Origin of the sequence: Kitasatospora sp. NBC_01266, assembly GCF_036242395.1 — a bacterium.
GTDB lineage: Bacteria > Actinomycetota > Actinomycetes > Streptomycetales > Streptomycetaceae > Kitasatospora.
Window position 1 is genome coordinate 1999108 of the sequence record NZ_CP108458.1, and the last position, 57671, is coordinate 2056778.

Here is a 57671-nt window from a genome sequence, read left to right on the forward strand (position 1 = left end):
GGCCAGGTACGGCTCGGGGTGCGGCTTGGTCCGGCTCACCTCGTCGCCGGCCACCGAGAAGGCGAAGGGGTGGTCGCCGAGGTTCTTCAGGACCAGGTCGATGATCCGCCGGTGCGAGGCGGAGACCAGGGCGGCCGGGATCCGGTGCTCGGCCAGCAGGGCGAGCAGTTCGGCCGCGCCGGGCATCAGCGGGGCGCCGCCGTCCAGCAGTTCGACGAAGCGCGCGTTGATCTCGACGGCCAGCTCGGCGGGGTCGCGCCGCAGCCCGGTGACGCCGAGCAGGTAGTCGATCACCCGGGTCATCGGGCCGCCGACCATGTGCACCCGGTGCGAGTCGTCCAGCGGGTGGCCGAGGTCGGCGAAGAGCGAGGCCTCGGCCTGCCACCAGTAGTGCTCGCTGTCGATCAGCGTGCCGTCCATGTCCACCAGCACCGCCTGCGGGTCCAGGCCGCCGATCGCGTCCGGGTGCACGGCGGCGGTGTCGACAGTGGTCATGCGGCACGCTCCTTCGCTGTTCGACCCCGCCACGGTGCGGCGGGGTCGTCCAGGATACGCGCAGCAAAGCGAACGGCATGCGATCGCGGAGTTACCGCGCGTTGAAGTACTTCGCCTCGGGGTGGTGGATCACGATGGCGTCGGTGGACTGCTCCGGGTGGAGCTGGAACTCCTCGGAGAGCACCACGCCGATTCGCTCCGGCTTCAGCAGCTCGGCGATCTTGGCCCGGTCCTCCAGCTCGGGGCAGGCGCCGTAGCCGAGCGAGAAGCGCGCGCCGCGGTACTTGAGCGCGAACATGTCGCGCACGTCCTGCGGGTCCTCGTCGCCGAAGCCCAGTTCGTAGCGGACCCGGGCGTGCCAGAACTCGGCGAGCGCCTCGGCCAGTTGGACGGACAGGCCGTGCAGCTCCAGGTAGTCGCGGTAGGCGTTGGCCTGGAACAGCTCGTTCGCGGCCTCGGAGACCCGGTTGCCCATGGTGACCACCTGCAGGCCGAGCACATCGCGCTCGCCGCTCTCCTCCGGCCGGAAGAAGTCCGCCAGGCAGAGCCGCCGGCCGCGCCGCTGGCGCGGGAAGGTGAACCGGGTCCGCTCGGTGCCGTCCTGGTGGTAGACGATCAGGTCGTCGCCCTTGGAGTTGGCCGGGTAGTAGCCGTAGATCACGGCCGGCTCCAGCCAGCCCTCGGTCTGCAGCCGGTCCAGCCACATCCGCAGCCGCGGCCGGCCCTCGGTCTCCACCAGCTCCTCGTAGGACGGGCCCTGCCCGGCGCGGGCGGCCTTCAGGCCCCACTGGCCCTTGAACAGCGCGTCCTCGTCCAGCCAGGAGGCGTAGTCGGCGAACGGGATGCCCTTGACGATCCGGTCGCCCCAGAACGGCGGGGCGGGCAGCCGGTTGTCCACCGCCACGTCCGAGCGGATCTGGCCGAGGTTCGGCTCCTGCTCCTCCTCGACCACCTCGGTGCGGGCGTGCCGGCGCTGGCGCAGCTCGGGCAGCGCCGCCCCCGGCACCCCGCGCTTGACCCCGATCAGCGCGTCCATCAGCTTGAGGCCCTCGAAGGCGTCCCGGGCGTAGCGGACCTCGCCCTCGTAGATGGCGTGCAGGTCCTGCTCGACGTAGGCGCGGGTGAGGGCGGCACCGCCCAGGATCACCGGGTAGTCGGCGGCCAGCTTGCGCTGGTTCAGCTCCTCCAGGTTCTCCTTCATGATCACGGTGGACTTGACCAGCAGGCCGGACATCCCGATCACGTCCGCCCGGTGCTCCTGAGCGGCCTCCAGGATCGCCGAGACGGGCTGCTTGATGCCCAGGTTGACCACGGTGTAGCCGTTGTTGGACAGGATGATGTCCACCAGGTTCTTGCCGATGTCGTGGACGTCGCCCTTGACGGTGGCCAGCACGATGGTGCCCTTGCCCTCGTCCTCGGACTTCTCCATGTGCGGCTCCAGGTGGGCCACCGCGCCCTTCATCACCTCGGCCGACTGCAGCACGAAGGGCAGCTGCATCTGGCCGGAGCCGAACAGCTCGCCGACCGTCTTCATGCCCTCCAGCAGCGTGTCGTTGACGATCGCCAGCGCCGGGCGCTGCGCCAGCGCCTCGTCCAGGTCGGCCTCCAGGCCCTTGCGCTCACCGTCGATGATCCGGCGCTTGAGCCGCTCCTCCAGCGGCAGGGCCGCCAGCTCCTCGGCCTTGGAGGCGGCGCTGGAGGCGGCCGAGACGCCCTGGAAGAGCTCCAGCAGCTTCTGCAGCGGGTCGTAGGCCGGCTCGTCCCCGTGCTCGGGGCGCCGCCGGTCGTAGACCAGGTCGAGCGCGACCTGGCGCTGCTCCTCGGGAATCCGCGCCATCGGCAGGATCTTGGCGGCGTGCACGATCGCCGAGTCCAGCCCGGCCTGGACGCACTCGTGCAGGAAGACCGAGTTGATCACCTGGCGGGCGGCCGGCGAGAGGCCGAAGGAGATGTTGGACAGGCCCAGCGTGGTCTGCACGTCCGGGTGGCGGCGCTTCAGCTCGCGGATCGCCTCGATGGTCTCGATGCCGTCGCGGCGCGACTCCTCCTGCCCGGTGCCCAGGGTGAAGGCCAGGCAGTCCACCAGGATGTCGCTCTCGGCGATGCCGTACTCGCGGCCCAGCTGCTCGATCAGCCGCTCGGCGATGGCGACCTTGGTCTCGGCGGTGCGGGCCTGGCCGTTCTCGTCGATGGTCAGCGCGATCAGCGCCGCGCCGTGCTCCCGGGCCAGCGCCGCGACCCTGCCGAAGCGGGTGTCGGGGCCGTCGCCGTCCTCGTAGTTGACCGAGTTGAGCACCGCGCGCCCGCCGAGCAGCTCCAGGCCCGCGCGCAGCACCTGCGGCTCGGTGGAGTCCAGCACGATCGGCAGGGTGGAGGCGGTGGCCAGCCGACCGGCGATCTCGCGCATGTCGTCCACGCCGTCCCGCCCGACGTAGTCCACGCACAGGTCCAGCAGGTGCGCGCCCTCGCGGATCTGCTCGCGGGCGATCTCCACGCAGGCCTGCCAGTCGCCGGCCAGCATCGACTCGCGGAACTTCTTCGAGCCGTTCGCGTTGGTCCGCTCGCCGATCGCCAGGTAAGAGGTGTCCTGGCGGAACGGCACCGACTGGTAGAGCGAGGCGGCGGCCGGCTCGGGACGCGGCTCGCGGGCGGCGACGGCCCGGCCGCGCACCCGCTCGACCACCTGGCGCAGGTGCTCGGGCGTGGTGCCGCAGCAGCCGCCGACCAGCGACAGGCCGTACTCCCGGGTGAAGGTGTCATGCGCGTCGGCCAGCTCGGCGGGGCTCAGCGGGTAGTGCGCGCCGTCCTTGCCGAGCACCGGCAGACCGGCGTTCGGCATGCAGGAGAGCCCGATCCGGGCGTTCTTGGCCAGGTAGCGCAGGTGCTCGCTCATCTCGGCCGGGCCGGTGGCGCAGTTCAGGCCGATGTAGTCGATGGCGAGCGGCTCCAGCGCGGTCAGCGCGGCCCCGATCTCCGAGCCCAGCAGCATGGTGCCGGTCGTCTCCACGGTGACCTGGGCCAGCACCACCAGGTCCAGACCGGCCTCGGCCAGGGCGTCCTTGCAGCCCAGCACCGCCGCCTTGGTCTGCAGCAGGTCCTGGCTGGTCTCCACCAGCAGCGCGTCCGCGCCGCCCGCGATCAGGCCGGCCGCGTTCTGCCGGAAGCCCTCGCGGACCAGCTCGAAGGTGGTGTGACCCAGCGTCGGCAGCTTGGTGCCCGGGCCGATCGAGCCGAGCACCCAGCGCGGGCGGTCCTCGGTGGCGAACTCGTCGGCCACCTCGCGGGCGATCCGGGCGCCGGCCTCGGACAGCTCGAAGATCCGCTCGGGGATGTCGTACTCCCCCAGCGCCGCGAAGTTCGAGCCGAAGGTGTTGGTCTCCACGCAGTCCACGCCGACCGCGAAGTACGCCTCGTGCACCCCGCGCACGATGTCGGGCCGGGTCACGTTGAGGATCTCGTTGCAGCCCTCCAGGTCCTGGAAGTCCTCGAGCGTCGGATTCTGCGCCTGCAGCATCGTCCCCATCGCGCCGTCGGCGACGACGACCCGGCTGGCGAGGGCTTCGCGCAGCGCGGTGGCGCGGGCCTGCTGGACGGCGGTGTGGGTGGCTGCGGGGACACTGGTGGCCATGGGGCTACTCCCTGGGTGCGACGGCTGTCGGCTATGCGCTCCCTCCGAACGGGGGCGCACCTCGTCAGGGTATCCGGCCGGGCGCTCCGCCATGGCGGGCATTCCGTATGGTGAGCCATCAGGGCGACGGGAGGGGCGGTGCCGGTGGCTGACGCGTGGCGTCCGAGCAGGTGGCGGCGGGGGCCGGCGGGCGGTGGGCGGCGGCTGCGGACGCGCTGGCGCGGCTGGTCGCGGCGGCGGCGGATCCTCGCGCTCACGGCCCTGGCACTGGCGGCCGTGCTGGTACTGCCACCGGCCGGGATCGGCGTCGCGCTGCGGCTGGAGGCCACCGGGACCCCCGCCGCCTCGGCCCGCACCCGGGGGAACGACGCGGCCTGGCTCGGGCACGCCTGGGTGGACGGCCGCAAGGGCCCGGCCGACCTGGCCGGGCTGCCGCAGCTGCTGCGCGGCGGCATGCGCGACCTGTTCGTGCACGCCGGCCCGCTGAACGACGACGGCTCGCTGCCCGCCGACCGCTACCCGCAGGCCCGCGCGCTGATCGAGGCGGTGCACCGCGAGCTGCCCGGGGTGCGGGTGCAGGCCTGGCTGGGCGACCTGGTGGCGCCGGAGGAGGTCGGGCTGCACCTGGACGACCCGGCGGTGCGCCAGCGGATCACCGACTCGGCGCGGCAGGTGCTGGACGCCGGGTTCGACGGCGTGCACTTCGACCTGGAGCCGGTGCACTCGGGCGACGCCGGCTACCTGGCCCTGCTCGACCAGGTGCACGCGCTGACCGCCGCGCGCGGGGTGCCGCTCTCGGTGGCCACGCCGCAGATCGATCCGCTGCCCGGGCTGCACGCGGTGGCCGGGACACTCACCGGGCATCCCAAGTGGTGGTCGCAGGCCTACTTCGGGCAGGTGGCCCGGCGGGTCGACCAGGTGGCGGTGATGTCCTACGACACCGGGATGCCGCTGCCCTCGCTCTACACCGGCTACGTCGCCCAGCAGACCGCGCTGGCGCTGGAGGTCACCCCCGCCTCGGTCGACCTGCTGATGGGGCTGCCGGCCTACGACGCCGACCAGGTGGGGCACCGCGGCTCGGCCGAGACGGTGCCGGCCGCCGTGCGCGGCGTGCGGCTGGCGCTGGGGCGGCACGCGGCGGGGCGGCAGACCTTCGGGGTGGCCGTCTACGCGGACTTCACGGCGACGGCGGCGGACTGGGCGGCGTACCGGCGGGACTGGTGCGGGATCGACTGACACAGGCCGACCGGCAAATGGTGGGCGGCCTTACGCTGCGAGGCATGTCTGATGAACTTTCACACGTGACTCCACGTCAGCTCCCCGGTGGCGGGCTGGTCCACGAGGGGCTCAACTACGCGGTGCCGCCCGGGTTCCGTCCGCTGCTGCTGGACCTGCACCTGCCGCCGCGCCCCGCCGACGGCGCGCCGGTGCCGGTGGTGGTCTGGGTGCACGGCGGCGGGTTCCACTCCGGCGACCGGCGGGAGCTGCCGCAGACGCTGCCACCGGGGTCGCTGTGGGCGGCGCTGACCGGGGCGGGGATCGCGGTGGCGACCGTCGACTACCGGCTCTCCGGCGAGGCCCGCTTCCCGGCCCAGTCGGCTGACCTGGCGGCCGCGCTGGACTTCCTGCGCCGGCACGCGGCGGCGTTCGGGCTGGACACCACCCGGCTCGCGTTCTGGGGCGAGTCGGCCGGGGGCACGCTGGCGGCGCTGGCGGCGTTCGCGCACCCGTCGGCGGTGGCGGCGCTGGTGCTCTGGTACCCGAACACCGACCTGCTGGACCGTCACCCCGACCGGGCGGACTCACCGGAGGGGCTGCTGCTCGGCGGCCCGCCGCGCGAGCTGGCGGCGCTGGCCGCGCAGGGCAGCCCGGTGGCGCAGGTGCCGGCTGATCCGCCGCCCACGCTGCTGGTGCACGGCACGGCGGACGTCACCGTGTCGTGCGCGCACAGCGAGCGGCTGTGCGAACTGCTGCTCGCGGCGGGCGGCCGGGCCGAGCTGCGCCTGGTGCCCGGGGCGGCGCACCTCTTCGAGGGGCACCCGGACGTGCCGGCCCTGGTCGGCGAGGCCCTCGCCTTCCTGGTCCGCGAGCTGGGGCGTTGAACCCCCGGCGAGCCGGGGGTTCAACGCGGCGGCGGCGCTCGGCGCGGCTCAGGAGTCAGTTGAAGTCGAGCTCGCCGGTGCGGCTGCGCTTCAGCTCGAAGAACTTCGGGTAGCCGGCCAGCAGCCGGGCACCGTCGAAGATCTTGACCGCGTCCTCGCCGCGCGGGATCGCGGTCAGCACCGGGCCGAAGAAGGCCACGCCGTCGATGTGGATGGTCGGGGTGCCGACGTCCTGACCCACCGGGTCCATGCCCTCGTGGTGGCTGCGCCGCAGCGCCTCGTCCCACTCGGTGCTGTTCGCGGCCTCGGCCAGCTCGGCGGGCAGGCCGACGTCGGCCAGCGCCAGCGGGATGACCTCGGCGTAGTCCTTGTTGTCCTGGTTGTGGATCCGGGTGCCCATCGCGGTGTAGAGGTCACGCAGCACCTTGGGACCGTGCTGCTCGGCGGCCGCGATGCAGACCCGGACCGGGCCCCAGCCGCGGTCGAGCATCTCCTTGTAGCGCTCGGGCAGGTCCTCGCGCCCGGCGTTGAGCACGGACAGGCTCATCACCTTGAAGCTCAGGTCCAGGTCACGGTGCTGCTCGACCTCCAGGATCCACCGGGAGGTGATCCAGGCGAAGGGGCAGAGCGGGTCGAAGTAGAAGTCGACCTTGGTCTTCGTGTTCTGCTCGGAAGTCGTCATGCGCCCCACCATAGGCCGCCCGCCCGACAATCGGCAGACCGCTCGAGGACGGGCCGCCCGGCGGCCGGTAGACCGTTGCGGACTTCGTCGGGTGCCCAGCTCGGCGACCGGCTCGGCGACCGGCCGGTGCGCTCGCGCCGGCCGGTCAACTGGGCGGCCGGCTCCGGGCAGCTGACGTTCCGTCAAGCCGTGAGCGTAACGGGCCGTCCGGGCTTGCCGGTGCGCGCTCGGGCCGCCGACAGTGGGGGTCATGACCGCCTTCGCCGTCGCCCACCTCAGCGACCCGCACATCACCACCGGCCCGCTCGCCGGCGAGCCGGCCGTCGGCCTCCACCGCGCGCTGGGCCGGATCCTGGCACTCGACCCGCGCCCCGGCTGCGTGGTGATCACCGGCGACCTGACCGAGGCCGGGCGCCGGGCGGAGTACGCGGCGCTGCGCGAGGTGATCGCCGGCTTCCCGCTGCCGCTGCACCTGATGGCCGGCAACCACGACGATCCCGAGGCGCTGGTCGAGGCCTTCGGCGGCACCCCGCTGCTGGGCGGCGGCACCAGCACCCACTACGCGGTGGAGCACCCCGGGCTGAGCGTGGTGGTGCTCGACTCCAAGCTGCCCGGCAGCCCGGCCGGACAGCTCGGGAGCGGGCAACTGGCCTGGCTGGAGCAGGTGCTGGTGCAGCGCCCGGAGGTCCCGGCCGTGGTCTGCGTGCACCATCCGCCGATCGCGCTGGGCATCCCGTTCATGGACGGCATGCGGCTGACCGACGGCCCGGAGCTGGCCGCCGTGCTGGCTCGCCATCCGCGCGTGGTGCGGGTGCTGGCCGGGCACCTGCACCGGGCGATCCTGGCACCGTTCGCCGGCAGCCTGCTGGCCGTGGCGCCCAGCACCTACCGGCAGAGCACGCTGACCCTGCGGGCGGACCGGCAGATGGGCTACCTGCACGAGCCGACCGGCCTGCTGCTCCACCTGCCGGTCGACGGCGCCTGGGTCACCCACACCGTCCCGGTCAGCCACGCGGCGGAGCTGACCGGGGCGTTCTGAACCGCGCGGTGTCGCGGGTCAGTGGTGGAACAGCCGCAGGCCGGTGCGGGCCAGCGTGATGCCGTGCTCGCGGCAGGCCTGCTCGACCCCGGCCGAGCGGATCGAGCCGCCCGGTTCGGCGATCCGGGTGACACCGTGCCGGGCGGCGAAGTCGACGTTGTCGCGGAACGGCAGCGCGCCGTCGGAGACGAAGCTGACGCCGGTCAGTTCGGCCAGCCAGGCAGCACGCTGACGATCCGTCAACTCCGCTGCGGGCGTGGCCAGGAGTGCGGCGGCGTCGGCTGCGGGAAGGTCGCCCTCCAGGTAGCGCAGCTGCCCGTTGATCCGGTCCTGGCGGCGTACCTCGGGGCGGAACTCCAGTGCCCGCACGGCCGGGTGGCGGCGCAGCCACCACAGGTCGGTCTTCGCGCCGGCCAGCCGGGTGCAGTCGACCCGGGACTGCTGGCCGGCGCCGATGCCGACCGTGACGCCGTCGCGCACGTAGCAGACCGAGTTGGACTGGGTGTAGCGCAACACCGCGAGCCCGAGCAGCAGATCGGTCACGGCGGCCGGCGGCAGCTCCTCGCCCACCGACAACTGGAGCAGTTCGGGCGAGAGTTCGACCTGATCGCGGTCCTGCTCCAGCCGCAGGCCGTACAGTTCGCGGACCTCGCGGCCGGGCGGGCGGTAGCCGGGGTCGGCGGCCAGCACCAGGAACCGGCCGCGCTTCTTGCGGCTGAGCCGCTCGACGGCGCCGGGGTGGTAGTCGGGGGCGATGATGCCGTCGCAGACCACGGTGGCCAGCAGGTCGGCGAGTTCGACGTCCACCGGGTGCGAGACGGCGGCGAAGTCGCCGTAGGAGGACTTCGGGTCGGCGTCCCGGGCCCGCAGGTAGGAACTGGCGACCGGACCGAGGCCGGTGGGGGCGACCCCGTACAGCTCGGCCGCCGCCTGGTCCAGCGGGCCCGCCAGCGCGACGCCGGCCGGGGAGACGTGCTTGAAGGAGGCCGCCACCACCTGTCCGCCCAGCGCCCGGCCGGCCTCGCTCACCAACTGCCAGGCGTTCAGCGCGTCCAGCAGGTTGATGTAGGAGGGGGTGCCGTTGAGCAGCCGGATCGGCTCGTCACCCGGGCGGACCGGTAGCACGGGAGCGGCCGACTGATGCGGGTTCATGCCGTAACGCAGCTCCACGATGACTCCTCGTCAGCGATTCGATGGGAAGACGTTCGCTGATGGAGGCGCCCAGGCGGTCGACGCTCGCATCGGATCATCGGCCGCTCCCCGGTGGTGTCCCACCTTCGCCAGTCGCAGCCGGGTCGGAGTATAGGCGGAAAACCGATGCGCGATGATCGGTGCGGGGGGCCGTCCGGTGCGGCCGCACTGGACGCAGGGAGCTTGGTCATGGAGAAGTGCGCGCCGCTACTGGTGCTCTGGGACATCGACCACACGCTGATCGACGCCGGCACGGTCGGCCGCCGGGCCTACGCCGCCGCGTTCCAGCGGGCCACCGGGCAGCCGCTGACCCGCGCCTGGCAGTTCGACGGCCGCACCGAGGTGGCCGCCGCCACCGAGGTGCTGCGCGCGCACGACCTCGACCCCGGGGACGGGCTGCTGGCCGGCTTCCTCGAACTGCTGGTGGCCGAACTGCACGACCGGGCCGCCGACCTGGCCGACGAGGGCCGGGTGCTGCCCGGCGCGGTGGCCGCGCTCACGGCGCTCGGCGCGCTGCCCGGGGTGCGGCAGTCGGTGCTGACCGGCAACCTGCGCACCCTGGCCGTCCTGAAGCTGACCGCCTTCGGCCTCACCGACCACCTCGACCTGCGGCTCGGCGCCTACGGCGAGGACGCCTACGAGCGCGCCGACCTGCCCGGCCACGCCTTCGACCGCGCCGAGCGGGTGCTGGGCCGGCGCTTCCTCGGCAGCGAGACGGTGATCATCGGCGACACGCTGCGCGACGTGGCCACCGCCCGCGCGGCCGGGGCGCGCTGCGTGGCGGTGGCCACCGGGCTGGTGCCGGCGGCCGAGCTGGCGGCGGCCGGCGCGGACGTGGTGCTGCCCGACCTGGCGGACACGGCGGCGGTGCTGCGCGCGGTGACGGTCGGCTGACCGGCCCCGGAAACCCGGTTGCCCGCCACCGCCGGCCCTGCTGAGCTGAGCGGATGGATGCGACGAAGGTACTGGCCGCCTATGACCGCGAGGCGCGCCAGGAACGCGGGCCGGACGGGCCCGACGCGGTGGTCGAGCGGATCGGATCGGTGGTCCGGCAGGACGGCGGGCCGCACGGCTGGTCCGGCGTGCTCTGGTCCGACCTGGACGAGCGGACCGCGGACGCGGCGATCGCCGAGCAGGTGCGCCATTTCGGCGCGCGCGGCCAGGAGTTCGAGTGGAAGCACTACAGCCACGACCGGCCCGCCGACCTCGCCGACCGGCTGCGCGCGGCGGGCCTGGTGGCCGAGCCGCCGGAGACGCTGATGGTGGCCGAGGCCGCCGCGCTCACCGGCGAGGTAGAGCTGCCCGCCGGCGTCAGGCTGCGCACCGAGACCGACCGGACGGCGATCGAGCTGCTCGGCCGGGTGCACGAGCAGGCCTTCGAGAACGACGGCTCGCGGCTCACCCGTGAGCTGCTGAACGTGCTCGACCAGGCACCCGGGACGCTCGCCGTGGTGGTCGCGATGGCCGGCGACGAACCGGTCTGCGGCGCGCGCCTGGAGCTGCTGCCCGACACCTCGTTCGCCGGCCTGTGGGGCGGCGGCACCGCGCCCGAGTGGCGAGGAAAGGGCCTGTACCGGGCGCTGATCGCGCACCGGGCACGGCTGGCCGTCGAGCGCGGCTACCGCTACCTGCAGGTGGACGCCTCCGACCAGAGCCGCCCGATCCTGGCCCGGCTGGGCTTCACCGCGCTGAGCGTCACGACACCGTTCAACTACCAACCGTAGCCGAACGGGCACAAGGCGTCGCCGTTCGCGCTAGCATGCGTCGCCATGATCACTCTGCGCCACCGGACGCTCACCGCCATCGCCGCCCTGCCCCTGCTGCTCGCCGCCGCACCCGCACCCGCCGCCGCGGCGGCGAGCGGGGCGGCGGTCCGACCCGGCTACGTGGCGCTCGGCGACTCCTACGCCGCCGGGGTGGCGGCCGGCTCCTACGACCCGGCGAGCGGCGACTGCCACCGCAGCGGCCGCGCCTACCCGGCACTGTGGGCCGCCGGACACCCGGGCGGCGGCTTCCTCGACCTGGCGTGCAGCGGGGCGGACACCGCGCAGGTGCTCGCCCAGCAGGTGCCGCAGCTGCCGGCCGGCACCGGCGCGGTGACGCTGACGGTGGGCGGCAACGACCTGGACTTCACCGACGCGGTGGTGGGCTGCCTGCAGCCGCTGACCACCGAGGGCAAGTGCGGCCAGGCGCTGGACCACTCCGCCGAACTGCTGCGCGACCAGCTGCCGGGCCGACTCGACCAGCTGCTCGGCGCGATCGGCAAGGCCGCCCCGGGCGCGCGGCTGGTGGTCACCGGCTACCCGCACCTGCTGCAGGAGCGGGCGGCCGGGACCTGCTGGGCCGGGACCGAGGCACGCCGGACCCGCTTCGACCAGCTGACCGACCAGCTGGACGAGCTGATCCAGCGTCAGGCCGCCGCGCACGGCGCCCGGTTCGCCGACCCGCGCACCGCCTTCAGCGGGCACGGGGTCTGTGCCGAGCACGGCGACGAGTGGATCACCGGCCTGGTGCTGCTGAACCTCTGGGAGTCCTTCCACCCGACCGCCGACGGGCAGGCCCGCGGCTACCTGCCGGCGGTCACCCGGGAGCTGGCCGGATAACCGGTGGCCGCCGGGCCCTTCCCCGGTCGAGACTGTCCCGGTCACGACTGTCCACGGGTGCGTCCCGACGGTCCCGAACGGCCCCCCGCAGGCGGGCGGCCCATCGGCGTCGGCGCGCATCAAAGCCCGTAGGCTGGGCAGGTAGGGTCCGTGGAACGGAGCGTTCCACGTGGTCAGGAGAGCAGTCGGCAGTCGGCCGGCCGCGACCGTCCTCGGGCGGGGAGCGCGGCCGGATCGGCCGGAGGGAGACGCTGGGTGATCGAGCTGGAAGATGTTCCCGAGTTGATCGACCCGGTCATGGTCTGTGCCTTCGAAGGCTGGAACGACGCGGGCGACGCCGCCTCCACGGCGGTCGGGCACCTCGACGAGACCTGGGGCGGCAAGGTCATCGCCGCCCTGGACGCGGAGGACTACTACGACTTCCAGGTCAACCGGCCCACGGTCTGGCTGGACGGCGGGGTGCGCCGGATCACCTGGCCGACCACCCGGCTCTCGGTGGTCCGGGTGACCGAGCCGACCACCCGGGACCTGGTCCTGGTGCGCGGCATCGAGCCCAGCATGCGCTGGCGCTCGTTCTGCAACGAGCTGCTGGGCTTCGCCCACGAACTCGGCGTGGAGCTGGTGGTGATCCTCGGCGCGCTGCTCGGCGACACCCCGCACAGCCGCCCGGTGCCGGTCAGCGGCGTCACCTCGGACGCCGCGCTGGCCCGCCGGCTGGACCTGGAGGAGAGCCGCTACGAGGGCCCGACCGGCATCGTCGGCGTGCTGCAGGAGGCCTGCGCGCACGCCGGGGTGCCCGCCGTGACCCTCTGGGCCGCCGTGCCGCACTACGTGGCGCAGCCGCCGAACCCGAAGGCCACGCTGGCCCTGCTGAACAAGCTGGAGGACCTGCTCGACCTGCGGATCCCGCCGGGCGAGCTGCCCGAGGACGCCCGCGCCTGGCAGCTGGGCGTGGACCAACTGGCCGCCGAGGACAGCGAGGTGGCCGAGTACGTCCAGCAGCTGGAGGAGGCCCAGGACACCGCCGAGCTGCCGGAGGCCAGCGGCGAGGCGATCGCCCGCGAGTTCGAGCGCTACCTGCGCCGCCGGGACAACCAGGGGCCGACCGGTGAGAAGCCGGTGACCGGGCGGCCGATCGTGGAGCGCTCGGCGGACGGCGCGGCCGGCGGAGCGGGCCCGGCCGGCGCCGAAGAGGCGGACGGTGAGGACGACCTCGACGCGACCGGCTCCGAGGAGACGGACGAGGCCCGGGACGAGGACGACGGCAGCGCCGACGACCGCGGGGCCGACGACCGAGAGGCCGATGGGCGCGGGGCCGACGGCAAGGGCGCCGACGGCAAGGGCACGGCCCGCTGACCGGCCGTCGGTTGGCCCCGGTCGGTTGGTCGCGTCGGTCGATCGCGGTCAACTGACGAACCGGTCAGCCAGTTGACGACCTGATCAGCCGATGACCGGCGTCGGGCAGCCGCCGGTCATCGGCCGCAACCAGTGCACCCGCCAGGACTGACACCTGTCAAGGGTCTAGACCATTCTCCGCGCTGCTCTCCGCCAAACCCACCCATCCGCAACCCGCTCCCGACCCCGCCCACCCGCCCCCGGGCGCGGAGTACCGTGGAGGTTCGGAGCCGTGCGGGCCGAGGTGATCAGCCATGATCGTGGATGTGGTGTTGGGTGCGCTGGGCGGACTTGTCGCGATAGGCGCGGTCTGGGCCGGACTGAGCGTCCGGGTGGTGCAGCAGTTCCAGCGCGGTGTGGTGTTCCGGTTCGGCCGGGTCCGTGACGAGGTCCGCTCCCCCGGGCTGGTGCGGCTGCTCCCGGTGGCCGACCGGATCCGCCGGGTGAACGTGCAGATCGTGACCATGCCGGTCCCCGCCCAGGAGGGCATCACCCGCGACAACGTCACGGTGCGGGTGGACGCGGTGGTCTACTTCCGGGTGGTCGATCCGGTGCGCGCCACCGTCAACGTGCAGGACTACCAGTTCGCGATCTCCCAGGTGGCCCAGACCTCGCTGCGCTCGATCATCGGCAAGAGCGAACTCGACGACCTGCTGGCCAACCGCGAGCCGATCAACCAGGGCCTGGAGCTGATGCTGGACAGCCCGGCGCTCGGCTGGGGCATCGAGATCGACCGGGTCGAGATCAAGGACGTCGCGCTGCCCGAGTCGATGAAGCGCTCGATGGCCCGGCAGGCCGAGGCGGACCGCGAGCGGCGGGCCCGGATCATCACCGCCGACGGCGAGTTCCAGGCTTCCAAGAAGCTCTCCGAGGCCGCCGCGATCATGAGCAAGACCCCGGCCGCGCTCCAACTGCGGCTGCTCCAGACGGTGGTGGAGGTGGCCGCCGAGAAGAACTCGACCCTGGTGCTGCCGTTCCCGGTCGAGCTGCTGCGGTTCCTGGACAGCGCGACCAAGAGCCATGACGCCCGGCGCGAGCGGCAATCGCAGCAGCTGTCGGACTTGTTGGAGCCGCAGGAGCAGCCGGAGCCGACCGCCGTTCCCGAGACCCAGCTCCCCGAGACCCAGATCCCAGGTCAGGAGGCGCTGGCGCTGGAGGTCCCGACGGTGTCGGTCAACGGCAGCGCCCCGGCCGACCCCGGCGCCGTGCGGTAGCGGGAACCCGCGCGCCGGACCCGAACGGCGAGGGCCGCCGACCTGGTGTCAGGTCGGCGGCCCTCGGCGGCAGTGACGGGCGGGGTGGCGGTGCCTACAGCGCGAGGCCCAGCAGCGCGTCCACCGTGCGCGAGACCAGACCGGGCGCACCGGTGTCCTCGCCGCCCGTGGCGGCCTGCTGCGCGGCCCAGCGGTCCACGGCGGCCAGCGCGGCCGGCGCGTCCAGGTCGGCGGCCAGCGCCGCGCGCACCTCGGCGAGCAGCTGCTCGGCCGGCGGACCGTCCGGACGGGAGACGGCGGCGCGCCAGCGGGCCAGCCGCTCGACGGCCTCGTCCAGGGTGTCCTTGGTCCACTCCCAGTCGCTGCGGTAGTGGTGCGAGAGCAGCGCCAGGCGGATCGCCGCCGGGTCGACGCCGTCGCGGCGCAGCGCGGAGACGAAGACCAGGTTGCCGCGCGACTTGGACATCTTGTGGCCGTCCAGCCCGACCATGCCCGCGTGCACGTACGCCTGCGCGAACGGGTGCAGGCCGGTGGCGACCTGGGCGTGCGCGGCGCCCATCTCGTGGTGCGGGAAGGCGAGGTCGCTGCCGCCGCCCTGGATGTCGAAGGACATCTCCAGGTGCTCCAGCGCGATCGCCACGCACTCGATGTGCCAGCCGGGCCGGCCGTGGCCCAGCTCGGTGTCCCAGGCCGGCTCGCCGGGACGGGCGGCCAGCCAGAGCAGCGCGTCCAGCGGGTGCCGCTTGCCGGGCCGCTCGGGGTCGCCGCCGCGCTCGGCGAAGATCGGCAGCATCTCCTCGCGGCCGAGTCGGGAGACCTCGCCGAACCGCGGGTCGGAGTCGACGGAGAAGTAGATGTCCCCGTCCAGCTCGTACGCGGCGCCGTTCGCCAGCAGCTTCTTGACCAGCGGGACGATCCACGGGATCGACTCGACGGCGCCGATGTAGTGGGCCGGCGGCAGGATCCGCAGCGCCGTCATGTCCTCGCGGAACAGCGCGGTCTCACGCTCGGCGAGCGCGGTCCAGTCCTGTCCGGTGGCGACCGCGCGTTCCAGCAGCGGGTCGTCCACGTCGGTCACGTTCTGGACGTACCGGACGTCGTGGCCGGCGTCCTTCCAGACCCGCTGGATCAGGTCGAAGGCGTTGTAGGTGGCGGCGTGGCCCAGGTGGGTGGCGTCGTACGGGGTGATGCCGCAGACGTACAGGCGGGCGGTCGGGCCGGTGGGCACGACCTCCCGAATCGCACCTGCGGCGGTGTCGTGGATGCGCAGGGGGAGTCCCTGACCAGGCAGGGCGGGAACCTCGGAGGCGGGCCAGGCATGCATGAAAATGACTCTAACCTTGCGATCATTTGAAAGGCTAACCAGTATGCGGAATCGGCTGAAATGAGCGCGCGCTCACACCGGGCCTGACGTCGGCCCTTGACAGCCGGGCCGTTGACAGCTGACCCCTTGCCCCTTGGCAGGAACCCCCGATCGCCGGACGGCCCCCGCGCGCCGTCACACCGGCGGCCAGGGGATCGCGGGCCACTCCTGGGACGGCACCGGGTGGCACCCGCCGCGCAGCAGCCCGGCGACCCGCTCCCGAGTGGCCGTCAGCTCGGCCTCCGTCAGATGCGGTCGCAGCCGCTCGCCCAGCGGACCCGCCAGTTCCTCGCGCAGCCGGCCCAGCATCTCGACCGCCTCCTCGGTCAGCGGCTGCTCGGCCCAGCCCCAGAGCAGGGTGCGCAGCTTTCCGGGCACCGCGAAGGTGACCCCGTGGTCGATCCCGTAGATCCGTCCGTCGGCGGCCGACAGCAGGTGGCCGCCCTTGCGGTCGGCGTTGTTGAGCACCGCGTCGAGCACCGCGATCCGGCGCAGCCGCTGGTCGTCCAGGTGCACCAGCAACGCGGTGCGGCCCTCCCCCACCTCGGCCTCGACGATCGGCAGCCAGCCGGCCTCGGGCCCGCGCGGGTCCTGCAGGGCCAGCAGCGGGGCGGCCTTCGGGTCCGGCTCGACCCAGATCTGCACCATGCCGGCGCCGAACGGCCCCTCGCGCAGCACGGTGGGCGGGATCAGCGCCCAGCCGGTGGCGGCGGCCAGCTCGTAGGCGGCCACCTCACGCCCGGCCAGCGTGCCGTCGGGGAAGTCCCAGAGCGGGCGCTCGCCGCGCACCGGCTTGTAGACGCACAGCGCCGAGACGCCGTCCAGGGCCACCGAGCAGTAGAGCGCGGCGTTGGAGGCGTCGGCGAGCCGCCCGTGCACGGTGAGTACGCCGGAGCGCAGCAGCTCCAGCGCGGCGGGGACGTCGGCGGCCAGCGCCGCGCCGGTGGCGGGGTCGGCCTCCGGTATGTCCTGCTCGTCCTGCTCCTGCTCGTCCTGCTCGTCCGGGGCCTGCCGGTGCTGTTCCGGCTCGGGCGGCTCGGGCGACTCGGGCGCGGGCCGGGTCTGCGGGTCCTGGTCGGCGTTCAGCGCTTGTAGCCGTTCTGACGCGGGCACAGATGACCCTCCGGGTCCAGTGGGAGGTTGCAGAACGGGCACGGCTTGCGACCGGCCGCGACCAGGTCGAGCGCGCGCTTGGCGAAGACCCGGGCCATCGCGCCGCTCAGCCGCACCCGCAGCATGTCCGGGCCGTTCTCGTCGTCCTCGAAGGCCAGCTCGGCGGCGGTCTCCTCGTCCTCCTCGGCCTCCTCGATCACCGCCTGCGCCTCGACCACCAGGTAGCCCTCGCTGGAGTCCCAGGCCAGCGCCATGGTGCCGACCCGGAACTCCTGCTCCAGCGGCAGGTCGAGCGGGGCGGTGTCGACCAGTTCGGTCGGCGCCATGGCCGGGATCGGCGCCTGGCCGCCGCTGCGCCGCAGCGCCTCGTCCAGCACCTCCTCGACCCGCTCGGCGAGCGCGGCCACCTGCGTCTTCTCGAGCAGCACGCTGGTGATCCGGCCGCGCGCGCTGGCCTGCAGGAAGAACGCCCGCGAGCCGGGCTGGCCGACGGTACCGGCCACGAACCGCTCGGGCTGGTCGTAGAAGAAGACCTGTCGGGGCACTCTCTCGCTCCGGGGTGTGAAACGGATCGGTTTTCGGTGGCGCGCCTTTTCACCCTACGGCTTCTTCGCGCCACGGCTTGGGCAGGCGGTCAGTCCATGCCGGTGGAGCCGCCGACCACCGCGTCGCCGCTGTCGGCGGTGCTCGTGCCCGCGGCACCCGGCCGGTGCTCGGCGCTCTTCGGGCGCAGGCCGCCCAGCTCACCGGTGTCGCCCAGCCGCAGCAGGAAGGGCCGCAGCGGGGTGTAGCGGATCGCGGTGACCGTGCAGGGGTCCACGCTGATCCGCTGGAAGTGGTCCAGGTGCAGGCCCAGCGCGTCGGCCACGATCGCCTTGATCACGTCGCCGTGGGTGCAGGCGATCCACACTGCGTCAGGTCCGTGCTCGGCAGCGATCTTCTCGTCCCACTCGCGGGCCGCCGCCACCGTGCGGTGGCTCAGCCCGCGCAGGGTCTCGCCGCCGGGGAAGGCGGCGGCCGAGGCGTGGTCCTGGACGGTGCGCCAGAGCGGCTCCTTGGCCAGCTCGGCCAGCGGCCGACCGGTCCACTCGCCGTAGTGGCACTCGCCGAGCCGCTCGTCCACCGTCGGCTCGCCGAGTTCGGGACGGGCGGCCAGCAACGGGGCCAGGGTCTGCCGGCAGCGCTCCAGCGGGCTGCTCAGCGCGAGGGCCAGCGGCACCTGCGCCAGTCGCCCGACCAGCGCCTCGGCCTGGGCCCGGCCGGTCTCGTCCAGGTCCACGCCCGGTGTCCAACCCGCGAGCACCCCTGCGGAGTTCGCAGTCGACCGGCCATGGCGTACCAGCAGCAGTGTGGGCATGCCCCAAGCCTACGGGGTCCGGTCGCGCCACCGGCTCAAGGCCTCCGGCCGCCCGCCCAGGGCTGACAGCGGGCGGCGGGCGGCGGGACCGGTGGGCGGCGGGACCGGTGGCGGGCACCGGCTCGCTCAGGCCAGGCCGGCCAGCTCCAGCGCCTCGACCCCGGTACGCAGCGCCGTCACCCGCTCCGCCAGGGTCCACCCGGCCGGCGAGAGGGTCAGCGTGGTGACCCCGGCCGCCGCGTAGGCCTGCATCCGGTCGGCGATCCGCTCCTTGGTGCCGAGCAGCGAGGTCGAGTCGATGAAGCCCTGCGGCACGGCCGCCGCCGCGCCCTGCTTGTCCCCGGCCAGATAGCGCTGCTGGATCTCCTCGGCCTCCTGCTGGTAGCCCAGCCGCTCGGCCTGCTGCTTGTAGAAGTTCTGCTCCTTGCTGCCCATGCCGCCGATGTACAGCGCCGCGTAGGCCCGCTGGGTGTCGGCGGCAGCCGCCAGGTCCGTGCCGACCGAGATCGGCACGGTGGGGCAGAGGTCGAACCCGTCCAGGCCCAGCCCGGCCTTGGCCCGCCCGGCCCGCAGCCGGTCGACCGAGGCCGCCGCCTGCTCCGGCGCGAAGAAGAGTCCGAGCCAGCCGTCGGCGATCTCCCCGGCCAGCTCCACGTTCTTCGGCCCGATCGCCGCGAGGTAGAGCGGGATCCGCTCGCGCACCGGATGCACCGTCAGCTTCAGCGCCTTGCCCGGCCCGCCGGGCAGCGGCAGGGTCCAGTTGGCGCCCTCGTGCACCAGCCGCTCGCGGGACATCGCCTTGCGGATGATCTCCACGTACTCCCGGGTACGGGCCAGCGGCTTGTCGAACTTGACGCCGTACCAGCCCTCGGAGACCTGCGGCCCCGACACCCCGAGGCCGAGCCGGAACCGCCCGCCGGAGAGGGTGTCCAGGGTGGCGGCGGTCATCGCCGTCATCGCCGGGGTGCGGGCCGGGATCTGGAAGATCGCCGAGCCGACGTCGATCCGCTCGGTCTTCGCCGCCACGTAGGAGAGCACGGTGGCGGCGTCCGAGCCGTACGCCTCGGCGGCCCAGCAGACCGAGTAGCCGAGCCGGTCCGCTTCCTGGGCGACGGCGATGTTGTCGGCGTCCAGGCCGAGTCCCCAGTAGCCGAGATTGATGCCGAGTCGCATAGCGTGCCACGCCTTTCGGGAGGGGGATGCCGTGCCGAGCGTAGTGCTGGGGCAGCGGGTTGCTACCGGCTGGTAGGAGTGGCGCGGGTCACATCACCCGGCTGCGCCGGGTCCGCCTCGTGGGTCGCCCGCGGGCGGGGTCTGCGGGCGGGGTCTGCGGGGTCTGCCTGCGGGTCTGCGTGGCCGACCAGGGGCTGCGCACTACGCTCGATCGTGCCACCGTCCGCCGTCCCCACCGGGCGCTCGCGACCACGGCACCCACACCACGATCGAGGGGGTTCCCTGCCATGGAGCAGCGTCAACTCGGCCGCACCGGTCTGCGGGTCTCGCGGTTGGGCCTGGGCACCATGACCTGGGGCCGGGACACCGACGAGGACCAGGCCGCCGAGCAGCTCAAGGAGTTCGTGACGGCCGGCGGCACGCTGGTCGACACCGCCGACAGCTACGCCGACGGTGGCGCCGAGTACCTGCTCTCCCGGCTGACGGACAGTCTGGTCCCGCGCTCCGAACTGGTGATCGCCACCAAGGCCGGCAGCGTCCCCGACGCCGACCGCCGCTTCGACGCCTCCCGCCGGCACCTGCTGGACGCGCTGGACGCCTCGCTGCGCCGGATCGGCACCGACCACGTGGACCTGTGGCAGGTGCACGCGTTCGACCCCGCCACGCCCACCGAGGAGACCCTGCACGCGCTGGACCTGGCCGTCGGCTCCGGGCGGGCCCGCTACGTCGGGGTCTCCAACTTCAGCGGCTGGCAGCTGGCCAAGGCCGCCACCTGGCAGCACTGCGCGGTCGGCCGGGTGCCGCTGGCCGGGACGCAGATGGAGTACTCGCTGCTGCAGCGCGGGGTCGAGCGCGAGGTGCTGCCGGCCGCGCTGGACGCCGGGGTCGGGCTGCTGGCCTCCTCACCGCTCGGGCGCGGGGTGCTCACCGGCAAGTACCGGCACGGCGTCCCGCCGGACTCCCGGGGCGCTTCGCCCTACCTGGCCGGGTTCGTCCAGCCCTACCTCGGGGAGCGCTCGCGCCGGATCGTGGACGCGGTGGCGACGGCCGCCGACGGCCTGGCCAGCAGCCCGCTGGCGGTGGCGCTCTCCTGGGTCCGGGACCGGCCCGGGGTGGCCGCCGCGATCGTCGGGGCCCGGACGGCGACCCAGCTGCAGGCGGCGCTGTCGGTGGAGGCGCTTACGCTTCCGGATGAGATCCGCGGTGCGCTCGACGACATCTCGGCGCCGGTGCGTCGCTACCCTGATCAGGACTGGAACGAACTGTGAGTCAGACGCACGACCCGGACTCGGGTCCGCAGGAGGCCGCGCTGCCCGAGCCGCGCACGGAAGCGGGCGGCGCGGAGGCGGGCACCCCAGCAGCCGGCAGCCCAGCGGCTGCCGCGCCGGAGCCCGGGGCGGGCGCCGGGACGGGCGCTGACGCCGGGCGGGCCGCCGAGGTGGCCGCGCTGGCGGAGGCGATCCGGACGATCGGCAGCGGGGCTCCCGGGGCCGCGCGTGCCGCTGGGGCGGCGGGCGGCGCTTCCGGTCCCACCGATGCCACCGCTGCGGCTGCTCCGGCGGCGGCTCCGGTCAGCGCCGCTGCCGCCGCTGCCGCACTGGACGAGGCCCGGGCCGCCGCGCTGAGCGCCGTCGCCGAGGTGCTGACGGCCGGCGGCGCGCCCGGTGCCGCCGTCGCCGGGCTCGCGACAGCCGCCGTGGCCGCCTTCGGCGAGGGCGCGGCCACCGCCCTGCGGGAGGATCCGTGGGGCCTGCTCTCGCTGCCCGGTGTGCGCCCCGAGCAGGCGGACGGCTTCGCCCGTGCGCTGCTCGGCGCCGAGGCCGGTCCGGGCGACTCCCGGCGCGGTCAGGCGCTGGCGGTCTGGCTGCTGGAGCAGGCCGCCCTGCGCGGCCACTCCGCGCTGGAGGCGGGCGAGCTGCGCGAGGGCCTGGCCAAGCTCGGCCTGCCCGAACCCGAGCAGGCGCTGCAGGAAGCCGTGCTGGACGGGCGGGTGATGCCGTTCCAGGAGGAGGAGACCGGCCCCGGCGCGGCCGCGGCCGACGAGGACGAGGAGCCGCCGGTCCGGATGCTGCTCGCGCTGGATCGGCTCGCGCTCGCCGAGGACAGCGCGGCGGACGGACTGGTCCGGATCATGTCCACCTTCGAGGCACCTGGCGACGCGCCCGAAGCGGCGGTCGGCGAAGCGGCTGCTGACGAGGCGGCCGGTGACGGGGCACCAGGGGACGAGACGTCAGAGGACGCGACGTCAGGAGATCCGGCGTCAGGGGATCCGGCGTCAGCTGATGGTGCGCCGGCCGCCGGGCCGCCCGCCGCTCCCACCGTCGACGCCTGGGAGGCGGCTGCGGCGGCCGAGCGTTCCGCCTCGGCGAGCGCGCTGATCCGGGCCGTCGCGGCGCACCCGCTGGTGCTGCACACCGGCGACGCCGCCGCACGGGCCGAGCTCGCCGCGCTGCTCGCCGCCGCCCGCCGGCTCGGCCTGCGGGCCTGGGCGGCCTCCTGGAACGAGTACGGGCGGGACGCGCTGGCCGCCCTGCTGCCCGAGCCCGGTGCCCAGGCCGCCTCGCTCACCCTGGCCGAGCTGCTGCAGGGCGCGTCGGCCGGCCAAGCCGGCCAGGCCGGACCGGGCGGCGAGGGTCGGCTGCCCGCCGGGCCGGGCCGGGCCGAGGACGGCTCGCTCGCCGTTGATCTGCTGATCGTGCAGGACGCCCCGCTGCTCGACCTGGAGCTGGCCGCCACCCTGGTCGAGGCGCTCGCCGACGGCACCCGGCTGGTGCTCAGCGGCGATCCGGGCCAGCTCTGGTCGGCCGGCCCCGGACGGCTCTTCGCCGACCTGCTCGCCGCCAAGCCCGCGCCCGTGGTCGCCTCCCGCACCCCCGACCTCAGCCCGATCGGCGAGCTGGTCTCCGGGATCGGCATCGGCGAGTTGCAGAGCGTCGAGGCTCCGGAGAAGGAGGTGGTGATCCTCACCGCCCGCGAGGCCGGCGAAGCCGTCCACCGGGCGGTCCAGTTGCTCACCGACTCGATCCCGCGCGCGCTCGGCATCCCCGCCGAGCAGACCGTGCTGCTGACCCCCGGGCACGCCGGTCCGGCCGGCACCCGGGCACTGAACGCCGCGGCCAAGGCCCAGCTGAACCCCGGCCCCGGGCGGTTCGCCGGCTTCGACCCCGGCGACCGGGTGGTCTACTCCCCGCTGCCCGGCGTCAACCGCCCCGGCACCGTGCTCAGCGGTGATGCCGCGGGCCTGCGGATCGCGCTGGCCGGCGCGCGGGCGGAGCTGCTGCTGCCGCCCGGCCAGGTCGACCGGCTGCGCCACGGCTGGGCGCTCACGGCGCACCAGGCCGTCGGACGGCGCTGGCCCGGTGTCGTGGTGGTGCTGCCCGAGGACGCGGCGGCCACGCTGACCCGGCAGTGGGTCTACACGGCGTTCAGCCGGGCCGAGCGCCACCTGTCCGTGGTGCACGCCGCCGGTCCGGCGCTGGCGCAGGCCGTCACGGAACGGGCGGCCGCCGCGCGGACCACCCGGCTGCGGGCGATCCTCGCGGAGCACGCCGAGCAGGCGTACTGACGCCGACCCGCCCCTGACGGCGAGATGGCCGTGGGTGCGCCCGGTTGACCCGGCGCACCCACGGCCATGCTCTCGGTTCTTGCACTGTCGGTTCTTGCGCTCGCGGTTCTTGCGCTGGCGCTTCCTGCGCTGTCGGCTCGCTACCTCGTCGCTCTCGTCCGGGTCAGTCGTCCAGCTCGTCCTCGTCGTAGACCTCGCTGACGTCGAAGCGGCAGAGCAGCAGCTGCGGGTCGGGGCTGTCGAACGGCTCGGCGAGCCACTCCCCCGGCTCCCCCGACTCGGTCGCCGTCACCCAGATCGTCGAGTCGCCCTCCTCCAGGCCGAACTCCTCGGCGCGGGCCGCGATCTCGTCCGGGTCGTACTCGCCGAACACCACGCCGACCGCGGCGGTCACCCCGTCGGCGCCCTCCGGCACGGCGGGCAGCTCGCTGTCCAGGCGCTCGGCCTGGCCGCGCAGTCGGCGCGGGTCGGCGATCCGGTAGTCGCGGCGGATCAGCACGCTGATCGCCTCCGGCTCCTCCGGTCCGCGATAGCTGCCCGGGCCGCCGTCGCCGGGGACCTCGAACGGGGTCACCTCGTCGTAGACCTCGTACAGCAACTGGTCGTAGTGGATGGCCGCCGCGGCCAACTCCTCGTACGCGGCGAAGACCGCAGGATCGTCGGCTTCGGTGGTGCTGGACACCGCTTCCAGATGGCGGTCGATAGCGGCCTTGACCGCCTCGGCGGCTTCGCGTACCTCGGTGCGGGTGAGCTGCGCGGCATCAGACATGAAGGAGACGCTATCCGTACCAGGGCCCGGGGCGCACAGGGGTTCCGCTCTGAGTTTGCGAAAGCCCGGCAACTTGACCCGTGATGTCCGAAACCGTGCGCTTCTGCACCCGCCGTCTTGCGCCCTTCGCGGCCGGGTGAGCGGCGCATTCCGTGTCGGCGAGGCGGGTAGAACTCCCCTCGAAAGAAGGCCGCGCAGGCCGTCCGGGAGCCGGCGGGCACACCGCCGGGCCCCGGACGGGCGAGCCGCTCAGGGAATTGACCGACCATCAGCCGACTTCTCCCAGGAGCGCGACGCACCGCCGGCAGGCGGCCGGTCCGGCGGCTCGGCCGGACCGGTGCCACTGTCGGCGGCAAGTCGTAGGCTTTCCCGCAGACATCGCTGAGGAGGCGAACATTGACCCCACCGAAGCTGGTCCGACAGCCCGAGTACGAGTACCAGTCGCTGCGCATGCCGCGCGGCACGACGCGCAACGCGGCACGGCAGTTGCTCACCGAGCACGCCGAGTACGGGCACTGGGAGCTGGACAGGCTGCGGCTCTTCCCGGACGGCAGCCGCACGGTGCTGCTGCGCCGCCGGATCATCCGGCAGGTCCGCAGCTGGTGACACCGGTCGGCGCCGGGCGACGACCGGTGTCACTGCGGCAGACACCGCCGCGGGGGCGACCACGACCGCGGTCACGGCCACGGCCGTAGGGGCGTCGCCGCACGAGCGTGACTGCGGGACGGCTGCCCGGTTGCCCGGAGCCCGCAGGGCGGCGACGCCCCTCGGTGGGTCGACCCGTCGGTCAGGCCGCCGTGCGCGAGCGCCGGTAGAGCACCCCGCCCGCGATCAGCAGCGCGAGCCCGGCCGGCGCGATCACGTCGAGGCCGTCCGCGCCCGTGAAGGCGAGCTGACTGACCCGGGCAGGCGCACTCACGGCCGCCGGGGCGACCGGTGCCGACACCGGCACGGCCGCCGCCGGCACACCCGTGCGGATGGTGCCACCAGGCCCCGCCTGGGCGGGTGGCGGCTGGATCGGCGTCGGAGGCTGCGGGCAGGGCGTCGGCGTGACGATCGGGGTGACCGGCGCGACCTCGTGGTTGGCGCAGTCGTTGCCCATGACCGGGTTGAGCAGGCCGATGACGTTGCCCGAGTTGCCGCAGAGGTTCACCGGGACGTCGACAGGGACCTGGCCCGTGTTGCCGGAGGCCACACCGGGCGAGTGCGAGCCGGCACCGGACGCGGAGCTGCCGGCGGTGCCGGTGTGGCTGCCGTTGCCGCTGTTGCTACCGGTGCTGCCGGTGTCACCGCCGGTGGGCTGGTTGACGCCCGGGCCGCCGGGGTTACCGGTCAGCGGGGGCATCCCCGGCATCCCCGGCATCGAAGGGCTGCCCGGCCAGGAACCCTGGGGCGTTCCCGGGCCGCTCTGTGTCCCCGACCCGCTCTGACCGCCGCCCTGCTGGCCACCGCCCTGCTGACCGCTCTGGCGACCGCCGCCGGGCTGGCTGCCGGGCGCCGAGGCGTTCCCGCAGTGGTTCCCGTAGGCCGGGTTCAGCAGCCCGACCACATCGACCGTGTTGCCACACACATTGATCGGCGCCTCCACCGGCACCTGCACGGTGTTGCCGGAGCCGACCCCCGGGGAGCCTGCCGCCGCACCGTCCGCGTCCGCACTCGCGTACGCATAACCCGCAGTGGAGGCCAGCACGCTGCCGGTGGCCACGGCCGTGAGGATCCCTTTTCTGGCAACCTGTCGCATAGGTACCCCTGACATGTGATGGTCGGAATTTCCGACGAAATCTTTTCCCGCCCACTAGGTAACGAGCCAGCCCCCAAAAGGTTGGCCCAAGCGGCCTCACCTCACTCGATCAGGTGGATTGAGCCGCGAAAAAGGGCGCCCCGTCGGGACGCCCCTCTTTCGGGTGTCGCTCTGCCGTGCGGCTGCGCCTACCTGTCGGCCGTCCGCCGGCCCGAGGACCTACCAGCCCGCCGGCCCAGCGTCAGCTGTTGAAGCAGGTGTCGCCGAACGCCGGGTTCAGCAGGCCGATCACGCTGATCGTGTTGCCGCAGACGTTGACCGGGACGTGCACCGGAACCTGGACGACGTTGCCCGACACAACACCGGGCGAGTGCACCGCGGCACCCTCGGCGCCGGCGGTCGCGTTGGCGGCACCCGCACCGGCCAGCATCAGCCCACCGGCCGCAGCCGTGACAACCGCGATCTTCTTGGCGTTCATCTTTCCTCCTGATCATCTGAGCGACCCGGTCCCCGAGCCGCCATAGGAGTGAACGAGGCTCTGCCAAATGGGGTACGCGACATGGAATCCATTCACCCGCAGCGGTGATGGATCGCTCTGATGAGCGGTCATGGAGAAAGCGGAAGAATCGATTCTTCCCGCCATGGATAACCGACCCGCTCGTCATCCCCTCAGATAAAAAGGCCCGCCCCAGAAGTCACTCGGACTTCTGGGGCGGGCCTGGCGAGGTCTGGCGAGGTCTGACGAGACCTGACGAGGCCTGCGTCAGCAGGCGTCGAGGAACCGGTCCAGCACCCGGACCCCGAACTTCAGTCCGTCGACCGGCACCCGCTCGTCCACCCCGTGGAACATCCCGGCGAAGTCCAGCTCCGGCGGCAGCTGCAGCGGCGCGAAGCCGAAGCAGCGGATCCCGAGGTCCTGGAACGACTTCGCGTCCGTCCCGCCCGACAGGCAGTACGGCACCGCCCGGGCGATCGGGTCCTCGGCCCGCAGCGCCGACTGCATCGCCTCCACCAGTGCGCCGTCGAAACTGGTCTCGATCGCCTTGTCGGAGTGCAGGCTCTCGCGCTTCACCCGCGGGCCGAGCACGCTGTCCAGCTCGGCCAGGAACTCCTCCTCGTACCCCGGCAGGAACCGCCCGTCCACGTGCGCCGTGGCCTGCCCCGGAATCACGTTCACCTTGTACCCGGCACCGAGCATGGTCGGCTGCGCGGTGTTGCGCAGCGTGGTGCCGATCATCTTGGCGATGCCGCCGAGGACGCGGAGGGTCTCGTCCATGTTCTCCGGGTCGAGCGGCACGCCGAGCGCGTCCGAGAGCTCGTCCAGGAAGGATCGGACCGTCTTGGTGATCCGCAGCGGGAACTCGTGCCGCCCGAGCCGGGCCACCGCCTCGCACAGCTCGGTGATGGCGTTGTCGTCGTTCATCATCGAGCCGTGCCCGGCCCGGCCCTCGACCGTGAGCCGCATCCAGTGCATGCCCTTCTCGGCCGTCTCGATCAGGTAGAGCCGCGCCTTGTCGTTGACGGTGAACGAGAACCCGCCGACCTCGCCGATCGCCTCGGTCACGCCCTCGAACAGATCCGGGTGCTTGTCCACCAGGTACCGCGCGCCGTAGGTGCCGCCCGCCTCCTCGTCCGCGAGGAACGCGAGCACCAGGTCACGCGGAGGCTTGCGCCCGGTCCGCAGCCGGTCGCGGACGACCGCCAGCGTCATGGCGTCCATGTCCTTCATGTCCACCGCGCCACGGCCCCAGACGCAACCGTCCGCGACCTCGCCGGAGAACGGGTGGTGCGTCCAGTCGTCGGCGTTGGCCGGCACCACGTCGGTGTGCCCGTGGATCAGCAGCCCCGGCCGCGACCGGTCCTCACCCTCGATCCGCACCACGGTCGAGGCCCGGCCCTTGGCCGACTCGATGATCTTCGGCTCCAGCCCGAACTCGGCCAGCTGCTCCGCCACGTACTCGGCCGCGGCCCGCTCGCCAGGCCCCGATCCGTCCCCGTAGTTGCTGGTGTCGATCCGGATCAGGTCACGACAGATGTCGACCACCTCCGACTCCCCCGTCACCCGCGACCCGCCGGCGCGCTCCGCATTCGCCTCGCTCACACCCACTCCTCGTCGTCTGGCCCCGCCCGGCACACCCGTCCGGACCGCCCCCGACCTCGCCGGGAACCTTTCGAGCACGGTCCCGCCATCCTCCCCCAGTCCCTGCCCCACCCCAAGGAAATCCCCCCAGAACCTCTCCGAACCCTCCCGTCCACCCCCCAGCCACCCCCACTCCCCCAGGCTTTTGGGCCCCTGAGCCGATCTTTGCTACAGTTATGCATGTCAGCGAGGCCGACGGGCCGAGCGGACCACCTAGTCCGGGTGGCGGAATGGCAGACGCGCTAGCTTGAGGTGCTAGTGCCCTTTATCGGGCGTGGGGGTTCAAGTCCCCCCTCGGACACACTTTTTGTACACGCTGCTTGGTTTTTGGGCAGCGGTCTTCGGCGCCCGTTCCTGGCCTTCGGCGAGGGACGGGCGTTCGCCGTTTCACGCCCTGCTCAGCGGGGTGTCGGCGCAGTGGTGGTCAGCCGATGGCGATCCTCTCTCTCGACGGTGTGTCTGCGGTCAGGGTTCGGCCCGCCGAGTCGTAGACAAGGCCGACACCGCAAGCCCGAAGCCACGCGACGACCTCCAGCGCGCTCGCGACTCCCACGGCCTGCTCGTCCGACCGGTCGGCGGCGAGCCTGATCCACAGGGCCGGCAGGCGCGGCAGGACCTCGTCCTCACGCACGTACGCGTTGCGCGGCCGGTCAGGATTGGGCGTAGTGGCGCTGGAGTGACCGTGGCGGCAGCGGTAGGCGGGGCGGCCGTGGGACCAGCAGGACTCCATCAGCCGACCGCACGGACCGCAGCGCAACAGCCCCGCCAGCACGTACTCACGCTCGGCCAGCGTGTCGCGTCGGGCGCGGATGCCCTGGACCGCGATGAAGTCGGCCTCACTGACCAGCGCGGGATGCGCCACGTCGGTGGAGATGACCCAGTCGTCGGGGGCGTTCCAGCGCATCACCTCGCGCGTGCCGAGGGTGGTGTTGGCGGTGTCGATCAGGTCGTGGTCGGTGCGCTGGCGGTTCCACACCTGGCGCCCGGTGTAGCGGGGATTGGCCAGGATCGCGCGCACCGTGGTCAGCGTCCACTGCTGCGCGCTGCGGTGCGGGTTGCGCTCCGGGTCTGCGACCGAGGGGCACGGGATCGCGGTGTCGTTGAGGGCACGGGTGATCCGGGCAATGCTGTGGCCGGCCAGGCGCTGGGCGAAGATCCAGCTCACGATCCGCCCGCACTCGAGGTCGGTGTCAAGACGCTGGATACGCACACCGCGGCGGGCCAGCGCCCGGTTCGGATGCGGTCCCGCATCCACGAGTCGATACCCGTAGGGCGGCCGGCCCCCGAGATAGCGGCCCTGGTCACGCGCTTGGACGGTCATGGCCGTGCGGACCCGGATGCGGGTGCGGGCGACCTCCCGTTTCGCCAGGATCCCGAGCAGGACCATCAACTCCTCGTGCCCGGCGACCTTCGGGTCAGCCGCACCGCCCAACTCTGGTATCCACACCGTGACGCCGTAGTGCTCGAACAGCGGAGCCATGACGGTGAACTGGTTCCCGTGAAAGGCCCGTTCGCTGGAGCCGATCACGATCGCGTCGAACTCCCGCTCCGGGGCGGCCATCGCAGCGAGCAGCGCGGCGGCCTCCGGTCGGCGCGCCCACGGCAGGGTGCGGCTGTGGCCGATATCGAAGAACTCCGCCACGATCCGGCCATGACCACTCGTCAGGGCCTGCGCCCGCAGCAACTGCCATCCCCGGGAAGTGACTGGATCTTGGTGGTCCTCCGTGGAAACCCGGCCGTAGAACGCGAACCGCACCCCGCACCGATCCCAGCGGCCCGCCTCGGGCCGAAGCTGACCGAACGCATCGGCCCACCGCAGCAACGAGCCAGCACGGTCCGCTGGAGGGCCCACTGCGAGCAGCGGAGGCGCTACGACTTTCACCATCATGGCCGACACCTCCACGCAGGCCGGGGCCCGCTCACCAACGACTGGGATATCCGCCAGCACGTCAGACACGCCAAAAAACAGCATAGTTAACTCGAAAGGATGAACATCACCGCGCGGCATTACCCCGGCCGAGGCCGACCATGTAGCGCAAGAGCCCCATCAGCAAGGAACCACGTCTCACGGCGATAGATATTTTGACACTCCGTCGTCAATTGGGTGACCGACCCTGCGCCCCCTTGCTACTCCTGGGTAGCCAGAACAGTCACCCACGAACGCGCAGCAGACGAATTTCGCAGTAATATTTTCGCCTTTCCTGCCTGCACAGACTGAGGGCGCCCCTAGACTGGTTCCCCACTGGGCCAGCCCATCCCTGACACGTCAACTACCCTGCTGTGAGTCGTAGTCGGAGATGCATTGCCCGGCAGCACGGGCAGTAGACGGTCGCGGCAAGCTCATGAGACCGCCACCGAGGGATGGGAATCCCATGATGCAGAGGAAGTGAACTTGAGCGGGGTTTCGAACGTTTCAACGCAGGTCCTCAAGATCGTTGCGTTGGTGCGAGAGGCTGCGCGAGGAATCACTCAAGCCGAACTGACAGCTCTGGCTGGGGTACGCCATCCGCGACTGCCCGAGATCCGCCTCATGCAACTCGTGGAACGCGCCGTGGCGGCGGAGTTGCTGCAGATCACCGATGGATGGATCACTGCAGTCGATTCCCCCGCAGTCCCCGAGTCCACGGCTGGCGTTGTGGAGGCTGCATCAGAAGCAACGACCGAACGCTGCGGTACCCGCTTCGCGGCCGTCGACCTGGAGAGCGTGGTACGGACTACGGCCATGGAGCCTTACCTGGAACGGCACGTCTACCAGATCGCCGTCGCGCGCTTCGGCAGCGACAGTGAGTGGGTAGCTGCCGCGCCACGCTGGGACTGCTTCGTGCAGCTCTCCTGCGATCAGGAAGAGATCCGCGACCCTGCGCTGCGGAAGCAGGTGCGTGACCACGGGGCCAAACCTGACGAGGCGTGGGCCGGGCTCTCCGCCCAACTCGCCAGCGCGGATGCCGTCGTCGCCTACAACGGTACCGGCCTCGACTTCCCCTTGATCCGGGAAGCGTCGATCCGCGCGGGCCTAGACGATCCGCTGGCTTCGTGTGCGCTGGTGGACGCGCTGTATCTCGCGCACGTCGTCTGGCCGGCCGCAGAGTCCCACCGCCTGCACGACCTGGCGAAGGAGGTCAGCGTCCAAAGCCGGGATCTGCGTGCGCACACCGCACCGGACGACGTCGCTCTCCTTGTACGGGTGCTTGCCTGCGCTGGCCATGAAGTAGCCTCCTGGCAGGCGAACTTGAGGAGCTTGCTGGCGGACGTCTGCGCCGGATCACCAGCCTGGCGAGTACTGTTACACCTGGCCGGGAGCGAGTCGGCACAGGACGACCAGGCCCAGCCGTGGGAACCGCATCAAGTGTCGCTGCTCCTCAGCAGCGAGCTCGCACAACACCAACCTCGACGAGTACCCGACGGCCAACCAAGCGGGCGCGCCAACGTCCACGTACCGGACCGCCTGCGGAATCACGACGGCGTGGTGGACCCGGGGTTACTGGCCGCATCCGTGCATCTGACCAAGGCCGAACAGCGGCCCGCGCAGCAACATATGGGGGACACACTCCACGCCTGGACCCGTGCGGGCACCTCAGGCCTCCTGGAGGCTCCGACCGGCACCGGGAAGAGCTACGCGGTGCTGGCGGCGGCTCTCGAATGGCTGGCCGGAGCCCCCGACCGGACCGCCGTCGTAGCCACGTTCACGAAACAACTCCAGAGCCAGATGGCCAGGGATCTCAAGGATCTCGACCGCGCCTTCCCCGGGGTACTGACTGTGGCCGACCTGGTCAAGGGACAGGCCAACCGCCTCTCCCTGGCGGCCCTGACCTCTGCACTGGTGGAGGCCACCCGGGCAGCCCCGGGAGCGGCCAGCAGCCGACGCCCTGTCGGCCATCCCCGGTTCCGCGAGCTGACGGCCTACCTGCTGCTGCGATTGCGGGCCTGTACCCATGCCCCACTGTCCTGGACCGCGCGTTCGGTGGATCCAGTCGACCTGCCGGCGTTCTTCGCCTCCTACGCCGGCCACGCGCTGCCGCTTTGGTTGGCTTCACTCTCCCAGCGCGATGGGGACTTTCGCCCCGGAGCCGACACGCCACTGGCGCCACACGCGGACACCGTGCGCGAGGCGATCGCCGGGCACCGCCTGGTGCTCGCCAACCACGCCTTGGTGCTGTCCCATCTCGACGACCTGCGCTCGCTCGGCCCGCAGATTCTCCTCGTCATCGACGAGGCCCACGAGCTTGAGAACGCGGCCACCTCGGCACTGACCGCGGCGGTGGACCACCGCGAGGTGGAGATGCTGCTCGCCGAGGCGGCGGCCTGGGTCAACGAGGCGCGTGCCGGCTCCGCCAGGGATCGCGCCGCTGCCGCCCTGAACGGCCTGGAGACCCTGCTGGCACACGAGCGCCTTCCCCATCTGGCTGCGCAGGCGTTCGACGCCCGGGCAAAGGGCGTCGGCGCTCGGATCGGCACCAGGACAGCCACTCTGGCCAGCCCTTTTTCCGGAACCTCCGGCACACAGGAAGCCCGCCGTTTCGATCGTCTGCTGGTCCAGCACGGCCACGCAATAGGCCAAGTGGCCGCCACGATCAGCCAGTACGTTGCAGAGCACTCAGCAACGCTGGACGCACTCGCGCGGGAGCGGGCGCGTGGCCTCACCGGCAGAGCCGACGACCTCGCCAACACGCTCGCCCGACTCGCGACCGACCTTGAGGCGCTGCTCCAACCGACCCTCACCCTCGACGATCAGGGTGGCTCTTCCAGGCCTTCCCGTGTGGTGTTTCTGGAGGAGCTGGGCGAGCCGGACATCAGTCCCCGCGCCTATCGGTTCCGCATCGCCTCCAGCCCGGTCGACCTGGTCGACGACCCCGAGTGGCAGCGCTATCTGCAGTCCTTCGATCGCGTCCACTACGTCTCGGCGACCCTTCGGGTCGGCGGCTCCTGGGACTTCATCCGCAACCATCTCGCGCTGGCGGCCAGCCTGCCCGCGCTGGCCCTGGACTCACCGTTCGACCTGGCAAACCAAGCCGAACTGGTCTGCTTCTCGGACTTCCCGTCCTGGGCAGAACAGGAGGAGGGGGCCATGGCAACCGTAGCGCACCAGCTCGGTGGCTATGCCGAGGAGGCGGTGCGGCCTCGCCACGACGGCGACGGCCACGACGGCGGCGCGATGGTGCTCACCACCGCTCGGGCGACCGCTGCCGGCATTGCCGACCGGCTGGAACGGGAGCTCCGAGCTCGCGTGCTGACCGCCCCGGTGGTCGGGGCGCTGCCGCTGGGCAACGGACGAGCGGTCACCGAGTTCACCGACCGGCAGAGCGGCGGCGGTTTCCTGGTCGGCACCAAGGGACTCTGGCAAGGCGTCGACGTGTCGGATGAGCACCGCCTGCGGCTCGTCTGGATCAACAAACTGCCGTTCGCGCCGTTCGCCGCTCCCGTCATCGAGGCCCGCCGCGCCGCGGTCCGGCAACGTGCGGAAGAGTCTGGTCACCCGGACCCCGACTCCGCAGCAACGGAGGACTACTACCTTCCGCTGGCAGCCCTACAACTGCGCCAGGCCGTCGGCCGGTTGATCCGCTCCGATCGACACCGTGGCGTGATCGTCATCAGCGACCGCAAGCTCGGTGGCCACACGGCACTTCGGCGCGCGTATCGGCGGTGTTTCCTGGGCAGCCTCGACGCGGGCCTGCTCAAGCCCGATCCGGCCACCGGGGAACCCTGCGGCGGCAACGTGACGACGATGACGGAGGGCTGGCGAAGGATCTGGGGGTTCCTGGCGCGACAGGATCTCCTTCCGGCCGCCCGCCTTGAGGAGTTGACCACGGACGATGCCCTCGATCGGCAAGCTCTGCTGCCGTACACCCGCCGCATCCGTGAACTCGCTCTGACAGAGCAGGAGACGAACCGACTGCGCGCCTGCGGGGAGCTCACCGAAGTCGTGCTGGAGCGGGCGGCCGAGATCGGCGGCCTGCTGGGGCTCTCCAACACACCCCTCTCCCTGAAGCCCGCCCAGCGCGCGGCCATCCAGGCCGTGACCGAGCGACGCAACCTCCTCGGGCTCCTGCCCACCGGCTTCGGTAAGAGCTTCACCTTCCAACTGCCCGCCCTGGTGCTGCCCGGGACGACCATCGTCATCAGCCCCTTGGTGGCGCTCATGCACGATCAGGCGCTCGAACTGAACAGGGCGATCGGTGGCGCGGTCCGGGCCCTGGTGTCACCGCTCCGCGAGTCCAGCAGCCGGGCCGGCAAGACGGAGGTCGCCGATCAGCTCCTCGGCCGCTACGAGCACCAAATCAAACTGGTCTACGTCAGTCCGGAACGGCTGTGCCAACGTCGGTTCCGCGAACTGGTCCGCCAGGCCGTCCGCTCCGGGCGGGTGACCCGGATCGCCGTCGACGAGGCGCACACCGTAGCGCAGTGGGAGGACTTCCGACCGAGCATGCGGCGCGCGGGCCGGTTCCTGGCCGAGCTGCGCAGTGAGTTCGGCCTCCCGGTCACAGCGGTGACAGCGACCGCCAACCGTTCCGTGCATGCGGCGATGCGGGAGAGCCTCTTCGGTCTGGCTCCCGAACCGCCCGCCGCCGGGTCGGCCCAGGAGCTCGACGAGGCCGCATGCGCGGATGTCCAGGGCGGCCTGGTCACCGTGCGGGAGAACCCCATTCGGCCCGAACTCGCCATCTTCCGCCGCTCGTTCCGCCAGGCAGGGCCGTCCACGGTGGTCGGCTTGGCCGAACGAGTGATCGACGCACTGGACGGGCACGCGATCTTCTACTGCCTGACCGTCAAGGAGGTCAACGCGCTACACGCTCACCTGCGCGAGTACGTCGGCGGTACCGGCGTGCGCGTATTGCGCTTCCACGGCCGGCTCACCGAGGCCGAGAAGACCGCCGTGATGCACGAGTTCCGCGAGGCACCGCGGCAAGGCGCGGAGGGCTTCGCGCCACTCGTCACCGTGGCCACGTCCGCGTTCGGGCTTGGGGTCAACCGGCCCGATGTGCGCACCGTGTTCTGCGTTTCACCCCCCACCGACCTCGCCGCCCTCTACCAGCAGATCGGTCGGGCCGGGCGCGACGCCGCCGGTTCTCCCGCGGTGGCCGCACTGACCGTCAACACCGCTCTCGCCCTCGCGACGAGTCGTGGGCTGCGCACGGTCCGATTCATGACCGGCCAGGATCTCGCAGCGTCGTTGCTCCGACGGATGGGCCAGGCGGTGCTGGCTGAGCACGGCAGCTTCGATGCCATGAGACTGGCGGAGGCACTGGTCGCGGCCGACGCCGACGCCGGATTGCTGACCGATGACGAGGTACGTCAGAGCCACACCCTGGACCGATACACCAGCGGGGTCATGCGAGCCTTCAGCGCCCTCGCGGATCTGGGCACGGTCACCGACCTGGGCGACTTCCCGCCGCTCTGTACAGTCAAGCCCGGGGACTTCCAACAGTGGCCCGCCGTAGTCGATGAAGCACAGGCCGGCACGGTGCAGTCCGGACTGGAGCGACGCATCGTGGCAGCGGTCCTCGACCGGCCCGACCGCGCGCGTTTGGCGGTCGACGCACTCGACCTGCACCTCGCCGAAAGCATCAACGGCTACCGGGAGTTCGCCGACGGCCCGGCTGGAACCTGGGAGATCCTGGCCGACCTGCACGACCGGGGGCTGCTGGACGTCTCGGCCGCCCCCAGCCGCAGGCTCGTCACCGGTCTGTGCATCCGCCAAGACCGGCTGCCCGCTGGGTTCTCTGCGCTGGTGGCCCGCCGTTCGGCCCGGGTCGCCGAGGAGTTGGACCTCCTGCAGCAGTTCTTCCAGGACTCCACGACCTGCTCACAGCGCAAGTTCGCCGACTACTTCGGTGTGCCGGTTCTTCCGGAAGGCTGCTGCACGGCCGCCCCCTGCAGGTGCTCGGCGTGCTGGAGCAGCCCCGACTGGCCAGTCGCCGATCGCCGGCCCGCCGTCGCGCAGGCATTCGAGAGCGCCTCGCCCCGCACGGGCGGAGGCGCCGACGGTGTCGCCCGGCAGCGCCGTCTGGACCAGCGAGCCCACCGACTCGCCGGTGTGCTGTCCCAGGGCATCCACCCGCGCACACTCTGGCATGCACTGCGAGGTGAGGAGGCCTCGTATGATCCGCTGCGCAGACGCCTGGTGCGGTTGCCCCGCCCGCTGCGCGAGAGCCCCCACTTTGGCGGACGGGCCGACCTCTCCTTCCCCGAGGTGGAGCAATGCATTCGACGTCTGGCGGAGGCGGGCGCAGTGGTCCCGACCGCGGACGGCCGATGGCAGGCACGACAAGCAGCCACAGTCGGTACGTCAACAGTCCGACCACGAAAGGTAGATGAAACCGCGTGATCCTGGCTCCACCCGCACCACCGCCAGCCTGGCGACCGTATATCGATGAGCCGCTGCTCACACCAGCCATGGCCGATGGCTTGGGCACGCCGCGCGGCTCCGAACTCGATCAGCTGCGCCGCTACCTGACTGCTCTGGTCGCCGCACGGCAGGGTCCCGTGCACGTCAACACCGCCTTCAATGCTCTCTACTTCGGCTATGACGTGACCGGAGAGGGCTACGGTGGCAGCCCCCTCGACCTCGACGACTTTCCCGTCGTCACACTCGGTGGGAGGATCCCGGCGCTGCCGGTGGGTGCCATGGTTCGCATCGCCACTGGCGCGTACCCGCTCTACGCGGAGATCGTCTACAAGGAGGGCCGGCATCGTGAGACCAGCGTGCTGGGCGACGTGCCTGCCTGGGTGTCGGGAGCGCCGGCCGGGGCCGAGGGGCCCGGCCAGGTCTGTCAGGACGACAGGCCTGCTCGGCGGGAGGCCCTGATACCCGACCTGGAGGCGTTCGGTGACGCCCTGCGGCCGACCCTCGCGCAACTCACCAGGTTCCGAGCGCAACAGCGCTGGCTCGACCAGGCCGGCCACCTGGTCGTAGACGCCGTGTACCCCTCGACCGAGGCGGCGGCACAGGACGAGTCCTCCGCGTTCGTCGACTACTTGCTGACCGAGGCCCGTGCACAACTGCTCAGCCCTGCCGTGCCAGTGCCCCTCCCGGACCTGGTGGGCAGCCAGGACGAGGGGGCCATGCGCCGAGGTGTTCAGCGCCTGCTCCACCTGATCCGGACGGTCCTCGAAGCCGAGGGGTCGCTTCGTTCGTGGGGCCCGTACACGATGTCGCGAAGCGAGCTGTCCGGCTGGCTCGGCGCTGGCGGCGCCCTCGGCCGCGACGACATGAGCACCCTGGCCAGCGTCCTACAGCGGGCGGTCCAGCCGACGGTCAAGCGCCGGTTCGGCATGGAGACCGCCGCCGCCAGGTACACCGCGATCGGTCCGCGACTGCGCTCGTTCGACGGCGCGGACCAGTTGCTTGCAGGTACCGGCTACGCTGCGGCGGTCTGCCGGGCGAACCTGGCCATCGGGGACGTCATCAGGGGCGAAAGCGAGAACGGGCTCTTCGAGAACGGGATCCAGGTCGCTCTGGACGACGCGTTCGAGGGCGGCGGTGTCTGGCGCTCGCACACCCCGGACGCCGCTGGGGACTGCGGCTCGCCGCTCATCCCAGCAGGCCTCGGCTGGGATGGAACGGTCCAGCCAGAGATCTCGCGACAGACCCAGCCACAGCCCCAGCCACAGCCACCGACCTCGGTTCCGGAGCCGCCCACCGTTCCCCTCGACATCCCGCTGGAAGACGCGGAGCTGAGGACCAGCGAGTTCCTGCGGATCACCAACAGCGAAATCGTCTGGCGGCTACCGCTGCGGCTCTGCCACCTGATGGACGACTACCTCCCTCTCAGCCGACTCGTCGCCGACGAGCTCCGCACATTCGGGACGGGGCCAGTCGTCGTGCGTGTCGAACTCAGCCATCCCGGCGGGGACCTGGACGATTCCGAGACCGTCCAGGACACGACCGCCGAGTTCATAGGCGACTCAGGCCGTCTGAACGGCATCACCTGGCCGCTGGACTTCTTCCCGGGCCTCCAGCTGTACGCCCTGTGGCCGCGTGGCGGCCGCGTCATCCGGATCTCCACCGTCCCCCTGGAAGAGCCCGTCCTCGTGGACGGGCACACGATCGGGCATCGCTACGACGCCGAGGTGTTCACCCGGGAGAACGCCCCGGGAAGCTCCCGCGGCGGTGATTCCGCTGCTGGTCTCACCTCACGTGACTTGGTCATGCGGTTCATCCGACGGTGCGGTCTGCTCACGCCCGACGGCCACGCCCTGCTGGACCGGGCGGCGCTGCCCACAGCCGTCTACGGCATGGCCCCCGCCGCACCGCAGGTCGCCGAGCTGGCAGCCGCAGTCGAGGACTTGCTCGCGGTCGGACGCCTCTATCGTGCCACTGGCAGCCGGGCCTCCGACGGCCGCCCGCACCATCCGGCCCGCCCGGGCGAAGCGAAGATTCCGCTCGTCGGCTACGACCCCGCCCCGGTGCCCGCGCCGCGGAACACCACCCAGGACAGCAGCACTCCACCGCAGTGGTCGACCACGCCGATCACTCTCCACCAGGTCCACGGCTTCCTCAGACGGCTGGGCCCCAGCAGCGTGCCCAGCGATGCACAGCGCGCCGCCTACCGCGACCATTGCCGACGGCTGGGCAAGGCCGACGGCTGGGAGCTACCCGGGGGGTTCACTTTCGTCACCGCGCACACCCGAGGCCGCTGAGCAGTTCGCCACACCCCGACTCCCTGCGAACGGAACACGCATATGCACGACTCCTACCGCGCACTGGCCAATCCGCCGTTCTCACCACCCGATATGCCACCGGCGCTCGTGGAGGAACTGCAGGACGCGCTCAATACGTTGGGCACACCAACCGCCGACGCCTTGACGGCGCTCTCCCCTGACATGGTGGAGCTGGCCTTCAACTCCCTCGCCCCCAAGGATCGCCAGCGGCTGCTGTCAAGGCTGGGCATCAAGATGGCGGCGCCTCGGCGGGCGAGCAAATCCCTCTGCCGTGACATCCTCGACCGTGCACTTCGGGAAGCCCGACACGAGCGCTGCCTCTGCGCGGCCCGATCCCTGACCCGGCGGGTCATCCAGGACGTGAACGACGCCGTCTGGGCTGCTGCCGGCTCCGCCCATGACTTGGACCCAGTCTCACGGTGGGGCTCATCCCTCGCCCTGGTCAGTGTCTTCGCCTGGTCCCAAGCCTCCGCGCTGGACGCCCGCACTTTCCTGTGGGCGGCCGAGCAGGGCTGGTTCGGCCTCAGCCTGGGCATCGGCGCCGACGCGCTGGCGGCGGTAGAGGCAGCGGCGGCCCAGGTCGTGGCGGCCACACCGGGCTTCAACCGGTCCAGGCATGACCACTCCGAAGCAGTGCGCGAGCCAGCCGGAGCTGAGGACGAGACCATGCCAGAGGTGGAGCCCGCCGCCGCGGCCGCTGAGGCACCCGAGGCCGACGGGCAGGAGGTATCGGACGCCTACGAGGCCCTGGAGCTCTCCGTGGCAGCGGCGAGGTCGGCGGCGGAGCGGATTGGAGATCTGCTCTCCCTTGGGTGCCCACCCGCAGAGAGCGACGTCCTACTGCTCTCCACGCTCCCCTCCGCGTTCGCGCGGATGCAGCAAGTCCTGGAAGCCGCTGGTGCGGGACGCGTCGAGCCGCGCCTGGACGACCTGGCTGCGGCGGTCGCGGCCTGCCTGACCGCACGGGAGCGGGACGGTCAGGCTCGCCTCCAACTCCGGAACCTGCTGGCGATCTCTTGCGCGACTAGCAGCGGCGCCGCCCAGGCCCTGGGGGTAGCCCACGAGCGGGCCCGCCAACTGCTCGCGGCAGAGCCGTGGGATCAGAGCGCCCACAGCAGCGCACAGGCCCTCTCGGCGCTGGTCGAACTCGTCGCACTGAGTGGACGCCAGGACGCCCTCGCGCAGGTGATCGAGAAGCAGCAGTTCGTGGGGCAGGTCCTGCCAGAATGCGTCATGGCAGCCGTGCTGTTCTCCGAGTTGGTCGGCCCGGCTCCGACCGGGGAGACCGAGCTCGAACCCGTTCACGGCGCAACTCTGTGGGTCCCTGCCGAGCCAACCGAGACGGACTCCGGATCGCCGACCCCGGTGCTGGGCGCGGCCGCCGCGAGTACGGAACACGCCGACCCCGATCCGGTTGACTCCGCGGTGGATCACCCGTCATCCCAGACGCCTGCGGTCGTGGCGGCACCGGCGGCCGACCGGGCGCAGGAAGATGCCACAACGTCAACGGTGTCCACTGCCACACCTCCGGCCATGGAGCGGCGGCACTCCAAGACAACGCCGGATGAGACGCCCGTCCCGGCACTCACCGAGATCGACGTCGTCGAGGACTCACTGCGCCGGCTCGTCACCGAGGGGCGCTTCGGGCTGGCCGCTCACCTCTCCCAGGCCGCCGAGCGTTCGGCGACCGAATCGGCGGTGCTCCGGCTGGCCGCCGCAGGCACAGCCCTGTGGCCGGGATCGAGCGTCGGAGCGCGCACCTTCGACGAGGCGTTGCAGCACTGGGACGCCATTGGCACACGATTCACGGCGGACACGGATCTCCTACTCCTGGCTCCGCTTGTCCGCGCCGCGCTGATCACCGGCGAGCCTGTCATCGGCGCCCAGCTGAAGACGCTCTCACCACGGCTGCCGGAGGCGCTCTCTGCGTTTGCCATCGCGGTGGCGGACGCCGCGCTCAGCGGCGCCCTGATGATCGCGCGTCCGATGGCCGTCAGCGCACATGCTTCGGAGTCCGAGTCCAGGCTGCGCGAGGTCGTCCAGCAATGCCAGGAGCTGCGCAAGCCGCCGCGCCTGCGCTTCCACCGCGCCACCCACATAGCCAAGCGCTGGCTCGCGCCGGACGGCCTTCTTGGTGCAACGCTCGTCGCAATGATTCAAGACGCACCCGACGCGAACGACAGGGCTCAGGACCTGCTCTCCCGGCTGGACCGGCTCCCCGACATCCACTCCGAAATCGATCGGATCGACCGGGAACTGCGTGGTCCAAGCGGACAGCAACTACAGGGCTCCGGCCGTCAAGACCTGGTGCAGATCATCGAGCGCACGACCGACACAGCCAAGACTTGGCTCGGCATCACCCAGGACGTCCAGCGACTCGGCGGCGCGGACAGCAACTGGGCCTTCCAGGAGGTCGCGGGCATGCGGCAGGCCGTTCTCGGCAACCGGGAACGGCTGCTCGGTGAGCTCGACTCCGCGATGAGGCGCTCGGAAGCACTGCGATCGGCGGCCGCGTGGGCGGCGCGCGAGGCGCTGACGGCGGTGCTGCACGAACTCGAACACGGTACCGCTGCCCAGCAGTTCGCTGCGGGGATCGACATCCGCGAGGTGATCGACGCCGAACTACTCAAGATCCCCGCCTTCAACGGCTCCCGCCCATCGGTGCCCGACCTGCTGGCCGCCGTCGACCGGAGCTGGCAGGAGGCTCTGGAGCTCCACGAGAGGCAGGACGCGTTCGGCGCTGCGTACCGGATTCTCGACCTCGCCACACAGAACGCCCTCCCCGGGAAGGTCTCCCTGCCGGTCGACGAGGCCCGCCGCCTCGCCCTGCTCGACACCGAGGTACGACGGCGGGGGGAGCTGGGTCGACGTCACGAAGAACTCGTGGCCGAGCTGCGCCGGGCCCAGGCAGACAGCGCGCTCTCCGACGACCAGGATCTCAACATTCAGGAACTGTTGAGTGACGCCGCCCCGGAGAGCGAAGACAGCATGTCCCGCGACCTCAGCGTGGTACGCCGCACTCTCGACACTGTGGCTGAGCTGCTGCCGCGTTACCGCACGGAAGCCGCCGACCGTCTGCGGGCCCGCCTCGACGCGGTGGTGGACCTCTCCGAGGCCGAGCGCACCCAGGTCCTGCGTCACCTGAACACCGACGGCCTCGCGACCGCCGCCGACCTCGTGTACTTCCTCGAACTCGGGGAGCCCGTACCTGAGATCGTATCCGCAGAGTCCCACCTCTCGGACTTCTTCCCGAGCGTCCCCGCAGACCTGCCCGACGGCATCACCGCCGAGCTGGTCGAGGCGGTGCGCGCTGGTGCCACCTATCGGAGGCTGCCCATCCTCGACTACGGCCGCCTGTCCGGCGACGAGGCCGAGCAGGCAGCCAAGGCCCTGGAGCAGTGGCGGGAGCTCACGGCGACCGAGCCCAAGGAACGGCAGAACGTCAACGTCCGAGTCCGGCTGCTGCCGGCCCTGAAGCTGCTCGGCTACGAGGCCAAGCAGGCGCGTCCCCTGCACGAGCTCCCGCGGAGCAACGAGTACCGGTTCGCCGACGTCTCCGAGATCGAGATCAACGGCCGTGCCTGGGCGCCCACGTTCGGGACGAAGATCCTGGAGAACGGCGGCAAGCTCCGCATCCTGATGCTGTGGGGCAGGCCGTCCGCAAAGCTACTGCTCAGCCGGGCCGCCCAGGAACCAAGTGGCGGCAGCCTGCTGGTCGTCTACTTCGGCACCCTCGGCAGCGATGCGCGGGGCGAGCTGGCGCGGGCCGCCCAGGGCGGCGCGCCGCTGATGGTGGTGGACGACGCCGCGCTCGCGTACCTCGCTGCGCACGGAAATCGCCAGGTCAGCGTGGCCACCGAGACCCTGCTCCCGTTCTCCGGGGTGAACCCGTACATCCGCGAGAAGCGCGGCCGGATCGGCCGGGAGATGTTCTACGGTCGCGACGCCGAACGCAAGAGCATCCTGGACCCGGACGGCACCCAGATCATCTTCGGTGGCCGCGGTCTCGGAAAGTCCGCCCTGCTCAACGACGCCGGCGACCGATTCGCAGAGCAGCAGCCCGGCTACCACGAGAAGCTGTATCTCAACCTGGACCATTACTACATCAGTAAGGCCACCGCCCTGGGCTCCGAGACCATCTGGAGCTTCCTGGAGCAGGAGCTCATGGAGCAGCGGGTGCTCGCGCGGCCGCAGCGCCGAAAGGCGCTGGAGACCAAGCCATACGAGCGGGTCCGCGCAGGGATCAAGGAGTGGCTCGCCGGAGAGCCGCGCCGGCGGCTGCTCATTTTGATGGACGAGTGCGACCTCTTCTTCGAGGCCGATGTCCCGTACTGCACCGAGACCCGCCGACTGCGGGGTCTGTGCGTCGAGACCCAAGGGCGCCTGAAGGTCGTCTTCGCCGGCCTCCACTCGGTCCAGCGGTTCACCCGGCTGGCACGCAACGGGCCGTTCAGCCATCTCGCACAGACCCCGACCGTCGTCGGGCCGCTCGCACCGCAGTTCGCCGCCGACCTGCTCGTCGCGCCGATGCGGGCGCTCGGCTTCGAGTTCACCGACATCGATCTGGTGAACCGGGTGCTCGGCTACTGCTCCTACCAGCCCTTTCTCCTGCAGATGTTCGGCAGCCGACTGGTCGAGGCGATGCAGCACCGACGCGCCAGGGGCGACCTGCTCGGCCCCCCGTACGCCATCCAGACCTCCGAAGTGGAGGCCGTGGAGTCGGATCCCTCGCTGCGAGCCGACATCACGGTCGCATTCAAGGAGACCCTGACCCTGGACGACCGGTACGACGTCATCGCGAACGTGCTCGCCAGACACGCCCGCGACTACGGCCTGGAGACCCGCCTGAGCGATGGTGAGCTCCGGGACGAGTGCGCCAGCTGGTGGCGTCGCGGCTTCGAGCAGCTGGACAGCGAAGGGTTCCGCGCATATCTCCAGGAGATGGTCGGCCTCGGAGTCCTGGCTCCCAACCACGACGGCCGGGGCTGGCACCTGCGAGGACCGAACGCGCTGCGGATGATCGGCACCGCCAAGGAGATCGAGACGCGATTGCTCAGCGCCGAAACCGAGTGCCGACTTGAGGAGACCGTCGTCCAGGAGGGGCGCCCTGGGCTCTCCGGCAGGCGAGCCGCGCCCCTGACCGTTACCCAGATCGACGATCTGCTGGGGAACCACTCCAACCAGGTGCGTGTGGTCTTGGGTACCCGGGCAACCGGTGTGGCGGACGTAGAAGAGACCCTGCGGGCGGTCACTGGACAAGTCGCGGGTTGGAACTTGCCCCCGATCGGACGTGTCAGCGTGTTCCGCCAGGAACTCACCGCGGGCCGCCCCGGTGAGCAGCGGGTCATCATCAGCGACCTCACGCGCCATCAGGCCAACGAGGAGGCCTGCCAGAACTCGTTGGCGCTCGCTGACACCCTGCTGCCGACCCGCGCCGGCGTGACCCGGTCCGTGGTACTGATCGCCGGCACCAGCCAACTCGGGCTTTGGCGGGACCTGCTGTCTGCCCCCGACATGGCCGCCTCCATCACCGTTCAGCTCAGGCGACACGACAAGCACTCGTTGAAGTCCTGGGCTCAGTACAGCAGCCTCTTCGTCTCGGAGGAACATTTGGCTCGTCTACTGTCCGTCACGGGAGGCTGGCCCATCCTCCTGGATCGAGCCGTCTTCTACGCGACCAGCGACGGCGAAAGCCAGGCACTCCGGAGGCTCCACGATGACCTCAAGGGCAAGGACCTCGCCCTCGATCTGGTGGACGCCGTGGGTGTCACCGCGGACCCGCTGGTGGCCTCGGGACTCCGGGCGGTAGTCGAGGAGTTCGGCGATGACTGGACGAGAGAGGGCGACGCCCTGACGGCCATGGAACTCAGCGGGCTGAACGCAGATGACGCCCAGTGGGCTCTGTCCTGCCTGGCGGCTTTCCAAGCCTTCGAACGGGAAAACTCTCAGCTGCGAATTGAACCGGTCCTGTACACCTGCTGGAGCAAACTCTGATTGACCATCAGATGGTCTTCCTGGGTTCGGCTCCGGCAGGAGCAGGAGCCGAACCCAGGAAGACCCACGCGGTCCGTGCGCTATGGGCGGAGCCAGCGAGCGCCGACCCGAGGCGGATCAGCCTGGATGGCCCACCCTGGTCGGGATCCACGGCCCGCCATCGCGCTGCGGATCGGCGTCGGCGGCCGACGGGGACGGGATCGCCGCGTCGTTAATGGCGGCGATCCGAGACGCACTGCCCGGATAGGCGCTGGGTGAGGATCCAGGCCACGACGGGCCCGGTGTGCGGATCGCCACCCATGCGCTGGATCTGTAGCCCGCAACGGCGGCGGTGCGGCTCACCTTCGACCGGACCATGGAGGACGCCCGCACGCTGGAGCCCGTCCTCGACAAGGCCAACGCCAGCTCCGCCCGCTCGGTGCGGCGAGGTCAGGTGAGCGGGCATCATGACCTGGAGCGGAATCGAGGAGGACGCATTGACCGGCCAGGACAGCGGTGTGAATCTGATCCACCTGGCTGACCACGACAACAGTGTCGTCGTCAGGGTGCTGAGCCGTCACGCGCCCGGAGTCCTCCAGGGCCATGACTGGCTGAACGCGGAAGTCATCGTCGCGAGCAGTTTCGCCAACGGGCGGCGGGCGTTCCTGCTCTTTCCCGAAAACCTCGCGAGCTGGGCCGCTGCCCTGGACACTCTCGCAGGCGGCCAAGACGTCCTATGGCTGGACGATGGCCACACCCCCGAGTTCCGCGTCGAGCTGAACAACCAGTTCGCATGCCCGGCCATCACGGTCGAGGACACCCCCGGCTGCGGAGTCTCCGTCTGCGTACCGGTCGACGTGCCCGACGGATGGATCGACGACCTGCGCTCATCTCTTCAGCAGGTCCTTGAGACCTGGCCGTCCGAAGTCGAGAAGACCGGCCCAGGCGTGTACCAGTGGCGCAGCCGCTGACCCCGCAGACACGAGGGATTCCTGCCGCTACCAGCCAGAACCCGTAGCTCCTCAGCGAGCTGGTCGTCCACCCTAACAAGGGTGTCAGCCCCGCGCTCGCGGGGGTAGCTCCGGCCGCCAGCGACACCGTGGAAGCTCACGCGCGCAACCCCGCGCCCGCAGGGGCCGACCCTGACCTCAGCATTCGGGCGAGTCCAGCTCCAGGTCGCTGACCAGCGAGAACACCGGTGGGGAAATGGTTCGTGTCGCCCCTCGGACACATTCGTAAGATGACCTGATCAGCTGGCTGATCAGGTCATCTTCGTTTTGGGGCTTGGGGCCGCGAGCAGTGCACCTACCGGACATCTCATCCGGCCAGGCCAGGCCAGGCTATGTGTCGGTACTCGTTGATGACACCGCCTGGAACGCGGGTGCGCAGAAGTCTGTGGCTCTCGAGGTCGTCCACGGCGATGGTCTGCTCGTGGGCGTCGGGTGGTAGCTGGCTGCGGGCGCGATGGGGACGGTGCTCGTTGTAGTGCTGCTGGTAGGCGGCCAGGACGTGCCGGGCGTGGGCCTCGTTCATGATGAGGACATGGTCCAGGGCCTCACGCCGGATGCTGCCGATCACCCGTTCGCAGTGGGCGTTCATCCGGGGAAACGCGCGGCGCGCTCTTGAGATCTCCCACACCGTAGATGCGGCGATCGGGTGCCCGCGGCGGGCGAGTTCACCCGGGATCCACTTGTGGCCCCACCCCGCGTTCTCCCGAGCCAGGCGTAGCACGAGGTTCTTGAGCGCCGCTCTCGTCGGCGGCCTCCCGGCCCAACTACTACAGCCAGAACCGTAGGTCACAGCCACAATCAAGAGTCTCTGAAGAACCCGCAGCGGTTCAGTAGCCCTTGGTGAAGTTGATCACGTACCACTTGACGGCAGTGGCGTTGTAGACCGCGGTGAGGAAGTCCCGCTTGTTCGGCGTCGTGGTGAGTGTGGTCGAGGAGATGGTGCTACCCAGGCCGAATGCGGAACTGAGGACGAGGGCGCGGCTTCCGGTGCCGTCCTGGATGAGCTCCCAGGTAATGCGTTGGCCGTCCGTGGGGTTGGTGGGGGTGCCCAGCGTTCTGTTGCCTTTGAGGGTGACGCGGAAGAGGTTTCCCAGTGCGGCGTTGGTGGCGATGGTGGCCGCATCGGTGAGGGTGACGGGGGCGGGGTCAACCTTGGCGTCGACGTAGTCCTTTCGCGTCAGGTGCTCGGCCAACGTCGGTGCGGCGGTGGTGGAGACGTTGCCTTCGTAGTAGGCGGCGTTCGAGCCGTAGACGAAACCGCTGGCCACCGTGCCGCCGGCGGTGTCGTTGATGACGTTGGTGTAGCCCGCCAGCGACAGGGGCGTCACGTTGCTGCAGTCGCCGAGGGTGGCCGAACAACCGGCGTCGACCGTAACCGAGTTGACCGCCGAGACGGCGGGCGTGTTCTCGGCGAAACCGAGGATGCTGACCGCTCGCGCGGCACCGGTGACCCAGATGCTGATGCTCGGGCTGTTGTAGGTGAAGGAGTTGTACAGGCCCACACCGATCGCGGCGTTGATCTTCCAACCGTAGCCGTCGTATCCGGTGCCGCGGTTGACCGCGGATTCGGCGCCGCATCCGGTGAAGCTGATGCCCTGACTGCCGACGCCGGTCACCTCGTAGCCGATGCCGCAGTAGTCGGCGGCGCAGCCGACGAAGGAACAGTAGGCCATGGTGTCGACATGGAAGCCGGCGTTGGTGTTGGTGTCGGCGTAGCAGGAGGCGAACGAGCAACTGGTTCCTGCGGCGCCTCCGGAGACACCGTGGATGCTCCAGCCGTGGTTGCCGTTGTTGGCCGAGGTCACGCCCTCGAACGTGGACACGATCGGGTTGGAGAGGTCGATTCCGGTGTCGCCGAAGAACTTCACGGTCATCCGCGCGAACGCCAGCGAGACGGTCGCGGGGTTGGCCGATCGGGTGAGCACGATCCCTTTGCCGCTGCCGCTGCCCGGCCCTTGGATGGTGAGATCCTGGACGGTCAACCGGGTGATGTCCGAGCCGGTCAGCCCGTTGGCGGTGGTGCTGCTCTGTGCGATCACCGACGAGCCGTCACTGACCCCCTCCAGAACGAGGTTGGAGCGGGCCACCAGCACTGAGGAGATCTTGTAGGTACCCGCGGGGAAAACGACCGTTCCACCGGAGGAGGGCACCGCGTTGATCGCGGTTTGAATCGCGGTGGTGTCGTCCGTGACGCCATTGGCGGTCGCGCCGTAGTCCAGGACGTTGAACCAGTAACTGGTTGCCATGATGATCTCCGTCCAAGCTCGCACGGTCGGTGGAGGGTGCTGCGGCTGGGACTGGCACTTCACCAGGGTCCGGTGGCCAGCCCCAACGGTCGATTAGAGCGATTCAAGCGAGCCCGTGATGGGAGCCTGGCCGCGTCAGAGAGCTGTACCTCGGTCATGGAATCCGGTACGGGCTGGCCAGGTAACGGGTGAGGGCACGTTCGTCGCCGCGCCGCGCCGGAATGCGATTTCACTGCACCTACTTAGCGTAATGGATGAGGCACTCTTCGTAAAGGGATTCGGTATTCCATCGCGCGGATGGTTCGTGGTGGCACTGTCGGCTTCTCGTTCATGACGCCACATCAGGCATCCAGCGCCACACCGGGCGACCGCGCCCACCGAGACGGCTGGTCACCGGCGATGACCGAGTTCAGCAGGGCCGTTACGAGGTGAGGCTGCCCACGGTCTCGCTGGTTGGGGCGGGGCTCCGGCGCCGACCTTAAGGAGTGGTCGAGGCGCCCGACCGTTCCTCGGCGTGCCGCATGCCTTCCATCTCCCCCTCGGGCGCATCCCCCCGCGCATCATCCCGGCGTGCCAGCGCTACGGGCCGTCATGTGCGGGGCATCCTGGGCCGGTGAGAGCGGATCGACGACGCGAGCGGTCGCCAGGGCGGGTCCTGGGCGTATCCGGGGACCGATCGTCTCCCCAGTCCCTCGACTGGTGGCGTGACGCGGTCTGCTACCAGGTCTACCTGCGCAGTTTCGCCGATGGAAACGGTGACGGCGTCGGGGACCTCGCCGGGCTCCACCAACGCCTGCACCACCTGGTCGATCTGGGGGTGGACGCTCTGTGGGTCAACCCGTGGTTCCCCTCGCCGATGGTCGACGGAGGCTACGACGTCGCCGACTACCGGGCCATCGATCCCGTCTTCGGCACCCTGACCAATGCCCGGGAGTTGATCGAGGAGATCCACGCTCTGGGCCTGCGGATCCTGATCGACATCGTGCCGAACCACACCTCCTCCCATCACCCGTGGTTCCGCGAAGCGCTGGCGGGCGGCCCGGAGTGCGTCGAGCGCGACCGCTACATCTTCAGACCGGGCAGCGGCCCGGGGGGCGACGCCCCGCCCAACAACTGGCGCAGCGTCTTCGGTGGTTCCGCGTGGACCCGGATCGTCGAAGCCGACGGCGGGGCCGGCCCGTGGTATCTCCATCTGTTCGCGCCCGAGCAACCCGACCTCAACTGGGACAGTCGCCTGGTCCGCCGTGAATTCGAGTCGATCCTGCGGTTCTGGTTCGATCTGGGGGTCGACGGGATCCGCATCGACGTTGCGCACGCCATGGTCAAGGCCCCGGGTCTACCCGACCTGGGTCCCCTGGACATGGAACTCGTCGCGTCGGCGGCCCATGCCGATCATCCCCACTGGGATCGCGACGGTGTCCACGAGATCTTCCGCGGCTGGCGCGCGGTGGCAGACTCCTACCCCGAGCCTCGCGTGTTCGTCGCCGAGGCGTGTGCACGCGCCTCCGAGCGCCTGGCCCGCTACGTCCGGGCCGATGAACTGCACACCGCCTTCAACTTCGACTATCTGACAGCCCCGTGGCGGGCGGCACACCTGCGCCTCGCGATCGACAGCTCCCTGACCGCGATGGGCGCCGTAGGTGCCCCGGCGACCTGGGCGCTCTCCAACCACGATGTCGTGCGGCACCTCACCCGCTTCGGGAGGCCGCAGCCCGACGGCCCGGTACACACCCTCGCCAACCACTCTCCGCCCGGCCCGGTCGACCTGGCCCTGGGCACGCGGCGCGCGCGGGCGGCCGCCCTGCTCATGCTGGCACTTCCGGGCTCCGTCTACCTGTACCAAGGCGAGGAACTGGGTCTGTGGGAGGTCGAGGACCTGCCCGACGAGACCCTGCAGGACCCCACCTGGGAGCGGTCGGGGCGCACCGACCGCGGCCGCGACGGCTCCCGCCTGCCGATGCCCTGGTCCGGCGATGCCCCGCCGTTCGGCTTCAGCCCCGAAGGCGCCGGCGCACTTCCATGGCTGCCACAGCCGCCGCACTGGAAGCATCTCACCGCCCAGTCACAGCGCGGCGACGAGCGGTCGATGCTCGAGCTCTACCGCAGGGCCCTGCACATCCGCCGGATCCACCCGGCCCTGGGCGACGGGGCGTTGGTCTGGGACCGTACGGCCGTACCCGACCTGCTGTCGTTCACACGCCCCTCCGGCTTCCAGTGCATCGTCAACTTCGGCTCGCAGGCGGTTCGCCTGGCGGACCACCGGGAGGTGTTGCTGAGCAGTGTTCGCCTGCAGGACGGGCTGCTGCCCGGCGACGCGGCCGTCTGGCTGGCCCGATGACATCCCTGGACCGTGTCCGGGGAGCAGGGAACTCGACTACCGAAGAACGAGGTTGGCAGCAGATGTCTGAATCGGTGAATCGTCCGCGGTTCGGAGCGCGGCCAGTCCGGGGAGTCATCTGGTCGGCTACTGGTCAATCCCCCTCCGTGCCCGCCCGATTCCAGCGGAAGTCGTGGATGAGGGCCTGGTGGACGTGGGTGATGCTGCTGGCATTGGTCTCCACTGGCACCGATCTCGGATCTGCCTCGCGTGGGGAGACTTCTTTCACGGTCCGCAGAGTCACCAGCGGGGCCTATATCCCCGACCCCTCCGGGGATCCTGCCGGATGGCACGACCAGTTGGACCGCTACGACGCTGCCGTGGGCCGGCGGCCCAGCGTGGTGCAGTGGTACGTCCAGTGGGAGGGGCGGCAGCCGTTCCCCGCCTCCGACGCCGCCTACGTCCGCTCGCGCGACCAGACGCCGCTCATCACGTGGGAGTCCTGGGACTGGACCGGCGACGCGAACCAGCCCGCCTACGCACTGTCGAACATCCTCGCCGGGAGCTTCGACCCCTACATCACACAGTGGGCGACCGCCGCGAGGGACTTCGGCACCACCGTCTACCTGCGATGGGGCGCGGAGATGAACGGGAACTGGAACCCATGGGATCCGGGAGTCAACGGGAACACCACCGCGCAGTACGTGGCGACGTGGAAGCACATCCGCGCCATCTTCACCACGGTCGGTGCAACCAACGTGAAGTGGCTGTGGACGCCGATCAACCAGTACGCCGGCTCGACGCCCCTGTCCACGCTCTACCCGGGCGACGGGTATGTCGACCTGGTGGGCGTGGACGGCTACAACTGGGGCACCTCCCGGAGCGGAAGTACCTGGCAGACCTTCACCGAGGTCTTCAACCCCACCATCGCCACGATCCGTACCCTCACTCCGAAGCCGCTCTGGCTCACGGAGGTCGGCTGTACGGAGCTGGGCGGTGACAAGGCCGCCTGGATCACGGCCATGTTCGCCGCCATCGCCGGCGACAACCGGATCAGCGCCCTGGTGTGGTTCAACGCCGACAAGGAGACCGACTGGCGCGTCTGGTCTTCCCCCGCAGCCTTGAGCGCCTTTCGGACCGGCATCGCAGCCCCGCTCTACACCACCGCGTGAGGTCGGGAAGTGCCACGAGCGCGCTCGGCCCGCGCCGGGAAACGCCAGTCGGCGATGGCCGATCAGTGGACAGTTCAGGCGCAGGGCCGCCGACTCCACCCGGCGGTCCGGCAGATCCGCGGCAGCCCCCCAGCGGTGAACATGATGCTCCGTTCGGGGCAACAGCCCCCTTCGATCGACGCAGCACGGCATGACAATCCACTAGGTGCGCCGCCCCGGCTTCAGCCTGAGCACCTGGGCGCCGCGGAATGCTGAGGAGTCGCTGGTGGGCCTGTTCGGACCGACGCGGAGACAGTCACGCAAAGAGGCACGGGGGCCCGCGTTCGTGCGCAGGCCCAGGAACCTGACCCGGGAGGGCCGCACCAAGCCCGGCCACATTTCTGACCTGCGGCACGCAGGACCCGGCCGGATCGTCGTGCTGGTGCCCGCACACAACGAGGAAGCGCTCATCGGCGAGACCCTGGAGTCGCTCGCGGCCCAGACCAGGCCCCCCGACGAGATCATCGTGGTAGCCGACCGCTGCACCGACCTCACGGCTGAAATCAGCGCCGCCCACGGCGCCGAGGCCGTCGAGACGGTCGGCAACACGCAGGACAAGGCAGGCGCCCTCAACCAGGTCCTGGCTCGGCTGCTGCCGTTGCTGTCCGAGGACGACGCCGTCATGGTCATGGACGCCGACACCTCCCTCTCACCCGAGTTCATCGCCGGGGCAGGCCGGCGCCTGCGCCACCAGGAACCGGACCAAGCACCTATCGGCGGCGTGGGCGCCATCTTCTTCGGCTACCCCCTGCGCGGTCTGGTCTGCCACCTGCAGAACAACGAGTACGTGCGCTACGCGCGTGAACTCCACCGCCGCCACGGCCGCGCCGATGTCCTCACCGGCACCGCCTCCCTCTACCCGGTGCACGCCCTGCGCCAGGTCCACGAGGCCCGCGCCCACGGCTCCCTGCCCCGAGGGCGGGAGGTCTACGACGTGGAGTCGCTGACCGAGGACAACGAACTGACCCTCGCCCTCAAACACCTGGGCTACCGGTGCGTATCACCGTGCGCCTGCATCGTGGGCACCGAACTCATGCCCACCTGGTCCCGGCTGTACTACCAGCGGCTGCGCTGGCAACGCGGCGCCCTGGACAACCTCAAGGCCTACGGCATCACCCGGGTCACGCTGCCCTACGTCTGCCGGCAACTGCTCACCTACCTCAGCGTGGCCTTCGTCCCCTTCTTCCTCACCGTCCTGCTGTACTACACCGTCAGCAAGGGCTTCCCCGGGTGGCCGTGGTTCTGGCTCGCGATCACCTCCGTCGCCGCTTTCGAACGTATCTGGGCCGCCAAACGCGGCGGATGGAAGGCCCTGGTCCTGGCCGCCGCGATCGTGCCGGAGGTCCTCTTCGACCAGTTCCTCAACGTGATCTACGCCAAGGCACTCATCGACATACTGACCGGCACAGGCGCCACCTGGGAACGCACGCGCAGCCGCGGCCGTCGCCTGCGCGAGGCGATCACCACTGCGGTGGGCTTCACCCTCCTGCTCGCCTCCGTCGTGGGCCTGGCATTCGCCTGTATCGCACTCGGGATCGCCTGGACCCTGATCGCGCTCTTCGTCCTGTGCGGCGTTGCCGCAGCCGCCGTCCGCCTCAGCCGCCTCCACCCCCTCGGTCTCCTCCTCTCCCTGCCCAGCGGCGAGCAGATGCACGGCGAAATTCCGCCCTGGCGCCAATGACTAGCTGTCAGGAGATGTGAAGCGGAGTGGTTCTGTTCCAGCGCCATGGACAACATGACCGCCTGCTCCGCGCGCCTGCAGGGGTGGCCCCCCGGACCACTTGGAAGCAGTGGAGCACACTACAAGGACCCGACCATCACTCGAATGAGTGACGGCCAGTCAGGCGCCTTCCACTCGCCGTGCCCTACCGGCATGCTGCACCTGGGACATCGACACTCGAACCGCCCTTCATGAGCATTGGCGCTTGGGCGATGATCAGGGTGCCACTGGGGCCAGTTCGCCCAGTACGCCCGATCGCCGTGGGGTAACGGTCCGTGTCCCCCTCGGACACCAGCGGAGACCCCACTTCAGGTGGGGTTTTTCTGTTTTCCGGACCCTGGCGTGGCCAACCACGTGGCCAACGGGAACGGGCTGGACCGGCCCGGACGGCCCCGTGCGCCGCGCGCGCCGAGTGGGGTGGCCAGGAGGGTGTCGCGGTCCGGCGGGCGCGGGCTCGGTACCTGCTGCGCACCCACGCCCGCCGCCACTGGTGCTCGGTACGCTGCGGCGACCGCGCCCGCGCGGCCCGCGCCTACGCCCGCCGCACGCGGGCCGAAGGGGACTGACACCGGGTCCGACACGGCTCAACGGCCCTTCCGGGACGCCTCGGACGGGAACGACTGGCGGAAAACCCTGTTCGGGGAGCGCTTTTGGAACTGATCTGGGAGTCCGGACGGGACTTCATCATGGCCCGCTACATCGCCTCTCATCAGCAACTCCTCTTCAGGAGCGACAAGGGCATGGGGGGTCGCACGCGACTGGAGGTCGCCTTCGGCCCGGTCCAGTACCTGAGTCTGCACACGCTGGTCTACGAGAACTTCTCGATCTTCGAGCTCTCACCCGAGGAGCTGGAACTGTGCTCACCCCGACCGGCCACCGTGGCATCGAGCTGCAAGATCTACGGGATCGGCTCGCCGAAGCCCACCGGGCTGGTCATCGCCCCCGGGTACGCGAGCTTGGAGGATGACGGGAACTACTGGGAGCCGAGCAACCTGCTCCGATTCGACTCCTGACCGCGTCCGCGCGCAATGGTCCGACCCTGCGGCGGGGATCGACGGGTCAGCGCCCGGTCCGGGGGCGGATTCGACCAGTCGGGCTAGGGCCTGTCGTCAGACCCCCTTCGTCGCCCGCAGGGCGGCTTGGCGGCGTCAGGTGCGTGCTCTCGGCGTGCCGGGCGCAGGCCCTCGTACTGGACGTACTTGGGCCTGTGCCCGGTGCGGCGAGAGTGCGTGCATGGCGTCGCCGAGCAGAAGGGGGTCTGACGACAGGCCCTTGCGGGTCCGGGCCGTTCTGGTTGCGCCTCGGCGTCCTGGCAGCTTCCACCGTGGCCGGCCGGGTCCCGTCCGCGAGTTGCCGCGGCCCGGGCCCGGCTTCACGATGAGCGCAACAGACAGGCGCTGGTGGATCCGCTCCGCCACCGTCCGAGGAGGCGCTGTGGCCAGATATTTCGCGACCTCTCAGGAGACGTTGGTCACCGATGCTCTGACCGGTTTCGCCAGGGTGCACCGCGGTCTTGTCGCGCACCACGCCGAGGACGGCTATCTGCACGCCCGGCAGCGGTCGGCGTCGCGCCGGGTCGGACTGCTCTCCGGGGGCGGGTCCGGGCACGAACCGATGCACATCGGCTTCGTCGGCGCGGGGATGCTGGACGCGGCCTGCCCCGGCCAGGTCTTCGCCTCGCCGCACAACCGGCAGCTCTTCAAGGCCTCCTGCGCGGTCGCCGGCCCGGAGGGCGTGCTGCACATCGTCAAGAACTACACCGGGGACCGGATCAACTTCGGGATCGCGGCCGAGCGGCTGGCGCACCACGGGATCGCGTGCGCCCGGGTGTTGGTGGACGATGACCTCGCCTCCGACTCGACGGAGGTGGCGGTGGGCCGGCGGGGCACCGCCGCGACGGTGCTGGTGGAGAAGATCCTCGGCGCGGCCGCGGATCGGGGCGACTCACTGGCCCAGCTCGCCGGACTCGGCGCCCGGCTGGTCGCCCGGTGCCGGAGCGTGGCCGTGGCGGCTGCCGCGCACACCACCCCCGCCACCGGGCGGGCCGCCTACCTGCTGCCGCCCGGGATGATCGAGTTCGGCGTGGGCATCCACGGTGAACGGGCCGCCCGCTCCGTGCCGCAGGGGTCGCTCGGTGATCTGGTGGAGCAGATGGCCGAGGCGCTGGTCGCCGCGCTGCGGCCGGAACCGGCCGCGCCGGTGATCGGGCTGGTGAACGGGCTGGGTGCGGTGACCAGCCTGGAGCTGTACGCCGTCGCGGACGAGGCGGTGCGGGCGCTGGAAGGCCACGGGGTGCGGGTGGCCCGCTGCCTGGTCGGCAACTTCTCCACGGCGCTGGACACGCGGGGCTTCTCGCTCTCGCTGCTGGTCGCCGACGACGAGGTGCTCGGGCTGTACGACGCACCGGTGCGCACCCCCGCGCTCCGGTGGTCGCGGCCGATGGCGATGGAGGCAGTGCAGTGACGACATTCGACGGAACGTTCACCTACGGCTGGCTCCAGCGCTTCGCCGGTTCGGTGGCCGCCACCGAACCGGAGCTCACCGAGCTGGATCAGCAGGCGGGCGACGGCGACTTCGGCGTCAACCTGCTGGCCGGTGTGTCCTTCGCGATGACGGCGATGGCAGCGATGACGGCGACGGACCGGTTGCCGGACGGGCGGCTGCCGGCTGCCCGGCCGCTCCAGGTGGCCGCGACCGCCTTCCTGGACGAGGTGGGCGGGACCAGCGGGCCGCTCTTCGGGCTGGTGCTGCACCACCTCGCCGAGGCCGCCGTGCACCCGGTCCTCAGCACGCCGGACCTGGCCCGCGGCGCCGCGGCGGGGCTGGCGGCGGTGCAGCGGGTCGGCGAGGCGGTGCCCGGCGACAAGACGCTCGTCGACGCGCTGGCACCGGCCGCGCTGGCCCTGGAGTTGTGCGCACCGGACACGCCGGTGGACCGCGCGCTGCTGGCGGCGGCGGAGGCCGCGTTCCAGGGGGTGCGGTCCACCAGACTGCTGTGCGCGCGCCGGGGTCGGGCCAGCTACCTGGGTGAGCGGGCGTCAGGGATCCCCGACCCGGGCGCGGTGGGCGTGGGTCTGCTCTTCTCCTCGGCGGCGAAGCGGCTGACCACCCTGGGCCCGCTGCTGGCGGACACCGGCCTCGGGTGGGCGGAGCCGGGCGCGCCGGTTCCGGCGGGCTGAGCGGGCCGAGCGAGGCCGAGTGGGCTGAGCGAAGCCGAGCGGGCTCAGCGAGGCCGAGGGGTCACGGCAGGGCGGCGGTTTCGCGCCCTGCCGGGACCCCTCGGCGGTTCGGCCGGCGCCGGGTCAGAGCGCCGGGCAGCGGGCCGGTCGGCTCGCGGCCCAGGCCAGGACGGCGGGGTCGGCCAGGGTGGTGACCCAGAGGTCGGTCAGGGCGGTCTCCTGCTCGCCGGGGTGCGGGCCCACGCCGAGCACCCGCAGACCCGCGCGGACGGCGGACTGGATGCCGCAGGCGGAGTCCTCGACGGCCAGCGCCTCGGCGGGGACCGCGCCGCACAGCTCGACGGCGGCCAGGTAGAGGGCCGGGTCCGGCTTGGGCGCCAGGCCGTCCTCCGGCACCACGACGTGCGCGAAGCAGGAGAGCAGCCCGGCCTGGTCCAGGCTCGACTCGACGACGTCGCGCGGGCAGTTGCTGGCCACCGCCAGCGGGGCGAACTCCGCTGCTGCGAAGACGAGTTCGCTGGCCCCGGGGCAGGTGACCGGGTTCTCGGCGACGAGCTTGCGGAAGACGTCGAGGAGTTGACGGGTCATCTCCTGGGCCAGCTGGGGCCGGCCGGCGGTCTCGGCCATCAGACGGCCGCACTGGGTGTAGTGCAGCCCCTTGGCGCGGTCCGCGAAGGTGACGTCGGGCGCGACGCCGTGACCGCGGAGCACCAGCTCCCGGGCGTCCTGCCAGTGCTGCTCGCTGTCCATGAGGGTGCCGTCGCAGTCGAAGACCACAGCGGCGGGAGTCCAGTTGAGGATCGATTCTTTCGCCATGCCTCTACCGTTCGTGAGGGAAAGGAGGAGTACGGGGAGCGAATGCCGTGACCGATCGCGCAGGCGTGAGGGGAAACGCGGCGAACTCGCAGATTGCGACTCCGGGCCCGCCACTGAACGCGGAGCCCGGTAACCGGTGAGGGGCGGCCGTGTGCACCCAACCGCCCTGCTCCGGCCCACCCGAGCGGGGCGAGCCGGAACATAACGACCGCAACGTTATGGTCGCTATGGTTCGGAGTCAAACAACTCCGGGGCGTGTTCGCGAACCGGTCCTGGAATACCGGAGCACGCCGACGGCGGTCGCGCCCTCCCCCTGCCGGATCCGGAAGACGCAGGTCGTGTCGTACACGGTGCACCGGACCGTGGCCGGCGGGCTGAACTCGGTGAACCGCAGCGCGCGCAGGGCGCAGGCGACCGGGCGCAGCAGGCGCCCGGCGCTCTGCACCGCCACCGCCTGGCGCGCCGCCTCCAGCAGGGTCACGCCGGGCACGTGGTCACTGTCGTGGTCGAAGAAGTACGGATGCCGCGGGTCGACCGGATCCACCCGTACTCCGTCCGGGCGGACGGCGAGCATCACGTCCTGCGGGGAGGCCACGCCCAGGCTCTCCGGCGTCGGGCGCGGGGCGGCGCTCGGCGACTGCCCGTCCGGGCCCGGCACCGCCCCGCGCAGCGCCGCGTACTGCTCGGCGCCCAGGATCCGCGCACCGCCCTCGGCCCGGGCGAACGGCCGTCCCCGGGCCAGGAAGCGGGCGCTCAGCCGCATGCCCGACAGCGCGCCGGACGCCGCGCTGCGGCGGAGGTCGCTCATCGCCACCAGGCAGGTCACCTCGGTGGCGCCGTACCGGACCAGCGGCTCGGCCTCGGGGTCGAGTTCGTAGCGGACGTCCGTGATCAGGAAGTGCGAGCGGGACGGGGTGGCGCAGTACCGCAGCGGCAGGTAGATGCCCAGTTGCCGCAGGGTCTCGACGAT

The 57671-nt window shown here is 71.3% G+C and carries 39 protein-coding genes, 1 tRNA gene, 1 pseudogene and 1 riboswitch (2 of these 42 only partly in view); of the genes and pseudogenes, 23 read left to right on the forward strand and 18 right to left on the reverse strand.

The annotated features are described in order from the left end of the window. Window positions 1-495, reverse strand: the 5' portion of a protein-coding gene (locus OG403_RS08200) for an HAD family hydrolase (protein ID WP_329562705.1). Its footprint begins 210 nt before the window's first position; the window shows 495 of its 705 coding nt (coding positions 1-495); its start codon is at window positions 493-495; its stop codon lies beyond the left edge, outside the window. Between the two features lie 91 nt (window positions 496-586). Next, window positions 587-4123, reverse strand: coding sequence for a methionine synthase (gene metH, locus OG403_RS08205; RefSeq protein WP_329562707.1), 3537 nt, complete (start codon window positions 4121-4123; stop codon window positions 587-589). A 144-nt stretch (window positions 4124-4267) separates the two neighbouring features. On the opposite strand from metH, the gene OG403_RS08210 reads away from it, so the two are divergent. Together OG403_RS08210 and OG403_RS08215 are read left to right on the forward strand one after the other, a co-directional pair. Continuing rightward, the gene (locus OG403_RS08210) at window positions 4268-5359 is read left to right on the forward strand and encodes a hypothetical protein (RefSeq protein ID WP_442910880.1); all 1092 of its coding nucleotides are present in this window, start codon (window positions 4268-4270) and stop codon (window positions 5357-5359) included. Window positions 5360-5424: 65 nt separating this feature from the next. Further along, entirely contained in the window at window positions 5425-6225 is an 801-nt protein-coding gene (locus OG403_RS08215; protein WP_329562709.1) for an alpha/beta hydrolase, read from the forward strand. A gap of 55 nt (window positions 6226-6280) precedes the next feature. On the opposite strand, the gene OG403_RS08220 is transcribed toward OG403_RS08215, so the two are convergent. Next, complete coding sequence (locus OG403_RS08220; protein ID WP_329562710.1) at window positions 6281-6907, reverse strand: mycothiol-dependent nitroreductase Rv2466c family protein; 627 nt, start codon at window positions 6905-6907, stop codon at window positions 6281-6283. Between the two features lie 250 nt (window positions 6908-7157). Between OG403_RS08220 and OG403_RS08225 the strand changes: the two genes are divergently transcribed. Continuing rightward, window positions 7158-7946 carry a phosphodiesterase gene (locus OG403_RS08225; protein WP_329562711.1) on the forward strand — a complete coding sequence of 263 codons (789 nt, stop codon included), beginning with the start codon at window positions 7158-7160 and terminating at the stop codon, window positions 7944-7946. Window positions 7947-7964: 18 nt separating this feature from the next. Here OG403_RS08225 and OG403_RS08230 read toward each other — a convergent pair whose 3' ends face one another. Continuing rightward, window positions 7965-9116: a phosphoribosylaminoimidazolecarboxamide formyltransferase gene (locus OG403_RS08230; protein WP_329562712.1), complete on the reverse strand. Its 1152-nt coding sequence runs from the start codon at window positions 9114-9116 to the stop codon at window positions 7965-7967. A gap of 42 nt (window positions 9117-9158) precedes the next feature. Then, a riboswitch (ZMP/ZTP riboswitch) is annotated at window positions 9159-9244 on the reverse strand. An 82-nt stretch (window positions 9245-9326) separates the two neighbouring features. On the opposite strand from OG403_RS08230, the gene OG403_RS08235 reads away from it, so the two are divergent. From OG403_RS08235 to OG403_RS08255, 5 genes are all read left to right on the forward strand, one after another. After that, complete coding sequence (locus OG403_RS08235) at window positions 9327-10031, forward strand: HAD family hydrolase (protein WP_329562713.1); 705 nt, start codon at window positions 9327-9329, stop codon at window positions 10029-10031. Between the two features lie 53 nt (window positions 10032-10084). Then, window positions 10085-10861: a GNAT family N-acetyltransferase gene (locus OG403_RS08240; protein ID WP_329562714.1), complete on the forward strand. Its 777-nt coding sequence runs from the start codon at window positions 10085-10087 to the stop codon at window positions 10859-10861. 45 nt (window positions 10862-10906) lie between these two features. Further along, the gene (locus OG403_RS08245) at window positions 10907-11740 is read left to right on the forward strand and encodes an SGNH/GDSL hydrolase family protein (RefSeq protein WP_329562715.1); all 834 of its coding nucleotides are present in this window, start codon (window positions 10907-10909) and stop codon (window positions 11738-11740) included. Between the two features lie 255 nt (window positions 11741-11995). Continuing rightward, entirely contained in the window at window positions 11996-13096 is a 1101-nt protein-coding gene (locus OG403_RS08250) for a PAC2 family protein (RefSeq protein WP_329562717.1), read from the forward strand. A gap of 293 nt (window positions 13097-13389) precedes the next feature. Continuing rightward, window positions 13390-14349: a slipin family protein gene (locus OG403_RS08255; protein ID WP_329562718.1), complete on the forward strand. Its 960-nt coding sequence runs from the start codon at window positions 13390-13392 to the stop codon at window positions 14347-14349. A 94-nt stretch (window positions 14350-14443) separates the two neighbouring features. Here the strand turns inward: OG403_RS08255 and mshC are convergent, their stop codons facing one another. From mshC to OG403_RS08280, 5 genes are all read right to left on the reverse strand, one after another. After that, window positions 14444-15673 carry a cysteine--1-D-myo-inosityl 2-amino-2-deoxy-alpha-D-glucopyranoside ligase gene (gene mshC, locus OG403_RS08260; protein WP_329562720.1) on the reverse strand — a complete coding sequence of 410 codons (1230 nt, stop codon included), beginning with the start codon at window positions 15671-15673 and terminating at the stop codon, window positions 14444-14446. A gap of 174 nt (window positions 15674-15847) precedes the next feature. Continuing rightward, window positions 15848-16645, reverse strand: a complete 798-nt coding sequence (locus tag OG403_RS08265) for an SCO1664 family protein (RefSeq protein WP_329572179.1) — start codon at window positions 16643-16645, stop codon at window positions 15848-15850. Between the two features lie 149 nt (window positions 16646-16794). Next, on the reverse strand, window positions 16795-17370 hold the full coding sequence (locus OG403_RS08270; protein ID WP_329562721.1) for a DUF3090 domain-containing protein: 576 nt from the start codon (window positions 17368-17370) through the stop codon (window positions 16795-16797). A gap of 89 nt (window positions 17371-17459) precedes the next feature. Further along, complete coding sequence (locus OG403_RS08275) at window positions 17460-18182, reverse strand: histidine phosphatase family protein (protein WP_329562723.1); 723 nt, start codon at window positions 18180-18182, stop codon at window positions 17460-17462. Between the two features lie 126 nt (window positions 18183-18308). Beyond that, complete coding sequence (locus OG403_RS08280) at window positions 18309-19355, reverse strand: LLM class F420-dependent oxidoreductase (RefSeq protein WP_329562725.1); 1047 nt, start codon at window positions 19353-19355, stop codon at window positions 18309-18311. Window positions 19356-19642: 287 nt separating this feature from the next. Here OG403_RS08280 and OG403_RS08285 point away from each other — a divergent pair, with 287 nt between their 5' ends. Next, complete coding sequence (locus tag OG403_RS08285; RefSeq protein ID WP_329562727.1) at window positions 19643-20623, forward strand: aldo/keto reductase; 981 nt, start codon at window positions 19643-19645, stop codon at window positions 20621-20623. After that, window positions 20620-22920 carry an ATP-binding domain-containing protein gene (locus OG403_RS08290; RefSeq protein WP_329562728.1) on the forward strand — a complete coding sequence of 767 codons (2301 nt, stop codon included), beginning with the start codon at window positions 20620-20622 and terminating at the stop codon, window positions 22918-22920. The genes OG403_RS08285 and OG403_RS08290 overlap by 4 nt, the downstream gene beginning before the upstream one ends. Window positions 22921-23083: 163 nt before the next feature. Here OG403_RS08290 and OG403_RS08295 read toward each other — a convergent pair whose 3' ends face one another. Beyond that, window positions 23084-23689, reverse strand: a complete 606-nt coding sequence (locus OG403_RS08295) for a hypothetical protein (protein WP_329562729.1) — start codon at window positions 23687-23689, stop codon at window positions 23084-23086. Between the two features lie 411 nt (window positions 23690-24100). Here OG403_RS08295 and OG403_RS08300 point away from each other — a divergent pair, with 411 nt between their 5' ends. Beyond that, window positions 24101-24295, forward strand: coding sequence for a DUF5703 family protein (locus OG403_RS08300; RefSeq protein WP_266301036.1), 195 nt, complete (start codon window positions 24101-24103; stop codon window positions 24293-24295). 181 nt (window positions 24296-24476) lie between these two features. Here OG403_RS08300 and OG403_RS08305 read toward each other — a convergent pair whose 3' ends face one another. The 3 genes from OG403_RS08305 to OG403_RS08315 form a co-directional block, all read right to left on the reverse strand. Further along, window positions 24477-25394 (reverse strand): chaplin, encoded by a 918-nt coding sequence (locus tag OG403_RS08305; RefSeq protein ID WP_442910881.1) that lies wholly within the window; start codon window positions 25392-25394, stop codon window positions 24477-24479. Window positions 25395-25671: 277 nt separating this feature from the next. Beyond that, the gene (locus OG403_RS08310) at window positions 25672-25908 is read right to left on the reverse strand and encodes a chaplin (protein ID WP_329562731.1); all 237 of its coding nucleotides are present in this window, start codon (window positions 25906-25908) and stop codon (window positions 25672-25674) included. Between the two features lie 285 nt (window positions 25909-26193). Continuing rightward, complete coding sequence (locus tag OG403_RS08315) at window positions 26194-27531, reverse strand: M20/M25/M40 family metallo-hydrolase (RefSeq protein ID WP_329562733.1); 1338 nt, start codon at window positions 27529-27531, stop codon at window positions 26194-26196. Window positions 27532-27786: 255 nt separating this feature from the next. Here OG403_RS08315 and OG403_RS08320 point away from each other — a divergent pair. Further along, window positions 27787-27871 (forward strand) — tRNA-Leu (locus tag OG403_RS08320). A 123-nt stretch (window positions 27872-27994) separates the two neighbouring features. On the opposite strand, the gene OG403_RS08325 is transcribed toward OG403_RS08320, so the two are convergent. Next, complete coding sequence (locus OG403_RS08325) at window positions 27995-29527, reverse strand: recombinase family protein (RefSeq protein ID WP_329562735.1); 1533 nt, start codon at window positions 29525-29527, stop codon at window positions 27995-27997. 435 nt (window positions 29528-29962) lie between these two features. Between OG403_RS08325 and OG403_RS08330 the strand changes: the two genes are divergently transcribed. From OG403_RS08330 to OG403_RS08345, 4 genes are all read left to right on the forward strand, one after another. Beyond that, window positions 29963-35893, forward strand: coding sequence for a DEAD/DEAH box helicase (locus OG403_RS08330; RefSeq protein WP_329562737.1), 5931 nt, complete (start codon window positions 29963-29965; stop codon window positions 35891-35893). A gap of 68 nt (window positions 35894-35961) precedes the next feature. Next, complete coding sequence (locus tag OG403_RS08335; RefSeq protein WP_329562739.1) at window positions 35962-38208, forward strand: hypothetical protein; 2247 nt, start codon at window positions 35962-35964, stop codon at window positions 38206-38208. A 42-nt stretch (window positions 38209-38250) separates the two neighbouring features. Continuing rightward, window positions 38251-44223, forward strand: coding sequence for a hypothetical protein (locus OG403_RS08340; protein ID WP_329562741.1), 5973 nt, complete (start codon window positions 38251-38253; stop codon window positions 44221-44223). A 446-nt stretch (window positions 44224-44669) separates the two neighbouring features. Beyond that, the gene (locus tag OG403_RS08345; RefSeq protein ID WP_329562742.1) at window positions 44670-45173 is read left to right on the forward strand and encodes a DUF5959 family protein; all 504 of its coding nucleotides are present in this window, start codon (window positions 44670-44672) and stop codon (window positions 45171-45173) included. A gap of 346 nt (window positions 45174-45519) precedes the next feature. On the opposite strand, the gene OG403_RS08350 is transcribed toward OG403_RS08345, so the two are convergent. After that, the gene (locus tag OG403_RS08350) at window positions 45520-46008 is read right to left on the reverse strand and encodes an integrase core domain-containing protein (RefSeq protein ID WP_329562744.1); all 489 of its coding nucleotides are present in this window, start codon (window positions 46006-46008) and stop codon (window positions 45520-45522) included. Window positions 46009-46039: 31 nt separating this feature from the next. Continuing rightward, window positions 46040-47458 (reverse strand): glycosyl hydrolase family 28-related protein, encoded by a 1419-nt coding sequence (locus OG403_RS08355; RefSeq protein WP_329562746.1) that lies wholly within the window; start codon window positions 47456-47458, stop codon window positions 46040-46042. 655 nt (window positions 47459-48113) lie between these two features. Here OG403_RS08355 and OG403_RS08360 point away from each other — a divergent pair. The 7 genes and pseudogenes from OG403_RS08360 (at window position 48114) to OG403_RS08390 (ending at window position 55885) form a co-directional block, all read left to right on the forward strand. Further along, complete coding sequence (locus OG403_RS08360; RefSeq protein ID WP_329572183.1) at window positions 48114-49796, forward strand: glycoside hydrolase family 13 protein; 1683 nt, start codon at window positions 48114-48116, stop codon at window positions 49794-49796. Window positions 49797-50134: 338 nt separating this feature from the next. Then, window positions 50135-50947: a glycoside hydrolase family 26 protein gene (locus tag OG403_RS08365; RefSeq protein WP_329562748.1), complete on the forward strand. Its 813-nt coding sequence runs from the start codon at window positions 50135-50137 to the stop codon at window positions 50945-50947. Between the two features lie 205 nt (window positions 50948-51152). Continuing rightward, on the forward strand, window positions 51153-52667 hold the full coding sequence (locus OG403_RS08370; protein ID WP_329562749.1) for a glycosyltransferase: 1515 nt from the start codon (window positions 51153-51155) through the stop codon (window positions 52665-52667). A gap of 494 nt (window positions 52668-53161) precedes the next feature. Then, window positions 53162-53272, forward strand: a pseudogene (locus OG403_RS08375) (CGNR zinc finger domain-containing protein); the annotation flags it as partial. A gap of 84 nt (window positions 53273-53356) precedes the next feature. Then, a complete protein-coding gene (locus OG403_RS08380) occupies window positions 53357-53719 on the forward strand; it encodes a hypothetical protein (RefSeq protein WP_329562750.1) in 363 nt (120 codons plus the stop codon). Between the two features lie 421 nt (window positions 53720-54140). Continuing rightward, window positions 54141-55169 carry a dihydroxyacetone kinase subunit DhaK gene (locus OG403_RS08385; RefSeq protein ID WP_329562752.1) on the forward strand — a complete coding sequence of 343 codons (1029 nt, stop codon included), beginning with the start codon at window positions 54141-54143 and terminating at the stop codon, window positions 55167-55169. Further along, window positions 55166-55885, forward strand: a complete 720-nt coding sequence (locus OG403_RS08390; protein WP_329562754.1) for a DAK2 domain-containing protein — start codon at window positions 55166-55168, stop codon at window positions 55883-55885. Before OG403_RS08385 ends, OG403_RS08390 begins: the two co-directional genes overlap by 4 nt. 123 nt (window positions 55886-56008) lie before the next feature. Here OG403_RS08390 and OG403_RS08395 read toward each other — a convergent pair whose 3' ends face one another. Both OG403_RS08395 and OG403_RS08400 read right to left on the reverse strand, forming a co-directional pair. Beyond that, complete coding sequence (locus OG403_RS08395) at window positions 56009-56701, reverse strand: HAD family hydrolase (protein WP_329562756.1); 693 nt, start codon at window positions 56699-56701, stop codon at window positions 56009-56011. 238 nt (window positions 56702-56939) lie between these two features. Next, window positions 56940-57671, reverse strand: partial view of a ScbA/BarX family gamma-butyrolactone biosynthesis protein gene (locus tag OG403_RS08400; RefSeq protein ID WP_329562758.1) — the 3' portion only. 240 nt of this gene lie beyond the right edge of the window; 732 of the gene's 972 nt are visible here — the last part of the coding sequence; its start codon lies beyond the right edge, outside the window — the gene reads right to left on this strand; its stop codon occupies window positions 56940-56942.

Excerpts from the sequence above, each read along its gene's own strand:
- metH (WP_329562707.1), bottom strand. The coding sequence starts at position 4,123 with ATGGCCACCAGTGTCCCCGCAGCCACCCACACCGCCGTCCAGCAGGCC.
- OG403_RS08220 (WP_329562710.1), bottom strand. The coding sequence starts at position 6,907 with ATGACGACTTCCGAGCAGAACACGAAGACCAAGGTCGACTTCTACTTC.
- OG403_RS08225 (WP_329562711.1), top strand. The coding sequence starts at position 7,158 with ATGACCGCCTTCGCCGTCGCCCACCTCAGCGACCCGCACATCACCACC.
- OG403_RS08235 (WP_329562713.1), top strand. The coding sequence starts at position 9,327 with ATGGAGAAGTGCGCGCCGCTACTGGTGCTCTGGGACATCGACCACACG.
- OG403_RS08240 (WP_329562714.1), top strand. The coding sequence starts at position 10,085 with ATGGATGCGACGAAGGTACTGGCCGCCTATGACCGCGAGGCGCGCCAG.
- OG403_RS08245 (WP_329562715.1), top strand. The coding sequence starts at position 10,907 with ATGATCACTCTGCGCCACCGGACGCTCACCGCCATCGCCGCCCTGCCC.
- OG403_RS08255 (WP_329562718.1), top strand. The coding sequence starts at position 13,390 with ATGATCGTGGATGTGGTGTTGGGTGCGCTGGGCGGACTTGTCGCGATA.
- mshC (WP_329562720.1), bottom strand. The coding sequence starts at position 15,673 with ATGCATGCCTGGCCCGCCTCCGAGGTTCCCGCCCTGCCTGGTCAGGGA.
- OG403_RS08275 (WP_329562723.1), bottom strand. The coding sequence starts at position 18,182 with ATGCCCACACTGCTGCTGGTACGCCATGGCCGGTCGACTGCGAACTCC.
- OG403_RS08280 (WP_329562725.1), bottom strand. The coding sequence starts at position 19,355 with ATGCGACTCGGCATCAATCTCGGCTACTGGGGACTCGGCCTGGACGCC.
- OG403_RS08285 (WP_329562727.1), top strand. The coding sequence starts at position 19,643 with ATGGAGCAGCGTCAACTCGGCCGCACCGGTCTGCGGGTCTCGCGGTTG.
- OG403_RS08295 (WP_329562729.1), bottom strand. The coding sequence starts at position 23,689 with ATGTCTGATGCCGCGCAGCTCACCCGCACCGAGGTACGCGAAGCCGCC.
- OG403_RS08310 (WP_329562731.1), bottom strand. The coding sequence starts at position 25,908 with ATGAACGCCAAGAAGATCGCGGTTGTCACGGCTGCGGCCGGTGGGCTG.
- OG403_RS08335 (WP_329562739.1), top strand. The coding sequence starts at position 35,962 with ATGGCCGATGGCTTGGGCACGCCGCGCGGCTCCGAACTCGATCAGCTG.
- OG403_RS08340 (WP_329562741.1), top strand. The coding sequence starts at position 38,251 with ATGCACGACTCCTACCGCGCACTGGCCAATCCGCCGTTCTCACCACCC.
- OG403_RS08345 (WP_329562742.1), top strand. The coding sequence starts at position 44,670 with ATGACCTGGAGCGGAATCGAGGAGGACGCATTGACCGGCCAGGACAGC.
- OG403_RS08355 (WP_329562746.1), bottom strand. The coding sequence starts at position 47,458 with ATGGCAACCAGTTACTGGTTCAACGTCCTGGACTACGGCGCGACCGCC.
- OG403_RS08395 (WP_329562756.1), bottom strand. The coding sequence starts at position 56,701 with ATGGCGAAAGAATCGATCCTCAACTGGACTCCCGCCGCTGTGGTCTTC.